The sequence below is a fragment of the Sediminispirochaeta bajacaliforniensis DSM 16054 genome (genome assembly GCF_000378205.1).
Taxonomy (GTDB): domain Bacteria; phylum Spirochaetota; class Spirochaetia; order DSM-16054; family Sediminispirochaetaceae; genus Sediminispirochaeta; species Sediminispirochaeta bajacaliforniensis.
In genome coordinates this window covers 1-57671 of sequence record NZ_KB899421.1, presented here as the reverse complement: position 1 = coordinate 57671, position 57671 = coordinate 1, and the positions used below count along the sequence as shown (strand labels likewise).

Below are 57671 nucleotides of genomic sequence, written 5' to 3'. Positions count from 1 at the left end.
CCCCTTTATATTCGAGCCTGTGGCCCACCACCCTCCCAAATAGGTGTTGGCGGCATATGCAAAGAGAAGAAAGGGGATCATGGAAAGAAAAACCTTCTTAATGGTGGAGAAAACCATTTTTGAATCGAAGCCTCTCAATTTTTTGGCGGCAAAGAATATCAGAATGAGAAATCCAACGGTAAAGGATATGGAATTGGCAACGGCAAGGCCGGTAACGCCGAGAACAGTTTCTTTCAGAATAAGCGAAAGAATGATATCCACCGTGGCGACCACACAGGCTACGATAAATGGAAGACGGTAATTACGGATGGAATAGAAAAAACGCTGAAGGAAATTGAAAGCACCGACGCTAAAAAGTCCCCAACAGTATCCTGTCAAGACCGAAGCTGTCAGAAAGGTATCGTCGGCATAGAATTTTCCGCGTTGCAAGGCCATGCTGATTGTCTCCTTGCCGAAAAAAGAGAGGAACAGGGCCGAGGGAATAAGTAATACAAAAAGAAAGCGGATACCGTATTGAAGGGTATCCCGAAGGCCGGAGAGATCGTTATTACCTGCCTGTCTGCTCATCTTCGGGAACAAGACCGTGGTCACCGATGCAGAGAAGATCCCAAAGGGAAGCTGCCAAAACACCATGGCGTATGAGAGTGCGGAAACGCTTCCAGTCGTTAAGCCAGAGGCAAAAATATAGGCAATCTGCTGGTTGATGGTAAAGATTGATGAGGTGGCAAGTACCGGCAACCAGCGATGCAGAATCTTTACGAAGTCATCGCTTCTAAAGTGAAAAGAGGGTGAAAACCGATATCCCAAGCGCATGGCCTGAGGGATCTGAAAGAGGATTTGCCCCACCCCTCCAGCCAAAACCCCGACGGCCATAGAGAACACCCCCAGGCTCCGATGAAATATCAAAATAGAGCTGATGACCGAGATGGAAAAAAAGATAGGGGTGAATGCCGGAATGAAGAATCGGTCGTGGCTGTTCAAGAGCCCCATTAACACACTGCTTACGCTGATAAGGAGGAGATAAACGATGAAATAGCGAAAAAGGTCGATAGAAAGCGCGATTTGGGCGGGATCTTTGAACTGGGTCACCACGTGACGTACCAATGGCTCGGCAAAAATGATGGCAAGAATGGTAAAGGGGATCAGAATAAGCAACTGAAACGTGATAAGCGTTCGTACAAGAAGCGAGGACCGACTTCTTTTTGCATCTTCGTTGACGATTGTTTCACTCAGGACCGGAATAAAGGCACTGCTGAGGGCCCCCTCGGCCAAAAGCTTCCTCAGGTTATTGGGCACTGCAAAGGTTGCGTTTATGACATCAGCCTTGCCGCCTGCACCGAAAATTGCCGTAATGACGGCAGTACGAACAAAACCGAGAATTCTGGATACAAAAGTGCACAACATGACAATCATTGTAAAGAAGGTGCTATCGCGTCTGCCAGTTGCTGTTTCCGGCTGCTTCATTCGATTTAGTTTCCTTTTTTCAAATATCGGTCGAGAAAGTCCTTCTTGAAAGAGGAAAATCGATCTTCACGAATTGAGTGTCTGATCTCGACCATAAGGTCATAGAGGAACTGGAGGTTGTGTTCGGTCGCCAGCATGGGGCCGAAGAGCTCTCCGGCTTTAAACAGATGGCGCATATAGCCACGCGAGTACCTGGTGCATGCCTGGCAGGTACACCCCTCCTCGATGGGACCTTTATCCAATGCATGCCCGGCTTTTTTCAGGTTTATCATACCGTCTTTCGTAAACACTGTCCCATTTCTTGCCGTACGTGTTGCAAACACACAATCGAAAAGGTCGATACCGTTTTCCACTGCGGCAAAAATGTAGTCGGGGGTTCCGATTCCCATGAGATACCGTGGTTTTTCCGGTGGAAGGAATTGTGAGGTATAGGCAAGGTACTCTTCGAATGTTTCTTTTGGTTCTCCTACTGAAAGACCGCCAATGGCAATACCGGGGAAATCAAGTTCGATAATTTCTTCGCTGCTGATCTTCCGAAGGTCTTTGAAAAAATTACCTTGAATGATGCCGAACAGCTTTCCCTCAAACCCCGCTTCCCGCTCTATATCCCAACGCGCCTTGCTTCGTTTCGCCCAAGCTGTTGTTCGGCGGCATGCTTCAATGGCCTTTTTGTAGCTGATTTCAGGTGGTGTACATTCGTCAAGGCACATCATGATATCGCTACCAAGGGTCCTTTGAAATTCAACCACACTTTCGGGCGTAAGGTGGTGGTAGGATCCGTCTATGTGACTTCGAAAACGAACTCCCTCATCACGTATTTTTCGAAAGGGTGCAAGACTAAAAACCTGAAAACCTCCACTGTCGGTGAGGATATTGTGGGGCCAGGAGGAGAAGGCGTGAAGACCTCCATATGTCTCAAATACCTCCTTCCCTGGTCTGAGATAGAGATGGTAGGTATTTCCGAGGATCAGGCGGTAGCCCATATTGTCGACGGCTGCATGGCTAATCGCTTTTACCGTTCCGTTTGTTCCGACGGGCATAAAGGCAGGAACCTCAATTGTTCCGTGCGGCAAGGCAAGTGTTCCCGTCCGCGCAGCCGTAAGCGTATCGTTATGGTCTATTGTGAGCATGAAAAATACTCCGCTATTTAAGATTTTGCCTTTTTCAGGAGAAAAAGTGAGATACAGAGAAAAAGAAGAGCGCTGGTCCATGCCCCGGTAATCGGTCTGATGATTCCCAACTGGGCAAAAAGTACCAGGACCATTTCGCTAACATAATATAACACGGAAACGATGACGCTGGAAAGCAGGCTCATAAGCAAAATATTTTTTTTGAAATATCCACTTAACGAGATGGAGAGAAGGGTAACAATTAACGGCGTAAGGGAAAACGAAAAACGTTCGTAGTATGCCGTCAACTCCTTGTGATAGCGTTCACTACCGCTCTTACGAAGCCGTTCGATCCATACTTTGGCCTCTTTCCTTTGCAGCTCATTAACCGATCCAATCTGTTTCCGGAAACTCGAGGGAGATTCCGAAAGTTCGGGATTTCGATAGGTGAGAAAAAATTGCTCCGTAACTCTCTTATCAGATAAAACTTCAAAAAGTCTTACCCGATGAAACACCCACAACCCCGATTCATCATACTGAGCCCATTCACTTTCTATTCGCTTCTTGAAGTTACCTTGTGAATCGCGTATGAGTACGCTGACTCCGGTTAGGGACTCATTTTTAGCATTATAGTAATCTATCTTGTAAAGAAATCTTCCCTCACCGGAAAGAATGACGACATTATTGTTATTGCCCACGGACGAACGTCCGGAAAGGCGGTCGGTCAGTATTTGCTTCTGAGCGCTTTTCGGGATAACAAGGTGTTCCTGAAAAAAGTAACTACCAACAGATAAAAGAGCAGACAAGGCGATAATCGGCACCGCAAAGCGGAGGAGTGATATTCCGGATGAAAATAGTGCCAGCAACTCGTTATTCGCCTGATATGATCCGAGGGTGAAGGCGATTGCAAAGAGTATCGAGGGCGGTAGGGCAAGGGTAAGCGCCTTGGGATAATAGAGAAGTGACGTGAAAAGTATCTCAGCAAGCACTGCATCGTTCTGCAGGTAGCGCCAGAGATTTGAGAAGAGTTCCACCAGAACAACAACAAAGGAAAAGAGGATGAGCGAAAGAAGTAACATATGGAAAAATGCCCGTAGAACCATCAGATCAAGCTTTTTCATCGATGGCTCCTTGAAAGGTATATCAACAATCCGATAAAGGCTATGAAGATATTTGGAAACCACATGGCCAGGGCCGCTGATACTTGAAAGCGGACACCGATTGTCTGACCGACAATCAGAAGCATCCAGTAAAAAGCCGCGGCAAATAAGCCCAGCACAAAGCCGACCCATCTTCCACTTCTCTTTGGTAAGAGGCCTGCTGGAAAAGCAAAAAACATAAAGGTAAAACAGCCGAGGGGAATTGCAAGCTTTTTATAGAATTCGATTCTATACAGCTGCAGAGTGCGGTCAAAGCGTTTTATGTTCTGCTCTTCCTTTTTCTTCGCTTCCATCGTCTGAATTTCCCCATACAGAGCAGCCGTACTCATTTCTCTGGGGGTCAGGTTGTTAATGGAATAGGTAAAGGAGGATAGGAGAATATTATATTCCATCGTATCGGCGGTAAAATAGTCGAAATCCCCCTCCCCTTTCTTTGCCGTATGACCCAATACCTCTTCAAGTCTGAGGCTGATAACGCCGTTTTCCTTTTCATCCTGCTCGAGATATGCTCTTTTTGCCGAAAGCATTCTTTCGTTCTGATCTTCGTCATGGTCAAGGATCACAAGATCGGAAATTTCCCTATCTGAGATTGCACCGGTTACCAGAACGGTATCTTTATAGCGCCTGACAGCATAAGGCTCCAATTCCAGGGCCGGATTCGAATAGAGAATATCGCGGTATAGTCTTCCGAACTGGACCGTCCCCCTCGGAAGAAGAACATCATTTGAAAAAAAAGAAATTCCGGATAATATAAGGCCGAGCAACATGACGGGGAAAAAAAGTCTGAGATGGGAAACGCCAAGGGCCCGAAAAGCGGTAATCTCATTATCGGAGGAAAATCGTCCTATAGCCATGACGGTGCCGAGCAGAGCGGAAAAGGGAAAGGTAAAGGCAAGAATGGCAGGAAGCGAATAGAGGATTAAAAGAAAGACTTTCGTTACTCCTACTCTCTTCGATAGAACTTCCTCTGCAAGTAGAAGCAACTGATTCACGAAAAAGATAAAAAAGAAAAAAATGAAGGCAATACAGAAAGAGAAAAAGAACTCTTTCAGTATGTATGCATCGGCAATCCGAAACCGTAAGGATGTATGCCGGAGGATCATATTCCTGTTGAGCCGAAGCCCCCATGCCCACGATCGGACTGTTCCAACTCTTCTATTTGTATGAACTCAGCCTGTACAACGGGAGCAAACACCAGTTGTGCAATCCTCATCCCCGGTTCAACAGAGAAGGATTCATGCCCTAGGTTGATGAGGATGATTTTAATCTCTCCCCGGTAATCGCAATCAATGGTTCCGGGGGTGTTAAGCACCGTCAGTCCGTTACGGGCAGCAAGTCCCGACCGGGGACGCACCTGGGCTTCAAAACCCTCGGGAATCTGAACCCGGACACCGGTGGGAATCATTGCGCGCTCCCCCGGCGGCAGGATTACGGGCTCGGCGATATCGGCATGAAGATCGGCTCCGGAAGCATGGGCCGAAGCATACTGAGGCATCAGCTGTGCATCAAATGTTCCGTGAACAATAATCTTCGTCATTAGACCGAACCGCCTTTCCCTATTATATCGAAATCATTTCGCCTCTTCGGCTTCCAAAGCATCGATGTAGCTGAGATTGAGCCGACCCTGTCGATCGATCTCAATCAACTTCACCGGAATCTTCTGATCAACGGCCAAAACATCGCTTACCGAATTCACCCGTTTTCTGGAGAGCTTCGAGATGTGGCATAAGCCCTCTTTACCGGGAAGAATTTCAACGAAAGCACCAAAATCCATGATACGCTTGACCGTTCCCTCATAGATCTTTCCTACTTCGGGTTCTTCCACAATTGCCTTGATAAATTCTCTGGCCTTCTCGGCTTTTTCTTTTGTTTTTCCGAAGATTGTAACGGTACCGTTATCATCGATATTGACCTCGGAACCGCTCTGTTCGGCAATGGCTTTTATGGTTTTTCCTCCGGGGCCGATAATGGCACCAATCTTGTCGACATCGACCTTCAAGGAAAGAATCTTCGGGGCAAAGTCGGAGACATCACTTACCGGTTCTTTGAGGGTCGCATTCATGATACCGAGGATATGCATTCTGCCCTTTTTGGCCTGCTCGAGAGCACGCTTCATCAGATCACTTGATATTCCGGCAATTTTTATATCCATCTGAAAGGCGGTTATACCGTCTTCGGTTCCGGCAACCTTAAAATCCATGTCACCGAGGTGATCTTCCTCACCAAGGATGTCGGTGAGAACGGCTGCCCGATCCCCTTCACTAACCAAGCCCATGGCAATACCGGCGACAGGCTTTCTTATGGGAACTCCGGCATGAAGCAGGCTCAAGGTTCCGCCGCAAACGGTGGCCATTGAAGAAGAGCCGTTGGATTCGAGGATCTCACTTACCACACGTATGGTATAGGGAAAATCCTTTTTCTGGGGTAAAACGGCTTCAAGGGCTCTGTGGGCCAAATGCCCATGGCCTATCTCCCGTCTACCTGTGGTAAGACGCCCCGTTTCTCCAACCGAAAAGGGTGGGAAGTTGTAATGGAGCATGAAATTTTCGTAGGTCTTATCACCATCGATATTGTCCATCATCTGCTCGTCGTAGACGGTTCCCAGGGTCGTCACCGCAAGAGACTGGGTCTCTCCTCTGGTAAAAAGGGCACTTCCGTGGGCTCTGTCAAGAATCCCCACTTCACAGGTGATGGGGCGAACGGTTTCAAGGTCCCGTCCGTCGGTTCGTACTCCCTTATCGAGAATAGAACTGCGGACCACCTTTGTTTCCATCTCTTCCATCAGGGCATTGAAAAGGCGTTCATTATCTTCATTCAAATCGCCGGCAAAAGCCTCCGCCGTTTCCGTCTTCACGGTCTTAACGGCAGCACCCCGGTTCATCTTGCCCTTTACAAAACAGGCGGCTTCCATCTTGGGATAAGCAAAATCCCACATCTCCTGTCGTCTTTCAAGTTTCTTCTCTTCAACGACCAGAGGAAGTTTCTCTTTGCCGGCCAGAGCCATAAGCTGTTCCTGGGCTTCACAAAGCTTTTTGATGGCCGGTTCGGCAAGTGCGATGGCCGACAGCAGGAGTTCTTCAGGAACCTCTTTTGCACCACCTTCTACCATGGTAATACCATCTTTGGTACCACTTACCACAATTTCCAAGGTACATCGGGATATCTGATCGAAGCTTGGGTTGATGATCAGCTCGTCATCGACATTGGCAATACGTACGGCACCCACGGGGCCGGCAAAGGGAATATCAGATACGCAAACCGCGGCACTCGCGGCGTTCATGGCGACAATATCGGGTGGATTAATCTGATCAGCACTCACCGTTGTCGGGATGATTTGGAGTTCCCGCTTGAAGTCTTTGGAAAAAAGAGGCCTCATAGGGCGATCGATAAGACGACTTACAAGAATTTCTTTATCCTTCGGTCGTCCTTCTCGTTTTAGAAAGCCACCGGGTATCTTCCCGGCGGCATAATATTTCTCATTATATTCTACCTGGAGAGGTACAAAATCAAGACTCTCCATGGGACTACTTCCGCAGCAGACGGTTGCAAGAACCGCACTACCCTCATATTTGGCAAATACGGCACCGTTTGCCTGCTTCGCCATTCGTCCGGTTTCCAGAATCAAATCCCTTCCACCGATAGAAACTGTTACTTGATGTGGCATGTAATAAATCCTTATAACTATTTTCTGAGGTTGAGCTTTTCGATCAGCGCCCTATACCCGTCAAGGTTAACACGCTTAAGGTATTTCAAAAGTTTTCTTCGCTGGCCTACAAGTTTGAGCAGACCTCTCCTGCTCGCGTGGTCTTTTTTATGTGTCTTGAAATGCTCGGTCAAGTCTTCAATCCGAGCGGTAAGAAGGGCCACCTGAACTTCGGTCGAACCACTATTTTTCTCATTTCCGCCAAACTCTTTGATGATCTCCAGCTTCTTTTCCTTGGTCAACATGATTGTACGTCACTCCTCGTTCGTTACGAATTGAATATTGTGGACAGGACCTTTGTAGCAGTTGGGCCTGATCCATCTGACGAACGCTTCATCAATAGAAAGCGTCGTTAAAACGGCTTGCTCACCGTTTTTCGAAATGTACACCTGATAGGACCCTGGTGGCGGCAGGACCTGCTGTACATCCTTTTTGTCTATGGTAATGGCTTTTACTCCCATACGTTGAGGTAGGTCGGCCACGTCGAGAGTGAAAGCTCTTTCTGTCATCATCCGAACGGAGACAAAATCGCCTTCCTGAATTGCCGCTCGGATACGCGTACTGCTTATTGTTCTGTTCCGCCATGCCAAAGGCTGTGGAATCATTACCTCGATGTTACGGGATGTCAGAAAACCCCGAACATCGTACGCACTGGCAGAACCGCCTCTCCCGCAACGAAAATTATCGCCAAGCACAACGGCCTGTACCGGGATACGCTTGATAATCGCAGTAAAGAAATCTTTCCCTGTCAGTTTACTGAAATCATTGGAAAAGTCAATGAGAACGATATTGGTGATTCCCAAGCGCTTAAGCTCCTCTATCTTCTGGAACCTTGTCATAAGATCACCGGGAAAGTGTCCGGAACGCAATATACGGCGCGGATTTTCGGAAAAGGTAAAGATCCATTTCTGAGTATGAGGGAAACGCTCCATGCAAGAAATAAGCAGTTTATGCCCGGCATGGACCCCGTCGAAGACCCCTACACTGATTGTCGACTGCTGCGAAATATGCGGCGGATCTTCTATGAATTCTGCCCAGGAGTAGATACCCATCTTGCTTTCCTATGTTCCAACCACAAAGTCAAAGGCAAACCCCTTTTCGCTACGATTGAGAGAAGCAGCAAGTGCTCCTTCTTCGGAAAAAAGGAGGTAATGCCGATCCAAAGCCCTTTCCGTTTCGGCCGTAAATAGCTTGGAGAGAAAAGTCTGTGGAGGCATAATTCCGTTGGTGATACGCCTGTGCATGGCCCCATCGACACGGGCAACGGCAAAGCGATCCTGCATCTCGGAGAACCATCGATACCCACCTGCAAGATGGCGATCGGGATCAAAGAGTTCCGGGGCGACCGCATCACAAACCGCAAACCGTCCCAGTTGGGTCCTCCGAAGGGAAAGAAGGTAGCCACAAGATCCGGCAGCAAGGGCAATATCTCTGGCAAGGGATCGTATATAGGTTCCTTTTGAGCAGGTTACCCTGATTACGGCTTTCTTCCCATCGAAAGCCATAATTTCAAGATTATGAATTGTCACATGCCGTGGAGTCATCTCCACCGATTCTCCGCGCAGAGCACGTTTATAGGCCCGCTCTCCCTTTACATGAAGTGCCGAAAAAAACGGCGGCTTCTGTAATATATTACCAGTGAAGTCATGAATTACGGAAAAAAGCTTATCCCGACAAGGGAGCGGCTCTTGGCGAATAACGCGCCCTTCGGGGTCGAGAGTGTCGGTTTGACTGCCGAAAAGAATGGTTGCTTCGTAGCTTTTATCTTCCGTCGTGATAAAACCGGCAAGCCGTGTGTAGCTTCCGGCGCATACAACGAGCAGACCAGAGGCAAATTTATCAAGCGTTCCTGTATGACCGACTTTTATTCCTTTTCCGAGTCGTTTTTTTATTGGATACAGTGCTCCGAAAGAGGTAACTCCTTCGGGTTTATCTATAAGAATAAGCCCAGAGGATCTCAACTTAGCGGTCCAACTCCTCAAGCTTCCTGGTCATCTCGACTCCAAGTTCGATCGAATGATCTTCAAAAAAACGGAGTTTTGGGGTATTTTTCGTCTTTATTTGACGGGCTACGCGAGCCTGAATAAAACCGGCAGCGTGATTAAGCGCCTGCACTCCCTCTTCAAGGGAGTGCTCCCCCGCCAGCGATGAGATATATACCTTTGCATAGGCGATATCCTTGGAAACTTCCACCCGTGTTACCGTCATAGTTTCGGTAACACGGGGGTCCTTAATCATCTGCCGAAGGATCATCATTCCAATCTCATTTTGAATGGAAGATTCGACCCTTCTCAGCCGTATGTTTTCAGCCATCGGGTTCCTATAGCTTCTTTGCTATTTCGCGAACTTCGTAAACCTCCAGGGTGTCACCAACCTTGAGATCGTTGAAGTTTTCAACACCGAGACCACATTCGTATCCTGCATCGACTTCTTTTGCATCGTCTTTAAAACGCTTCAACGAACTGATCTTACCTGAGTGAATTTCGATATGCTCACGATAGACCCGAACGAGAGCATTCCGTCTCGCCTTTCCATTGGTGACGTAGCAACCGGCGATAACCCCGATCTTCGGGACCTTGAAGGTATCTCGAACTTCGACGGTACCGATAACCTCCTCCTGAAGGTCGGGTGCCAACATTCCTTCCATTGCCGACCGAATGTCCTCGACCGCGTCGTAAATGACATTATATTTCCTTATATCGACCTTTTCCCGTTCGGCGATCATCTGGGCCTTCGGAGTCGGACGAACGTGGAAGCCAACGATAATTGCATTCGAAGCTGCAGCAAGATTGACGTCGTTCTCGACGATGGCACCTGCTGCTGCATGGATAACGACAAGATGAATCTCCTTCGTAGAGAGTTTTTCCAGTGCCGTCTGCAGGGCCTCTACCGAACCGTGGACATCACCCTTAACGACGACCTTAAGCTCCTGAATGGATCCTTCCTGGATGGAATCGTAGAGGTTGTCGAGGGTGATCTTTTTAACATTCTGAGCCTCACCCTGTTTCTCGAGCTCCTGGCGCTTGGCACCCACCTGACGAGCCTGACGTTCGGTTTCTGTAACCTGAAAGGGACTCCCCGCATCGGGAATTCCGGTAAAACCGAGAATCTCAACCGGAGTCGCCGGTGGTGCCTCGTCGATTTTTTCACCCTTATCATTGAACAGCGCCCGCACCTTTCCCGGATAGACTCCCGCGACAAAGGCGTCACCAACCCGAAGCGTTCCTCGCTGGACAATAACCGTCGAGACGATACCCCGGCCATGGTCAACCTTGGACTCGATGACCTTTCCCTCGGCCCGGCATGTATAATTTGCCTTTAGTTCAAGGAGTTCGGCCTGGAGAAGGACCGTTTCGAGCAGGCTGTCGATTCCCGTCTTTTTCAGGGCGGAAATCTCGCAGAAAAGCGTACTTCCTCCCCAAGCTTCCGGGATAAGATCGTACTCGGAAAGCTGCTGTTTCACCCGATCGATATTTGCATCGGCAAGATCGACCTTGTTGACGGCAACGATGATGGGAACCTTGGCTTCCTTTGCATGGTGGATAGCTTCGATCGTTTGAGGCATTACACCATCGTTTGCAGCAACAACAAGAATAACAATATCGGTAATCTGAGCCCCTCTTGCTCGCATGAGGGTAAAAGCTTCATGACCGGGAGTATCGAGGAAGACAACCTCATGATCCCTGACCTTTACCTTATATGCACCAATATGCTGGGTAATACCGCCGAACTCACCTGCCACCACATTTGTGGAACGTATGGCATCGAGCAGTTTGGTTTTTCCATGATCGACATGTCCCATGACGGTAACAATCGGAGGACGTTCCCGAAGGTCTTCATCATTGTCTTTTTCAGTCTCGATGAGAGTTTCATCGTACAAGCTGACAATCTTAACGTTGCAGCTATATTCGGAAGCGAGAATCTCGGCGGTCTCGGCATCGATCTGTTGATTAATGGTAACCATCATCCCCATTTCCATCAACTTACCGATGAGCTCTGATGCCTTAAGGTTCATCTTACGAGCCAACTCAGATACCGTAATGACCTCCATGATCTCAATTTCTTTCGGTACGGGATTGGCCCGCTTCACCTGCTTTTTCTTTATCTGGAAGGATTTTTCCTGAACATCATCCCTCTTTGATTTCTGATAGGCAGTCTTTTTCTTAGCCTTGTAGAATTTTTTTCCACCCTGCTTTTTTCCTGCACTCAGACTATCGTCCGTAGACTTACCCCCGGCAGGTGCAGATCCGGGTCCTCTTCTTTGTCCACCCTGAGGAGCTGTGCCCGGGCCGCGACGAGGGCCTCGGGGGGGAGGTCCCGATGGACCTCTGCGTGGTCCGCCGGTAGGGGCTCCACCCTGTCGTCTCGGAGCCGGACCTCCGCCGCGCCTCTGCTGGGAGGAATCAGGACCGCTCGGTCTGCGGTCAAACGATCGTCGCTGATCGCTTCCGCCTTCCCGGTTTGAGTTCCTATTTTGGAAACCGCGATTATCCCGATTATCCCTGTTGTTGTCACGATTATCACGATTATTATAAGGGCGACGATCCTGTGAACCATTAGGGCGGGAATTCGTCTGGGGATGAGTGTTTTGCCTCGGTCTTTGGGGCGGCCTATCTTCTGTTCCTGTTCCCCGACCGGAATCCGCTGTCCGAGGTGCCTGAGGGGAACTGACGGCTTGCTTTTCCTGTTCGACCGGTACAGGCTCCTCTTTCTTTGCAACAACCTTCGGCACGGTTTTCTTCGTCTTCTTTTTTACAACGACAACCTTTTTCTTGTCGTTCTTATCCGTGCGATCTTCCTGTGAGAAAGAACCTGCCGACGGTTTTCGATGCTTGATGAGGGTTGCTTTCGGTTTCTGCTTCTTATCTTGTTCTTCAGCCATACAGTTCCTTTACTACTCCCGTTAGAGAGGAATCTTATTCCTCCTCTTCTTCGTCTTCATCATTGTCGTCTTCGACTTCAAAGCTTAAACCTACGCCGCAGTTTGGGCAAGAGGTCATATCTATGGTAATCGGGTGTCCGCATTCGGGACACTCGTATGTTTCCTCGGCGGGGTGTTCATGGCTCTCGGTTTGGGCAACGGCTTCCTCTTCCTGCTCCTCAATGATGTCGACATTTTCGGAAATAATGTTTTGTATTGTTTCGACATCCTGTACCGTAACACCTTCCAGTCTTGAAAGATCCTCTCCCGAAAGCCCGACCAAGGTCTCGATAAGTTCAACGCCGTTTTGCATGAGGATTTCCGAAAGTCGTTCGCTGATACCCGGAAGCTCCGAAATACGGCTGATTTCCTCGACGTTCTCATCATCCTCTTCGACATCGTTAAAGAGCGCATTTAGCTCCTTCTTTGTCTCTGCAGAGAGATCCATCTCTTCAAACTGCTCAATAGTCTTTACATCGATATTCCAGTCGACAAGACGATTTGCAAGACGCACATTTAAGCCCTGCTTTCCGATGGCGAGGGAAAGTTGATTCTCCTCTACCACGGCCAAAGCCTGACGTTTTGCCTCATCAAGGATGACAACGTTTTGGACCTCGGCTGGGCTGAGTGCATTTTTAATGAAGGAGCGAGCATCAATGTCGTATTTCAGGATATCGATCTTTTCACCTTCAAGCTCTCGTACCACGGCCTGGATACGCACGCCTTTCATACCGACACATGCACCGACGGGATCTACATCATCCCTGTTTGAGTAGACAGCAATCTTGGTCCGATATCCCGGCTCACGTACAATTTTAAAAATTTCTACGGTTTTGTCGTAGACCTCCGGAACTTCCAGTTCAAAGATGCGCTTCACAAAATCGGTGTGGGTTCTCGATAGAACGATTTGGAGCCCGGAAGGGGATTTACTTACCTCGTAAATAAGGGCCTTGATACGATCGTTGGGGCGATATACCTCCCGAGGGGATTGATAGCGCCGGGGAAGAATTCCCTCGATTTTACCAAGATCAACAAAGATATTGCCGTTACGTTCACGTTGATAATAACCAATAACCATTTCTCCCTCTTTTTCCTTAAATTCGGAATAGAGGGTATCCTTCTGGATTTCCCGCAAGGTTTGTTTCGCTTTCTGTTTTGCACTCTGGACGGCAACACGATCAAACTCTTTCGGATTTATCTCAATAAGCAGCTCATCACCGATTTCACATTCTTCATTATAGGTCAATGCTTCTTTCAGAGGCATTTCCGTAACCGGATCCTCAACATTTTCGACAATTTCTTTTGCAGCAAAAATCGCTACCTCGTTACCATCCTCACTAAAACGTACAACGGCATTCTCCGTAGTACCAAATTTGCGTTTATAAGCGGCAAGGAGAAAATCCTCAATGGTTTTCCTTACCAGTTCTTCCGATATTCCCCGATCCTGAACCAGGGAGCGGATTGCTTCTGCCAAACCAGCGGCCATCTATTTCTTTGCCTCCTGTATATCCACAAGTTTTGCTTTACGTATCGTGTCGTACAAGTAATCTTCTTTCTTCCCATCGGACATTTCAATGACAACCTTTCGTTCGTCGGATTTCATGATTCGTCCGACAATCCACTCGTTTTCTCCTTCCAAAAGGAGGCGCACAAGCGAACCAACAAATATGCCAAATTCGGCACCACATTTCAGATTCCTTGAAATACCCGGTGATGAGACTTCTACATAGATATCCCTATCATCAAGGAGAATTTCAAGTCGGGGAAGAATGGCTTTATGCACCTTCTCACAGTCCGTCAAACCTATACCGGAGTCTCCACCGCTGATAATGACGGAAACATGATGGCGTGAACCGGTTTTCTTTGCGGCAACTTCCACCGTCTTATAGCCGAGTCCTTCAATAATTGGCTCAAGCTCCCCGGTAAGGGGACCTTGCTGATGTTTTGAAAAGTATTCCACGTTCTTTTTTCCCGCAATAAAAAAGGAGTCGCTTTCGACTCCTTCCAGACCGCATGCTGAAATGTTAGATATAAGATAACAGCACACATGATAATAGTCAATCCACCACTATGGTCGTTGCCGAGATTTTTTCTGCCCCGCTATCTCTGAGAGCCGCGGCACACGCCTGGAGCGTTGCGCCGGTTGTCATAACATCGTCAATGATAAGATAATGGGACTCGGCTGAAAGGTGACTCCTTCGCCGTCTCATAACAATAGCCTTTTGCATATTTCCCTCTCGTTCGGCAGCGGTCATCTGCTTTTGCTGACGATTGCCACGTCTTTTGAGAAGATATGCCACGCTGTAGCCATAGTGATGGGAAAGAATGCGGCAGATTGTTTCCACAGGGTCCCAGCCCCTGCTGCGCTTTCCTGCCGATCTGAAGGGAACAGGAACGAGGGTGATCTGGCTTCCAAATGGTTTTATGACCCGTTGGGCAAAAAAATAGGCAAAGAGCGGCGCGAGATCTCGTCGGTTCTTAAACTTATACCAGCGAAGCAGTTCTTTTGCCTTTCCCCGATAGAGGAAAAGGGGTCTATTGGAACGAAAAGACGGAAGGGAAGGAAAATGTCTTCTGCAGCTCATACAAATAGTTTGCTCCGAGACGAGGGGACTTCCGCAGATGCTACATCCCTGTTCAAGTAATTCCTGTTCCAACTCCTGTAAGCACGTCCGGCAGAGAGGAACGGGAGCCCACCGTTCTCCTCCGTGGTGTGGGAAGATATCGGGGATGTAGGGTCTTCCACACAGAAGACATTGCGACGGAAACAAGAGCTGCAAGGCCTCGATAAGAAGAGGGTCCATATACCCTATATGCAGAAAGTAGAGAAATTACTTCATTCTTCCCGAACCAAGCTCTTCTTTCCATCGATACAAAATATCAAGGGCCTTTTTCGGCGTTAAGCTGTCGAGATCAATACTCATAATCTCACTTTCGATCAATTCGGTTTCATTGAAAAGCAGATCACTTTTTTGCGGTCCCTTTTGAGGGGCCATCCCTTTGGGAATCGGACGATCCCTATGTTCAAGTTCAGCCAAAATCTGTCTGGCTCGGGAAAGAACGGGATCCGGGACACCGGCAAGAGAAGCGACATGGATACCGTAGGAACCGGCAGCACACCCCTCTTCGACCTTCTTTAAAAAGATCACCCGATCTCCCTCTTCCTTGACCATAAGGCGAAGTTTTTGTATCGAATCTTGTTGAAGTTCGCTTAGTTCATGAAAATGGGTTGCGAAAAGGGTTTTTGTCTTTCGTTCAATGAGTGCTTCGGAGACAGCCCATGCAATTGCAAGGCCGTCGGTCGTACTGGTCCCCCGACCGACCTCATCCATGATAACGAGGCTCTTCTCACCCGCGGTCCTGAGTATATAGGCCGTTTCATTCATTTCAACAAGAAAGGTCGACTCTCCTCGTGCAAGATTGTCTGAGGCCCCAACCCTACAGAAAATTCTATCGACGATACCAATATTAGCTTCCATTGCAGGAACGAAGGAACCGCACTGGGCCATCAGAACAATGAGGGCCGTCTGCCTGAGGTAGGTCGATTTACCGGCCATGTTGGGTCCTGTTATCAATGCGAAGCTTTTCTTTGCCCCGATATCGATGGAATTCGGGATGAATTCTCCGGCGTTAAGTCCCGCCTCTACAACGGGATGCCGTCCTTCCCGTATGACGATATCGTTGCCGGTATTAATGTCCGGCCGTACATAACCGTGGATGGTTGCCGCATAGGCAAGGGCCTGAAAAAAATCGATATCGCAGATATACTCGGCAAGGGTGTGAAGCAAGGGAAGACGCCTGGCACAGGACTCTCGAAGAGAAAGGAAAAGTTCTTTTTCCAACTGGATCATTTTTTCCGATGCACTGTTTAGTTCCGTCTCAAGCTCCCCCAGCCGTTCGGTGGTAAAGCGTTCAGCACCTACAAGAGACTGACGTCTAATGAAATGCTCGGGAACGAGTGATAAGTTTCCCTTCGTAACCTCAATAAAATGTCCAATAATCTTATTGTATTTGATTTTTAGGTTGGCGATTCCACTCCTGTTCTTTTCATCTTCGAGGTAGTCTGCCAAAACCTTACGACTATCTCGCTTTAGCAACCTGAGGCGATCAAGTTCCTCACTGTAACCCTCCCGTATCATATTCCCCTCGGTCAATAGTACCGAGGGATCATCGCAGATTGCCCTGCGCAGTTCCTTTGCCAGTTCTCCGGCAGCGGAACGGATCTCCGGGGCTAGCATCCATGAGTCGGGAACCCTCATCTCCCCGAATTCTTGGTCGATTTCGAGGATAACAGTGCTCGTGGAAGCAACTGCAGCAAGGTCTTTGGCATGTGCCTTTCCAAGAGCGATTCTGGCCGAAAGTCGCTCCAGATCAAGGACTCCGGAAAGCTTTTTTCGTAGTGACGAAAGGACCATCTGGTTTCTGTAGAGTTCCTCCACCTTATCCAGTCGGAGCGTAATCGCCTTCATATCCCGAAGAGGATGCAGAAGCCTGCTTCTCAGCGTTCTTGCACCGGGAGCCGTACGTGTTTTGTCCAAAACCTGGAAAAGTGTATACGCACTGGAGGCGTCACGCATATTTGAAACGATTTCCAGATTTCGCTGAGTTGATTCATCAAGACCGACGAAATCACTCTCTTCATAACGCACTATCGAACTTATGTGACGAAGATGGTCATGTGCCGTCTCGGATAAATACCCCAGGAGCGTACCACAGGAGTAAACGGCATGGTCATCAGGAAGGATGCCGAACCCCTTAAGGTTAGTTACACCAAAAAGTCTGCGCAGGCGGGCTTCACTGTCACCAAGGTCATAGGACCAGTCGGGATAACGGTTTATCAGAATCTGCCGCTCTTCCAAAATTCGGGCCGTCTCCGGTTCATCTTCGAGTAGACTTTCCTGAACCAGTAACTCGGACGGCTGTAATCTGGCAAGCTCTTTGCGCAGCTTTTCGAAGCGGTTTTCCTTTCCAAGAAGTGTTACCGCAAACTCACCGGTGGAAAGGTCGATATAAGAAAATGAGAGGGCCCCTTCTATCTGTCCCAGGGAAGCAAGATAGTTGTTCCTTCCCCGATCAAGGAAATCTTCATCGACAACGGTCCCTGGAGTGATGACTTCCACCACTTCCCGCTTCGCGATCCCTTTCCCGCCTTGAGGAAGTGCAATCTGTTCGCAGATGGCGATCTTCCTTCCGGCCCGAAGGAGTCTGGGGATGTAGGTGCCGGCGGCATGGTAGGGGATTCCACACATCGGTAACCCGTTCCGCTTTGTAAGGGTCAGTCCGAGAATGGCCGACACCTCTGCCGCATCCCGTTCAAACATCTCATAGAAATCACCGAGACGAAAAAAGAGAACAGCATCCCGGTGCCTCTCTTTGAGGCTCCGGTATTGCTGCATCATGGGGGTTTCCGAGGCCATGGCTAAAAGGCTTTGCTATCGGGAACCGGCGGTCCTGCGGAGATGGTCCAGAACCTTATTGGTGATATCGACTTCGTAATTGTAATAGAGAATATTAGGATCTTTTTTTCTGAAAACGATGGAATATCCCTCACTTTCCGCTATGTACTGGACCGTCTTGATGATCTCTCTGGAGAAATCCGAACTTGTTAGCAAATTTTCTTTTTTGCTCTGTATCCTATCCGACATGATCTTGTTGTACTCTTGCAGATATTCCTGTTTTTTTCTGATCTGTTCCTCAAGTTTAAGAACGAGGAGATCATCGTTTGCATTCTCAGCTTCAATCTTCTGCTGCTTGAGGGCGTTGATTTCATCCATCCTCTGACGAACCGTTTCTTCCATTTTTTTGGTCAGCTCATCAATCTCCCGCCACTCGGTAGATTCTTTGAAATAGTCGCTGACAATCTTAGTCAGATCGACGACCGCAACCATGGTCAGCTTTTCGGCTACAAGGGCACTGGTCCCTCCCCACAAAGCCATCACCATAAGTGTAATCAGGAAAACCGCTTTCTGCGTTCTGCCTTTTATGTAGTTCATCATTGTATCCTCCTAAAAGAGTCCCGTCGTAAGAGAGAGTACCAGCTTCAGCCCCTTTGTGTCATCATCGGGATCGGAAAAAATAGGTCCTCCATCCCACTGAACATTACCTCCCTCATCAAAACTGAAGGTTTTGACCAGGTAGAGTCCCAAGGGTAAACCGGGAATAATAAGCCTGATACCGCCTCCCATGGAAAACTTGAAATCCTCGATTCCCATTTCGGGAAACATATCGAGATCGTCCCATACACCGGTGGTGCTGAAATAGAGGTCCGACCAAAGTAGTTTTTCGCTTATGGGAATTCTTAGTTCAACCCAGTTATCCCAGAGTGCCTCGTTTCCCTTATCGATATCCCATCCCCTGGCAATGGTCATACCATCGGTATAGAGCAATTGACTATCGGATGCATGCACTCCGCTTGTCCACTCTCCTGTGTCCGAATCGTAGTACCATTGGGGAAGAATAAACGATAAGTTGCTTTGGGCGGCGAGGATGGTACGAAAACTCCACTCCTTTCCCACTGGAATGTCGAAGAGTTGTAAAAACCTCTGAGCTTTTGTCTGTGTCTTAATGTAATGAGTACTTCCGAATAAAAGGCCTCCGGTATACGTGAGGGTTTCGCTCAAGAGGCCTCCCCTGGTTGGACTGTAGATATAGTCACGGGTATCCCAGTTGACGCTGGCCCAGAGTTTATTCGTCAGAAGCCAGGTATGTAGGTTTTCTCTGATGGAGGGATTGTATGGTGTATAGAGATCAGGGTCGTAGTCAACGTAACTGATGGAAGAAGTCAAACCGCTTTGCAGGCCGACCCTTCCATAATCGGTATGAAAGGTGTAGCCCCCGTTGGCTCCCAAACTGATTTTCCATTGGTCATACTTCATCAGATAGGCATCATCGATCGATTTGCCGTCGTCGATGGCATTCTCATACTCTTCGCGGGAGGTGTAGGGATCGGGAGCCGCTTCATCATTATCGTACTGTTCTTCCGTAAACGTGGGCCCTTCGGCATCCTGAAGTACATTGTCGTAGAGGTTATGCGCGAAAGAAAAATTGACACCACCCGAAAAACGTTTGTCAAAAAGCCAGTTATCGCTGAAACCGAAGGTGATACTTTGTTCACTATTTGAAACCTGCGCCCCTATGGAAAGCTCCTGTCCCGCACCTCTGAAATTATGGTCGGTCCACTGGAGAAAACCGACAATGGGATACTCACTCACTCCGCCGGTAAAGGTGATCCCGAACTGAATATCGGTCGTCCTTGCCTCTTCAACCGTAAAGACAAGATCCATCAACCCCTCTGCACTGCCATATGGGGTTTCGGGAGAGACCGCGGAGAACAGACCCGTGTTATACAGGTTCTGCATTGCCTGGAGTACCTTATCCTTGCTGAATACATCACCAGTCTCGAGAGGAATTTCCCGATAGAGAACAAAATCCTTTGTCTTTTCATTGCCCTTGAGAATGACATCTTCAATATGGGCTCGTCCCTTTTCCGTGATGTTGAGAAGAAAATCTATGGTTCCTTCCTGTTCGTTACGATTTTCTTTAGGTACGATGGCATTGAAAATATAGCCGTCATTGAAATAAAGGTCGGAAATCTGGGCAAGATCGGCCTGAAAAAGCGGATAATTGATTACGTCTCCCGGTTCAAGCCTTATATAGGTGCCGAGCTCATCGTCTGAGTACAACTGATTCCCGTTGAACGTGATGCCCCCGAATTTCCACTGTCTTCCCTCATTGATATAAAAGGTCAGGATCATGAGTTGTCTTCCGTTTTCAACGGAGGCAACCTCCTTGCCGATATTTACGACCTTTGCATCGATGTACCCCTGTTCCCGATAGAAACGTTCGATGGCCGAACGATCCTGCTGAAGGGAGGCTTCTTTCAGGATCCCACTGGAAAAGAGAGACCGTTCTTTTGATGTCAGTTTTCCGCGCAGCGTATCACTTGAAACAAATTCATTTCCGGAAAATCTGATCTCCTGAACCCGTACCTGACTTCCCTCGGCAACCGTGAAGGTCACTTTCATGGTGTTCGTCGCTTCATTCAGCTGCGTACTGGAGGATACCGATATTTCGGGATAACCCTTTCCCCGATAAAGCTCCTCTATGGCCTTTTCATCGGCCTTGATCTTTACCGTAGTAACAATATCATCCCGCTTCAATTGCACCGCATCGAGGATCTCACCGGTTCGGACCTTCTTATTTCCCTCGATAATAATCTCATCAACAATGGGCCGTTCTGTAACGGTAAGCACCAAAACAACGCTGTTCTTTCCATTGCGCCCCTCCTCCGCATCTACAGAAAAGCGTTGAAAAAAATTGAGGGCGTAAAGTTTACTCTGCAAATCAATCAGGCGACCTTCGGTTAAAGCCTCTCCCACGTATTGCTGTGTGATACCTTTAAGATCCGAAAGTTTGACATGAGAAAGGCCCTCGAAACGAATATCTTCAATCGGCTTGTTGAGATACCACGATTCGGATGATTGTGCCGCAAGGTTAAGTGTTACGGCAGTAAGAATCAACAGTATTGAGAGAAGGCGCTTAAATCGCATAAAAACTCCTTAGCATAGTCATCATTATCAATACGAAAAGCTCCATGACAAGCCCAGACTGGTATTGTCAAGAGTGTCGATAGGATTCTCGAAATCCGGTTCTATTGCCAATTCCAGAAGAAAAAGAGGCGTTTTCCACTCCAGGCTGATTTCGGAATTGATGTACAAATCGTTTTTATTCACAATTTGATCCGTAACCTGATTTGCCTGAATTTGTAGTGTTCCCTGTATAAACAGATCATTGCCAAAGTACTTTCCCAGAAAGATCGTGGTGTTGTCAAGGTATTGACTTAGATCGCTTCCTTCATAGTCTTCATTTCCCAGGGCGCTGCCTAACCTGTCAATAATTAAATTCTGAATCATTTGGGTCCGAATAGAAAACAGATCAACATTGAGAACATCTTTGACTCTGGATTCAAAGGTCCCGATGATACCCAGCTGGGTTACCAGTGAACCTGTAAGGGCAAGACTGGTTGTGAGGTCTATGGCCTCACTTCCGATCCTGCTCGGCAGCGAAGCTCCGAGAATTGTAATGATTTCAGCATCGCTCATGGCAGGATCAGAGCTGAATTTTGGTTCGAATTTACTCAAAGGCTGATCATCCACCGTTAGATAGATTTTTAAGGGCTTACCATCATCATCGATCTCACGCAAGACAGCCTCTACAGATAGCCTCGGATCAAAACGGTCCGCGTTTTCATTGAACTCAATATCACCCTTTGTAATGAGGAAGTTTCTTTGGAGGTAGGAAATTTCTCCACCTTGAATCCCTATGGAACCCTTTAGTCCGAAAGAACGTTCGGCCGAATCAAATCGGATGATGACCGATTGTTCGGTTTCCGCAAAGCTTCTCAAAATAGGAAAGTTTATCGTCGGCCAAAAGAATTCGACTCGTTTACCGCTTGTAATCTTCAGGTCAAGAGTGAAATCGCGCTTTCTTCGTTGTTTTGTCTCCTGATTGCTCTTTGTTTTTTGGTTCTGCTTATTTTGCAAGGTGATAGAGGCATCATTCAAGACAAGATCACCGGAGAGGTTCAGGGTTGTAGCAGATCCTGAGATTTCGAAGATACCGCGGGTATAGCCGGTTACATCTACGCCACCTCCGGAAATAGCATACTCGGTTTTTACACCATTCTCTCCTTCCGGACGTATGGTGATGCTATAATTTCTGGGAAGCCATCGTTCTATTACCAGGCCGAGGGAAACATCAAGGGTGGCGTTCCCCGATCGAATGGGCTCGGCAATGAGCGATACCTCTTTATCGGTCATACGCACATAGGCATCAAAGAGAGAAAGTTCGTTCGGGAAAAGGGAGCTGGATGCCCTTGCCTCTTGGATGGAGATTGCTCCCGAAAAGGAAGGATCATTGATTGACCCTTCGATATGCAGACTTCCTTCGGCCCTTCCGTCGTGGAGGGCAAAGAAACCGATATCGGCAATACCGTCCAAAAGTGACAGATCGGCGGACTCAAGTGAAATGTCGGCGGAGATTTCTTTTTCAACCAGGTGGCCGTTTACGTTGCCAACTATGGGCAGTGGGTCGGAAAGGCCTAAATAAAAATCTCCTCCCTTACGATAATACCCGTTGATTGCCTCTTGCGGTCCTCCTGTAACGGAGATAGTACCTTCTTCTTTTTTGAGTTCGTAGTGTTGAGAATCCATGGTCCCGTCGGAGGTAAGAATAGGATCCAGAGTTACTCCCATCGAGAGCGGTGATTGAGCGATGTCGGCTAATGCCGAAAGTCGATTGACCGGGGCTGTTTGCCCCTCAAGTAAAAATCCAACCGACTGCAATTTTTTTTGATAATAGGGGCGATATTCACCTGAAAGGGTAATGTGCCCGTCATTGAGCATGAGAAGGCCTGATATTTTCTGAAAAATATGATTTCCAAAGCGTCCCCGTCCGTACTTGAGCTGAAGCTCACTTCCTTTTTTTTCAGCCCGCACCTCAAGTTCCAGGGGTTTGTCGGCCTGTTGCCCCTCTGCCAAGGCAAGATCGACCGAAAAATCCGGATCACGATAGGGGCCCTTTGCAATAAGTTTTCCGGATATTTTCCCTTGTGGTTTCTTTATTGTAAATCTGGAAAGCGGTGCATTTTGTATGTCGAAATTTGCGGAAAAGCCGTTGGGATCCAAAGAAAAAGCCCCGAGGTAGGTTTCTTCATTTTTCGGATCGCTAAGCGATACCCATCCCTGCGCTTTCAGAGGACTATTATCGGGATAAGAAGCACTTATCGATCCCCGAAGCGGTGCTCCTTCCCTTTGATAGGAGATATTGGTAAGAAAAGCGGCGTTGTTTCCTATGCTACCCGATCCTTCGAAGGCAAAAAACGATGTAAAACGAAACGTATCCACTACGAGCCGCCATGAAGACGGGGACCGATAACGACCGTGGAGAGAGAATGAGAGGTCAGCCGCTTCTTTTAGTTTAATCGGCAGGGGAAAGGCATCTGCTTCCGCCGCAAGATAAAGGCCGTCGTCCTTAAATCGGGCAATAAGACGGCTTCCATGATCTCCGGAGAGGACCAAACTTTTGCCGAAGTTGTAATATGCGGTAAATCCATAGGAAATTTGATTGACGGTGATATCGCTTTCCGCAAGAAGGGCCTGATCCCTGATATAGAAGGTACTGCTTCCTCCTGCGACATAATCACCCCAACGGAGATCAAAGTTCCTTATGGTATGTTCATCGAGAGTTCCCGCGCCGCTGAGGCTTAGATAGTGATCGGCAGATCCATCGGTGATCCTCAGACCTACGACCGAATAGCTCAGTCGCTTCTTGTCTGTGGAAAAAAAGCCATCCATATCAAGATAAGGAGGAGGGAGAAAAGAGGGGATCTCAACCCCTCTCCGCTGAAGTTCGGAATAAAAATTTGCAAGTGGCACTGATTGAATGGAAAGAGAGCTTTCAAGGTAAAAGGAATCTTTCCATCTAAATTCTCCTTCTGCAGCGATATGTCCCTGTTTGTCGCTATTTTCATCCGGAACCGTCATGCGTAGAGAAAAATCGCTGCTTCCGGCCGAGTCAAACGAAAGCCATGTCTCGAGCTTAGAAAGCTTGATATCGTTGTATGAAATATGATCCGATGTAAGAACCAATCCATCTCGATTATACGAAAGGCGCCCCTTCCCAGAAATAAGATTTTCGTCAATGGCCAAACGACCGATATCAAAATCCAAATCAAAAACGAGGGGGGAAAACAGCGCCGTACCTGAAAGACGAAAATCCATATCCGAAGATGTAACACGCAAAAGGTCTATTTTCATTCCCTTTTCATCACCAGTTGCCGCAATCTGAACATGATGATTGAGGGGAAATGGCAATTCAACCCCGGAGATATAACGCAACTGCGCGGCCATATCCGTCGAATACGTCAGCCTGGAATGATTCTTATCGTATCGTACCTCCATTTTACCGCTGTAACTATTGCGCAGCCAAGGGTTAATCGAATCATAATCCCCCCGAAGGGATAGAAACGATGATGGGACAAAGGCCTCTGATAGAATTTCAAGCTGTGTGGCAGACTCGGAAAAATCATGACGCAGACTAAGGTCGAGGGGAATACGATCCGCCGCTTTCTCAACAATGAGTGTTTCGCCATCCAGGCTGGCATGAAACCGTACCGTAGGAATCGTCATGAATGGAGACTGGAGATCACGAAGACCGATGGTGACTCCTGCAGTGTCACTACTTTTCCACGTTCCCTCCGCCGTGATCAAAGCCTGAAAGGGGGTGGCAATGGAAGCTTGTTCGGCTCCTTTCAGTGAAAACGTAATCCTGCCTCTGGAAGAAAAATGCGGAGACTGCCCGCCCTGCAATGAAAAAAAGAGGTTTTCTACCGACAATGAGAACCTACTGCTACTATAGTCGATATTGACATTGTTTCCGCGTATGGTTAAATCGGGAACCGACGGAAGCCGAGGCGAAGGTGCCGCCGTGAGTGAGGTTTTGCTTTGTGGTTTATCCGAAGAGAAAATGGAAAGAAGCTTACTATCCTTTTCGGCATCGATATGAAGGGTTGTATTAACAAGAATTATCTTGCTGACGGCACCTTCGATGTCCCCTCGTAGCAGACGAATGATATTGTATTTTACCGAAAGACGCTGAAGACTCAGAAGAGTATCCGAGCCATCACTCATTCGTGCATTGAAAATTTCCAAACGAACCAGGATAGTGGGCCTGATGCGTTCATAATTGATGGTATATCCGAATCGTTTCTCAACCGCGGCTATGGTTTGTCTCTGCCATGACTCCATGAGGGTATCAAGACGCCGCTGAAGAGGGAAAAACAGAGCCGTCGTTGCCGCTACCAAAAAAAGAAAAACGGCAATTGTATGGAGTTTTATTGAGAACGTAATCCCTTTCAGTTTCCTAACCCTGCAAGTACGGGAGATATATCCCTTCTAAAGATATTGCCAATTCTCCCTCTTTTCCATCATACATTATCGACAAGAGATGGGAAAGCGGGTAAGGTTTCGTCATGAAAGAGCAGAAAATTCTTAGCGGATACACGGTATTCGAGGGCCTCGATGGAGCCGGAACCACTACTCAAGCCTTACTCCTTGCCGATCGCTGTAAGCTGAAGGGAAAAGCGGTACAGCTGACCTTTGAACCGACCGCTTCCGAGATCGGCGTAGTCATCAGAAAGGTCCTCGCCGGGCAGCTACCATACCATCCCGAGACTCTTGCCCGACTCTTTGTTGCCGACCGCTATGAACACCTCTTTGGAAAAGGCGGTATTCTCTCATGGCTCGATAAGCATATAGCTGTCATTGGAGATCGTTATCTTTTTTCGAGTTTAGCATATCAATCCCTTGATGTCGATTTCGACATTGTGTATGAGATAAATAGCATTTTCCCCCTTCCCGAACGGCTGATCTATATAGACCTCGCTCCCGAAGAGTGCGAACGCCGCATGTCGGATCGTGATCAGCGTGATATCTTCGAAACTCTTGCTTTACAGGAACGGGTGCGTGAACGCTATGAGCATACCCTTGACCTTTATGCCAAGAGAAGGATGAAGATTCATCGTCTCGACGGAACACTTGCGAAAGAGGTGCTTGCCGAAAAAGTGTGGAGTATTGTGCGCGACGGTCGATAATAAGCATATGAGGGTGCGATGTTGCTTTCTATGCCTAATTCTGATGATCTTTCTTCCCGTTGCGGGATCGGCCTACAAAATAGAATTTGCTGAACAATTCTACCGCCTCTATCACCAAAATCTCTACCGTTATCCCGAAGAGTATCAGGAGAATATCTGGTACCTGGAACGGGCCTTACGCTCTCCCTTTGCAAATCCCCTGAACGCACTGGCCCGTATCGACGACAGAAAGGAGTGGCAGCGCTACCGAACGCTTTTTTATATGCATGTAAACCTGGAGCTGGTGAAACAGTATCGGGGACTTGCATCGAAATACGATAAACGGGAAGCCTATTTTTACAACTATCCCTGGAAATCTGCAAACCTCGACTCCTTGGAGACTGCCGAAAGCTGCTATAAGGCCGCCCTTTCCTATTGGAAAGAGGCGCTAACCTGGTGGGCAAAGCTTCACACCGTCGACTATGTGCACCTTGATGAGGTCGAAGAATGGGAGGATGAAGTCTACCGCATCGATCAGGGAGAGCTGGACTACGGTGAGTTTATCGCTCTGGACCTTGCACGTCTTCAGAAAGTAAGAGACGCCTTTGAAAAGATGGATCAATCCACCTATTGAATATACATTGCATCACCATAGCTGAAAAAACGATATCGCTCTTTCAATGCCTCGGCATAGGCGGCATCTATCAACGCTTTTCCGGCAAAGGCGCTGACCAGCATCAGGAGCGTCGACTTCGGGGTATGAAAATTGGTAAAAAGGCGATCTACCACCTTGAAGGTATAACCGGGGTAGATGAACAGCTGTGTTTCGGCACTTCCTGCCCGTATGCAGCCATTTTCGGTATCCCAGGCAGATTCAAGGGTCCTGACCGATGTGGTTCCCACCGCAACGATCTTTCGCCCGTCGTGCTTCGCTCTATTAATCGTATCGGCTGCATCTTGGGAAATCTCATAACGCTCACGGTGCATTTCGTGATCGGTAATCTCTTCGCTGCGGACAGGGAGAAAGGTCCCGAGGCCCACATGAAGCGTTAGCCGGGCCACGGGGACAGAGCGGTTTTTCAAGGCCGTAAAGGTTTCCTCGGTAAAGTGTAAGCCCGCTGTAGGGGCCGCTACCGATCCTGGATGCTGTGCATAGACGGTTTGGTAGCGCTCCTCATCCAGTTCGGTATCTTCCCTTCTTATATAGGGCGGCAAGGGAATATGGCCGTTGACCTCGAAATATGCATCATCTATGGGGACGGAAAAACGGACCCGACGATACGGCCCTGTGCTGTCCCCGTGCGCGGCCTCGATGATACCTTCTATGCCTTGAGGAAACAGGAAACGCTTGCCGGGACGCTGCTTTTTTGCCTTTGAGACCATTGCAGTCCAAAGACACTGATCCTGGGAATCGGGATGAAGGAGGAGAAATTCAACCGTTCCCCCGGTCTCGGAGCTGCCGAATAAGCGTGCTTTACGAACCTTTGAATCGTTTATAACAAGCAAGACATCATCTTCCACAATCTCCGGAAAATCCGAGGTGTGGAGGTGACGAAAGGTTCCGCTTTTTCGGTCGACGACCAGCATCCTGCTTGCCCCCCTCTTTTTCGACGGGGTTTGTGCTATTAATTCTTCGGGAAGATCAAAAGAGAAATCGCTGGTCTTCAACCTTCTTACTCCTTCCTGTGTTTGGGTCTATACCAAGATGTCGATAAGCAAGAGGAGTCGCCGTTCTTCCCCGGGGAGTACGCTGGAGGAAGCCTCGTTGGATAAGAAATGGCTCGTAAAAGTCTTCAAGGCTTTCCACTGCCTCGCCGACGCTGATGGCCAGGGTTTCAGCACCCACAGGTCCTCCGTCGTACTGTTCGATAATGGTACGTAAGATTTCTCTGTCATGCTTTTCGAGCCCGAAATGGTCGATCTCCAGCCGCCTCAAGCCTTCTGATACGATTCCGGCATCGATAGAACCGTTTCCAAGGATCTGGGCGAAATCACGCATTCTTCGAAGTAATCGATTGGCGACCCTCGGCGTTCCTCGTGAGCATTGTGCGATGGCGGCAACCGCATCTTCGCCGATCGAAACCGACAAAATCGATGCGGAACGGGCGATGATGGCCTTTAAATCCGCCTCGGTATAGAAGTCCATTCTGACCGTGATGCCGAAACGGGAGAAGAGGGGCCCTGTTACCTGTCCCGCTTTCGTAGTGGCTCCGATAAGGGTAAAGGGCGGAAGAGGAATCCGTATGGTCCGGGCCGCGGGGCCCTGCCCCACAATCCAATCAATCTCGAAATCCTCCATGGCAATGTAAAGCATCTCTTCGAGGGCCGGTTTGAGCCTGTGCACCTCATCGATAAAAAAAACATTACCCTCGCCAAGGGTGGTGAGAATACCTGCGAGGTCCTTGGGCTTCTCCAGGGCCGGAGCGCTGGTTACCTTGAATTCGGCTCCCATCTCATTGGCGAGAATTCCGGCAAGGGTCGTTTTACCCAGTCCCGGGGGACCTGAAAGAAAAACATGATCCAGGCTTTCCTGCCGTTCCTTTGCCGCCGATATAAAAACCGAAAGATTTTCTTTAAGGGCCCGTTGCCCCTGAAACTCCTTCAGCCGCTGAGGACGAAGTCGTCCCTCAAGGGCATCCTCTTCGCGATACTCGGCTTCAAGAAAGGAGTCTGGATTATTATCGGACATTAGCTGCTTAGCCTCACAATTGCCGCCCTAAAGAGCTCTCGTTCAAGCTTTTCATGATCATGTTCAAAGCGCTCGGGCTCTAATTCGTTCAAAGCCGCCTTTAAAGCCTTTTCTGCAAGCTTACGATCGAATCCCATACCGTTAAGGGCTTCCACAAGCTCCTTGAAGGGAAGGCTCTCATCTCCTGCTTCCCCCTCTTCTTCCGCAGGCGTAAGCTTACCACGAAGGGCGAGAATAATCTTCCCCGCACTCTTTTTCCCGACTCCGGGGATGGAGGAAAGCAGATCCACATCTTCGTTTTCAAGGGCGGCGATAAAACGGTCGGCTTCCATCCCCGATAAAATCCTTACTGCTTGTTTGGGACCTATCCCCGATACCTTTAAAAGCTCGCGAAAAAGGTTCCGTTCCTTTTTTGATGCAAAAGCAAAGAGCAACATGGCATCTTCACGATGGATAAGGTGAACAGGAATTTGTACGGTTTCCTTTGAGGAGGCAAATTTCATTGCAGCCGATGAGGTGGCTTCAAGGACCCATTCGATTGCCCCGGTGGATAAAAAGAGCACGGTACCCTGCCTTCCCGTTATCGTGCCCGTCAAGCTCTCTATCATATATCCCTCCGCACTCCCCGTAATGACGAAAAACGAAAACTTGCATGAGTTAATGCTGCGGCCAAAGCATCAGCCGCATGATCCGGTTTGGGAATTTCCGTCAATCCAAGCAAGAGCCGAACCATTTCCTGAACCTGCCGTTTCTCCGCCCTGCCGACTCCTGTAATCGTCTGCTTGATAAGCGGCGGAGAATAACTTTCGGTTACAATGGAATGCTGCTCCAGCACAAGCAACAGCACCCCTCTTGCCTGAGCGACAGGAAAGGCGCTGGTAATATTTTTTGCAAAATAGAGTTCTTCGATTCCGCAGCATTCGGGTCGATACTGTTCGACAAGGCTCTTTACGGCATCGTAAATTGCAGACAAACGGAATCCGACTTGCTCTTTCGCTTTTGTTCGGATGGCACCGTGATCGACATGGCGGAAACGGTTACCTTCGGCCTCTACGACTCCCCAGCCGGTCTCGGCAAAACCGGGATCAAGGCCGAGTATCCTGGTCATTCTTCGTCCGGGTCGAAGCCTTCGGGAATATCCAGGTTTGTCGCCACAGACTGAACATCATCGTGGTCATCCAGTCGTTCGATAAGCCTGAGAGCCTTTCTGGTCTTTTCCTCATCAAGGGTGACGGTCGAATCGGGAACCTTATTTACCTCAGCGAGCTCTTCTTCAAAACCTGCAGCCTGGAGGGCCTTCAGAACCGGTTCAAAATCCTCCGGAGCGGTCATGACTTCGATCGAGTCTCCCTCGGTGGAAACATCTTCCGCTCCAGCCTCCAGGGCAACCTCGAAAATTGCCTCTTCGGTGTAGCTCTCCGCAGAGTAATTGATGATACCTTTGCGTTGGAAAAGATAAGAAACACAACCCGATTCCCCGAGGTTCCCACCGCCTTTGGTCAGGATACTTCGCACATCCGCAGCAGTTCGGTTTTTATTATCGGTAAGAGCATCAATGAGAATCGCTACGCCGCCAGGGCCGTATGCCTCATAGGCCAGTTCAACATAATCGACCCCTTCGAGATCTCCTGTTCCCTTCTTAATGGCGCGCTCGACATTGTCCTTCGGCATGTTTGCGCTTTTGGCTTTTAGAACGGCGGTTCTGAGCCGAGGATTTGCTTCGGGGTCGCCTCCGCCCATTCGGGCCGCAACAGTAATCTCCTTGATGATTTTTGTGAAGGCTTTTCCCCGTTTAGCATCGATGGCACCCTTTTTATGCTTGATCGAAGCCCATTTACTATGGCCTGACATATACTCTCTACTCCTTAAAAAATGCTGCTTTAAAATAAAAATCTATCACGCCCGAAAATGCGCTGTCAAGATCGATTCTCGGGCCAGGTGATATCAAGTTCTACAAGGCAATCAAGAAGAAAACGGTCTAAAAGGTCGAGCCCCTGATGTGTAAGTCCCATCCTTCCGTTTTTCATGAACAAAAGTCCGCGCTTCCGGTAATCGGTAATGGTCTTTCTGATGAGTCGAAAAGGATGGTCGGGAATTCCAGTGCCGGAAATCATGCTTTCATCAACACCTGCTACCAGACGAAAGCCTGTCATGAGAGCTTCGGTAAAGCGTTGTCTATGCGAAAGAATTTCTTTCATATAACGCCCCTTTCCGGTACAAAAACGCAGAGCCCTCCCGTCAGCAAGCGGCAGGGTCGATACCGCGCCGCTTCCAAGCCCAAGATAGGGGCGCAGATACCAATAGCGTAGATTATGCTTGCTTTCACAACCCTTGCGTGCAAATGCCGAAACCTCATATCGTTTAAAACCCGTTTTTTCGGCTGTTTCGACGGCGTGCTTAAAGAGACGAAGATAATCTTCATCCTGCGGCGCACGACGAAGCCCCTGGGCTATCTTTCTTGCAAGAGGAGTCCCCTCTTCAATGGTGAGTTGGTAGATAGAAAGGTGATCGGCTCCAGATTCGACCGCTGTTTCGACGATCTCATCGATGCTTTCGCTTTTCTGGCCCGGAATACCCGCAATGATATCAAGGGAAAAGCGTCCCTTCCAGCGGGAGGAAAGCACGCTAAGGGCGTTTAAGGATTGCGCCCTGCTTCCGCTTCTGCCTATGGCCCTAAGGTCCCGGTCATTGAGCGACTGGAGGCCGAGACTGAGACGGTTGATCTTGTAGCTTTCCAAAAGCTCAATGAGATCGTCGGAAATATCTCTTGGATTGGCTTCCATGGTATACTCACCTTCGAAGGCAATCCCCTCTTTTTTTATGAGGTTTGCAATGATACTCAAAAGCCTTTCAAGACGATCCAATCCTATCGATGAGGGTGTGCCTCCGCCGATATAGATGGTTTCTAGGCTCCTGCACTGTAATCGGCGAAGCCATCTGGAGCCCATGGCTTCTATCAGACGGAACTCCCTCTCAAGCAACCGGTTATCAGGCCGACCGTGATGGGGAATACTGAAAAAATCACAATAGTCACACTTATCGAAGCAAAAAGGAACGTGGATATATAAGGAAAGATCGTTAACGGAAAGATTCATTGCTTTAATGAAGGGAGAAGCGCGGCCAATATGAAAACAGCACCTTTGCCTGAATCAGGGGAGCCTTTTGTACCCCCCACAATCTGCTGTCGGAAAAAATCGTTCGATTGTCATTTACAATGAAAAAATCCTCATCACCCAGTGTACGAGCATCCATTTCATTGGAGAACGGTAAGTTCCGATCCCAGCCTTCGGGAAGAAGCTGATGTTGTGTCCGATATTCTTTTCGAATTGCCGTATGTTCTTCAAAAAAATTGCTTTCACCTTTCTTTTTTACCATGATGATACCATGATCAATTTTTACCGTATCGCCAGGCCTGGCAATGATTCGTCCAATGGCAAGTCGGGCATCGACGGGATCTTCCGAGAAAGGCAGTCTGTGACTCTGTTCTCCCGTTATAAAAAACCATAGCTCCGAGATAATATTGATCCACCATGGATTGGTTTCCGAAACAGGTGTCTGATAAAGCACCATTTCACCGTAGTTCGGTAGCCGAAGTTCAGGGAAACGCATTGACGTAAAGGGAATAAAACCACCATATAAAAGGGGCGTGGCAAGTACTCGTTCTCCTTTTTTCAATGAGGGCTCCATGGCCTCTGTCCGTACAACATACGAAGAAAGTAAAAACGACGTGAGGATTATTTTCGCAATAAAAAGGAGAAGAAGAAAACGAATGATACGTCTGATCGCTTTTCGAAGTTTACTTTCCGGACGATAACTTCGGTAATAACGCAAAGCAGCAGAACGTTTACTCATTCCGATCACCGAATGGCTCCGATCCTTCCCAAGGGCCAATACTTGAACATTGCCCGACCCAACACTTTTTTCAACGATACAGGCCCAAAATAGCGGGCATCCCTTGAGTTGTCACGATTATCACCCATGGGGAAAATCCACCCCTTTGGAATATACCATCCGGTTTCCTGCTGCCTCCAGGCTTCTCCATAGCGGGATTCCCCGGGATAAGCCTGGTAGAGAACCCTTAGGCGAGCTTTCATCTGCTGGAACATATCGGTGGTGGTAGCAGGGCCGCCATCCACCCGCTGCGAGAGTGAAGCAGGAGCCGCCAAGCCGATAAGACCGTAGGCTTCCTGCATGGCGGAGGCTTCGATCGCCGGGTAGTCATCGGCTGCAATCATTCTACGGGTGGGATCGTCATAACCGGCAAGCGTGCGAAACTCTTTCTCCGGAAGGTAAGAAGATAAACCTTTCGGTTTTATGTACACCTCTCCGCGGTCAACGGTGATGCGATCCCCCTCGACGCCAACGGCACGTTTGATGAGAAAATGAGGACGAGGTGCACCGCTGGGATCGCTATCGATATCGACAAGAGAAAATGTCAACATATAAATGATACGTTGAAAAACATCGAATACACTACCCTTGGAAAGGTAACTGGGGTTTTCGAAAATAATAACTTCGTTTCGCTTCGGTTTAATAGGACTGGAAAGCTTAGCGGTCCCGGGAACTAATTCCGGTCCATAAATAAGCTTATTGACAAAGATACGATCTTTGATCAACAAGGTATCGATCATTGAACCGGAGGGGATTTGATAGGCCTGAAAAAGATACTGGTTAATCAACAAGACAACCATGGCGGCCCATAAAAAGGCCTCGATCCAGTCGACTATAACATTTTTTTTTGCCTGTTTGGCCTGTCGTGCAAGATGCCTTCGTTTTCTCCAGGTCAAATAACGTTCCGTCGTGCGTTCAACCGAATCGATCCATCGTTCCATAAACAGCAACCTACCACAACAGAGCATCGTTGACAAGCTCACAGTCGACAGATACTCTTGTGCCATGAAAGGTGAAAAAGGGCCGGATGAGAAGCCGGTGGAAGTAAAACTGCCAAAGGTATTCGGGATCCGTCCTGGTGTATATCTTTCGGTGATCTACGCGTTGGTTGTAATCGCACTACTCTTTGTACTGCTCCTCCTTCCCGGTATAAAAAATCCCGGTGAAAAGGTTACCATTGATTCGCTCCCTCCTGGTGCCGCGGTTTTGCTGGATGGCCGTTATATAGGTGCTACTCCCCTTACGGATTTCATCAAGAAAGGATCGCATAGCCTGATCTTGAAAAAGAAGGGATATCAGTTTGACGAACAGGACTTGATAACCGGAGGCCGGCTCTTTGCTTCTCTTTTTGCCCCGAAAAAATCACACTATGAGATACAATATCGCGTAGTTGACAGCGATGAAGTTTTTGCCGATCTTTTCTCCCAGCTTTCAGGCTACGCCCTTATCGACACCTATCGCGAAAATTACCAGGCCCCTCCGCTCATTACCCCTGTTTTTTCCGATATGGTAAAAATCGGTACGTTCTCGACCGAGGACTTGTATGATATGTTATACAAGCTCACACCCAATATTAGCAATGAAACGATACTCCATGATTTTTATTACGCCTTTATCCTTCTGAAAAAACATGATGGAATCGAATTTGCTTCAGAACGTGAAGGCCTTTCTGTCTTAATAAAAGAGGCGGCCGAAGCTACGGGAGTTGATCCTGGACTGCTGGAACTTTCCTTCGGAAAGGCGGAAAAACCTGAGGCCGTGAGGGTGAATTATTCCGACATGAAGCGCGCCGGAGGAACAATCCTTCGTGATGAACCTCGGCCCGAACCTTCAAGCCTGAACCTCGGCGGAATCCGTTTCGCGTCTGTCTCCGGAGGAAGCTTCATGGCAGGTGATCCCTCGATGACCGGTCCCACCCTTCCCTTTGATCGGGCCGCTCGTGATAGCCTTCCCATCAAGGCTTCGGTATCTGGCTTTTACATGGCCGCACGAGAGGTCACCGTTGGAGACTATCGTGCCTTTTTGCGTGAGCATCCCGAATGGACACCGGAGAAGCGTGATAATCTTATGGCCTCAGGAGCGGTGGACGAGGAGTACCTTTCGGACTGGGCTGCGAGAGGAAGATTCTCCGATCTGCCCGATGATACCCCCCTTTCGGGGGTAAGCTGGTTTGCCGCCCAGGCATTTTGTCAATGGCTGGAAGATACACTTCCCGCTTCCATGCGTGATAGCTGGGAGGTTCGACTCCCCAGTGAGACGGAATGGGAACTTGCCGCTTTGCGAAACGGAACCCCGAGGGCCGTATTTGCCGATACGGAAGCGCAGGTTCTACCTGCACGTTTTGAGCGACAGGGGAAATTGGGGATCGCGGATCTTGAAGGCAATCTTTGGGAGTGGACAGCCAACTGGTATCTTCCCCTCGACCGGCTCTACCAGGCGTCGGGAGTAACACTTGATCTTCCGAAGGGCTGGAAGGGGGCCGAGCGTGTTGTGAGAGGCGGTAGCTGGGCCAATCGAAGCGATCTCGTTTCTATATATGAAAAGGCTAGTCAGGAACCGCAATGGTGTACCCCCTTTCTCGGATTTCGTCCGGTCATTGCGGCGAAACCTACGGGGCAGTAACGGAGAAAAAGGAACACATGGACGATAACAGCATAAAGCAGCTGGCAAACAATCGAAAGGCTCGATTTCTCTACACAATCGAGGAGACGCTTGAATGTGGTATAGAGCTTAGAGGAACCGAGGTTAAGTCGCTTCGCACCGGAAAATTCTCCTTTACCGATGCCTACGGAAAGATAGAAAGGGGACAATTTCACCTCTGCGGTCTTCATATTAGCCCCTACGCCTTCGGAAATATCTACAACCATGACCCCGATCGTAACAGGCGTCTACTTGCCCATAAACGAGAAATCGAGAAGCTGCGTCGGAAAGTGGACGAAAAGGGCTTTACCTTGGTGCCTTTACGATTTTATCTGAAACATGGCCGGGTAAAAGTGGAAATGGGCCTGGGGAAGGGTAAAAAGCTACACGACAAACGGGATGCTATAAAGCAGAGAGACCTCCGCCGGGACGCTGATCGGGATATTCGGGACAGATAGCCTTTTGGGCCTGCGCAACGTTCATGTTATTCGGAAAAGTCCGGATGAAACTTCCTATAAAAGGTTCCGGGAACCAGGAAGCGCATCGCTTTTGGACAGACCGTCACCTTGATTGAATAGCCATCTCCTGTCGGATCCGGGCCTGCATTTTTTAGTTCTCCGTCGATGTGGTAGCGGAATGGATAGGAGCCACGAATGAGCACAGATGAAACTTCATAGCGTTCTATTACGGGTTTGCCTTTTTTTATTAATTTCTTGTTGATTTTATCGTGTTCGCCCTTCCAGAGGAGAATGCTGTTTTTTACGATTGAAAGGTGGTCCTGAAAATTAAATAGATAAAGATCGATTTTTCCGTCGTTGCAGACGACGTCGGGACAGACCTTGAAGAGCTTTCCGTAATAGGGCCGGGTCCCCACCTCCAACATGGGAACCGGCGTTTTTCGTTCCAAGTGATCGAACGGAAATTCCGCATTGACCCGGTACCCGCGGAAGGCATATTTTCCATCCGAGAGCATAATGTTCAACGGGCGTTCGTCAAAACCTTCCCCGAAAGTTTGTAAAGCCGCCCTGAAATAGTTCAACAAGCCCGGACGAGGGTGGCCCGCTTGTTTACCGCTTCGCCGAATTTTTTGATTGCGATATTCAAGGACTTTTGCATCGAAGCCTAATCCTACCAATTGCCCATATTCAACATGTTCTTGTCCGGATTCAAAGCTGGTCACCGATAAAAGGTCCACCGGTTCGACATAATCATTTGCCACACTCTCGGCGTAGGTCATGAGCTGGTGTTTGAGTCGGAAGGGCACCTCATAGGAGTCCTGTATACCGTTACCGCTGCCTCCCCGTAAAAAACCGAAGGCCTGGGCATCGTTGCGAGGCGCATTATCGCTGCACAGTTGTTCACTCCGGTCGACGAGGGTATTTATGGTGTCGTGTGCGGTACCGTCGCCTCCCCAAACCAGGAGATAGCGTCTGTCTCCCTGCCTGAATTCCCGGATGCAGCGTATGAAATGGTCCCGACTTTCGCTTTCTATGATTCGTGCAAAATTCGAATGCCGCAAAATTTTCCGTAAAAGCTTTGCATATTGCGGATAACGACTTGGATTGATGACAAGCTCACACTCCGCAAAGTTACCGTCTTTGATAGCGTTCATACCAGTTATAACGTATGCAAAAGTCTAAGGAAGGGCAATTCTTTTTTCCCGCCACTTGATTTTCCCGGTAAAGCGGTGTATTTTCAAACAGGTTATAGGGGGGTGTTCCGGTTTCGACTGTCGGATGTACACTCACCGGTTGCAAGCGGAGGTGCCCTTCTCCTCCTTAATCCAGGGCAAACTGTATAACTGCCAACGACGCAGATTACGCATTAGCCGCGTAAGTCGGCTACGGGCCCGTATCACGATGTCCTTAGGGATACGGTAGCTTGTAAGAAAGTGGGACTTACCCTTTTTGTTCGGCTGCGGCCTAAAGGGGACATTTTAGCAGTCTCAGGTCGGCTGTGGTTTGTTTTGTCACCGTATGTCTGCCGAAAGTTAAGACAAAACTAAGCTTGTAGATACTTGTGGGTTGCCCGGTAGGACGCGGGTTCGATTCCCGCCACCTCCATGGCTAAATGTTGATATATTAAGTATTTAGATCTATGATACATCCAGTGTAAGCAGAATAGGCTCAATATCTGCCCTGCTCTATGGAGGATGGTCAAGCCTTTATCGGTCGACAAAAATAGATACGGAGCCTTGAGTATAGATGAAGTGGAAAAACTTCTCGAAGACTCGGGAATATCAAGCGACAAAGATCGAATCTACTATACAGCGATGAAAGTAGCTTTTATGGCGGGCTTGCGAATCGGCGAAGTATGTGGACTTTTCGCCGATGATGTTATTGACTCTGAGATTGTCCGGGGAGATAAAACAGTTATGCTCTCTTATCTCCAAATCTCAAAGCAGTACCATAGCAAGCTTAAAAAGCGAATGCCGGTGGAAGATAAAGGTGTGAGGGAAATCCCAAATATGCCAGAGCTGAGAGAGTGGATGTACAAGAGAATGGACGAGATGGGGATAGAGCGAGACGAAAGGAATATAACTTTTCATTCAGCTCGGCGATTTCTCAATACCCTGCTACGTCATAACGGAGTATCTGACGATGTGATACGGAAATTCACCGGACACGACTCGCAGGAGATGACCGATTATTTTTGCCGGAGCATTTACGGCAAATTGCGGAAGCTCAGAAAAATTTTTTGACAAGCAAAGTCGGGGCATAGAGCCTCGGCAAAGTAACTTAGGAGATAGGCCTCTCCCATGGGACGGGTGAAAAACGGATCATATGGAACGGCTTTCTTCAGAATTGTAATAACGAAAAGTTATTGCGTGTTCTCCTTGGCTAAAAGCAGCAATCGCCAAGCGACTGTTGGTATACCTCTCTCCCCCTACCCACTTTCTAATTGTGCGGGGGTTAACACCTGCAATTTTAGCCGCCTGCGAACCTGTTAAGGCTTTTTCCTTGAGTAGTGCCCTAAGCTTATTGGGTGACGGTGCTGTATTTTCGACAATTGACTATTCCGAGTTGTCAGGATAATTATATGAGAGTTCACCCGTCTTTTTTTATTGCCCTATGATAATCCCGAAGGTATGGATTGCCCAATTTTAATAGAAGCGGATTACATATCAAATGTTCAGGAAGATCAGTGTAAAAGTTTTGTTTTTCTCTGTAACTGCAGTATATTATAGCTGGAATATATGTTTGATGAACAAATAACTTTAATTACTAAAGAGATCTCAAAAAGACAGCGATTTGATGCTTGGTATGAAGCCGTTAACCTGTCCCATATGGGTTGGAACCTCAATGAGGGCAATGATGAGATCGATGCTGATCTCCGCATGCGAGGTCTCGGACGTTTTATGTTGAGCAGCTGCCGCTGTTACTCTCCCTGCAGCGGCAGCCGGTCGTCATCTCAGGCAATAAAAGGAAATTCCGCTTATTATGGTATCCTTACAGTACAGAAGGGTAAGGAGATCATCACCCGGCGGGGGATACATCAAAGGGTTTCTGATAGTGATATCTATCTCTGGGATACTAGCGAAGCCCTCTCTTTCCATTCATTTACTGAAATTGCGAAAAACACTTTATTCGTAGAGAAAGTATTTTTGGAAGAGCTTTTTCCCCAGGTAACCCAAATGGTGGGGAAGGTATTCAACGGGAGGGAAGGACTTGGACCGTTTATTCATTCAAATCTGATGACTTTAAGCAGCCGTATGGATGTCCTCGATCGAAACACGGCTTCGGTAATTACTGATACTACTCTGGAACTCCTGACAACCTGGCTTCTCCGCCTAAATCCGATGCCCCCTCAGGCTTATAGATCGGAACTGTTTAATCAGATAGCCTCCTATATCGAAAAAAATCTGGATGATCCTGATTTAAATCCCGGAAAAATCGCAGAGACCTTCGGGCTCAGCCTTCGTTCTCTTCACCAGCTCTTTTCTTCTACCGAGACTTCCGTTTCACGGATGATTCGTCAGCAGCGCCTGGAGCGCTGCCGACAGGAAATCATCAAAAGCCGGAACACAAACCGGACAATAACCGATATAGCCCTGCGGTGGGGCTTCAATGATCCTGCACATTTTTCCCGGTGCTTTAAAGAGCTATTTAACGTCAGCCCCAGCCGTTATCTATCCTCCCTTCGAATAGAGAACGGCTGAAGCCTAAGAGATCATCAGTTTGCTGTTCTTGCAAAACGGAAGCCCATCTCATTATTCTCGTAGTATAGGGCGGTTTCCGACAAATCGCCGATTTACAAGCTTCTACTTGGGAAATTCCAGCTGCCGCCCCGAGGTATTCGATAGCTATATTTCTTTTGCCTCGTTCAAAGCAATACTCCCACACATTACCGCTCATATCATAATATCATAAAGCCCCAGGGCATTGGGCATTTCCACTCCGGACCTCCCCGCCCTTGTTTCCTGCCGTTGCCACTGCGTGAGAACTATACTTGTTGTTAATAACTCAATTACGAGAATACCAGGCATAATTGCCAAAGACCTCAGAGAGTTCCTGTCCTCCAAGAATATCTCCATCATCATAACAGGCACCGGAATCATCACCGCTCGCATGGTCTCCGTAAGTCCAGCGTGTACCGTCCCGATAGCGTGCCGCGCACTCATATGCATCGGAAGTCAGAAGCCTGAAACCGTTGGCTGTGGAGCTTGCTGCAACTCCATCGCAGGCTGCGGCGTTGCTGTCTCTGGAATCACGGATAATCGTATTTGAATAGGTGTACACACAGTCATAGTCTGTTCCAGCGTTAGCATTATACCATTCGGTAAGAGCATTACACCAAACGATACTGTCCCGCCAGTTTATCATGGTTACCGGATGCTTTTTTGTATCTTCAGGGCTGCCGTCCCCCTGAGTCCCGACGTTGGCAAAAAAGTACTGTCCGTCTCCTGGGGCCCCTCCGCTTCCGCTTGTCGCCCACTGGTACACCTTTTCCCACAATTCATAGCTTGTCTCAGTATCTGCGATTTGGAAGGTGTGAGAAACGGTGGCTCTGCCATCGTCATTAACGCCGATGGGAAAGGTCAGGCCCCGCCAGGCACATGAAGTAAACGACACACCTTCGGCTTTATAATTCGTCGAATTTACGACAGACTCGTCTCCGGTATCCGGCTTATCATTAACTGGATTAAGGGCATGCGTCATTACCAAGGCAAGCATTATAATCCCTAAATAGACTACTATCCTTTACATTTCTTACTCCTTGATTTCTTTTATCGCCGAACCCGGGTTTACCAATCATTGCATATTACTTATATCGATAGATGGAAGCTGACCCTTTGTAGTTCTCTGCACCCCATGCTCCAATGATCAGAGCTGTGTTATCCAGTGCGGCTTTGTAGTAATAATCCTTTTCCGATCCGTTGCTGTCTGCGAGTTTTTTGGCAAAATCCCAAGTGTTGCTTCCGGTTCTACTGTACCTATAGACAGCTCCCTGAGAACTATTGCCACCGATGACTGCGTTTTCAGCTCCCACCAGAATGGTGTCGCCGCTGATGGCCACAGTTCCGAAATTATCACCGGGCGCACCGTCCGGGGCGGTCAGCTTAGCAGGTTTTTCCCAGATGTTACCGCCGCTGGACCGTTCGTATACGAATGCCGCTCCCTGGCCCTGGTCGCCAAAGGCGGTGTCCCCAACGATCAGATACCCATCGTCCACAGCAACACTTATACCGAAATCACGATTATTGCTTTTCTCGGGGACAGCTATAACATATATATTTCCCCAGGCATTGTCCCCATACCTTTCATATACATACGCTCCTACGAGATCGTTCTCATAAGCACCTATAGCAAGAGTATCTCCATCAAGAGAAATTGAGTAACCAAATTTCTCAGCTCTCGATTTGGTTGATTTCAGGATTGTTTCACTGGGATTGCTCCATCCATTGCTCCCTTTCTTATACACATAGACGGATTCACCAGTGTATGTGCCAATGGCGGCATAGTCTCCGTCCAGAGAGACAGAAAGCCCAAAGTTGATTTTTGACGTAGCATCACTTGGATTAAGAACCTGTCTGTTGCCCCAGCTGTTTGTACCAGTCCTTTGATATATATAGGCCTCGCCTATATTGTGATTGCCATATCGGCAACCCACCAAGACATAATCACCGCTGATGGAGACCGACCAGCCGAAGCCATTGTCAAACCCCGTAAACTCCAGCTGGGTTCCATTGTCCCAGCTGTTTGGACCGGTTTTATGGAATACATAGGCCGTTCCGGCGTAATGGTCATATCCCCTAGCCCCTACTACCGCATAGTCTCCCTCGATATCCACGGAGAATCCAAACATATCTTCGGTGCTTCCGTTGGCTGCACTTACTTTATACCATAATGACTCGGCTGTGTCCGTATCATTTCCAGTGGGATTCTTGCATCCTATAATAACAAGCAGTGGAATTATTAAAAAAAACAGATAATTTTTACGAACCAATTTATGATCCTCCTTAAAATTATAGATAGCTCATTATAGGATTTTCAAAATTGGACTGTCTTGCCAATCCGTGCATGATTCCTTGTCCGTCAGTGCATTAAAAGGTCAATTGGTTGGATATATGACTGATGTGGATTCACAGCTGGCAAAGATAATTTTAAAAGGGGGTTTATATAAGCCGAAATTCGTAGCGCTCCAGCGCAACTATAACGTGAAAACAGGATTTAAAATGTCATACAAGCCTCTTTCAAAACATAATAGCATTCATTCCACTGAATATTACTCCTTCATAAGAAACTCCTTATGGTCCACCACCGGGACCACCCTCCAGGACGACCGGTCAGGATCGTTCGGTATGCGAACAACTTACTATCAGAACGATAAGTGTAAAAAACATCAAACCTGTCTCAAGTGACAACTTTACCAGCCTTTTTTTCTTAATTGGAATTGACATAGGCATTTCTCCTTGTTGAAATCAATTAAGAAAAGGTTAATTGTGAAAGATGAAGGAAATATGAAGCGCTTTGTAATATATGTAAAAGTTTTATAGTGTTCAGAATCCTGGTGATACAGATGTCATGTTGCAGGCAAAATACTTGCTTTTTTGCCTGCATGTCATTTTTTTCATGACATACCTTTCAAATAGTACTTTTAGATTTTGCTAAAATCATCTCTCCTAAAATACGTGTGACTCGTGCGTCGATCGGAGGAGACATTTCATTTCCGATTCGTGCAATCGCCAGATTTAGGAACTCTATTTCTGTCTCCCGCCCATTGTTAATATCCTGAAGTGTTGAAATGAGTTGTCCATCGGAACGCTGGCTGATGAGCAGTAATTGATCGAACAATTCTCTTTCCTTAAATCGAATTCCGATTTTTGCAGCAACCGAGCTCGCTTCGTCGATGATTGCTTCGGCAATCATTGCGACGTGCTCATCTCGGTGGAAAATACCGTTATCAACATTAATTAGTGGGCAGATCGAATTAAAAGCCGCATTTATAATTGCCTTTTTCCAAGCCTCTCTGTCAATGCTTTCGACGTAGCGAAAGCGAAAAGTCGGTGTTGAGATTTGATCGATAATAGCCTGTGCTTCCCCAGTATCCCCCTTTACGATACCTATCGGAGACTCTGAAACTTCGCGAAATCGGTAATGATATTTTTGAATGGTTTGGCCAGTTGCATATAGTACACAACGATAAATTTTCGGAAAACCTGCATCGATATATGCTTGTTCTACGCCAATTCCGTTTTGCATCACGACTATTGGGAGCTTTGAAAATTTTGTTTTCAATGAATCAGCGATACTGCTATTTGCTGTGGCCTTCGCAGTGAGGAGAAGAAATCCTTCATCAACGCTTTCGATCTCAGATAATGAAACCATTTTGACGTTCGCCTGAAGGGATTTTCCGGCCGATAATTCGACTGTGACACTCTCGTTAGTCGGCGGGATCCCCTCTACACTCGTGCGGACTGCAGTCACCTGTATGTTATTTGCGGATAAAAACGCCGCAAGAGGCATTCCCATGGAACCGGATCCTATAACGTAAATTCGTGATATAGCAGCCAAATCGTTACTCCTTATTGCGATCCATTGCTTACTAAGGCGACAAACAGCAAACAACAAGCAAATACCTTATCAAAATAGTATCATATTTTTTGAAGAAAAACAAAACAAAAAGGGCATAATAGGGGCCCAGCTATAGCCGTTTCAGGAAAACCACGTTTAACCTGCCACTATCGAGCTCGAGATCTGCATCCTCTTCCATAATCGCGGTAATTGTATTTGCTATAAAAACCATTCCCAAAGACCATGACTCCTTATTATACGAGCATGAAAACTTGGGTAAAACGAGAGGTGCTATTCTAAGATTGTGATCAAAAAATGTATCAATACTGCTATTATTTATATCGACCCCGATTGATAACGACAGATTAATCAACCACTTTTTTCTCACAACCCAGTTATAGGCATAGCCGGCATTCACGCCACACTGGAAGCCTTGTACGGAATGGAGGATATCATCATGAATTTCATCTGTATTTACTGAATAATAATAGAAGCTGGAGCCTAATAGAAACGTTCCGGCAGATTTTAACTGCTTTTCGGTCAATGCATATGCTGCACGACTCGAAAAGTATTTGGAATTAAAAACATACTGTCCCGTTACCCCCGTTAAAAATAGGGAAAGGCCTGGATAGGTGAAGAGAGTTGTTCCATCGTCCCGATAAAAACCTTTGTACTGCTGAAAGAGAATATCAAAAATAAAATGATCGGTATATTTATGAACTTGCAAGTCAAAAATTTGGGTCTTTGGATATTCTTTGTCCGCTGTAACGCCAATATCATGGCAAAACTCCAAACTGAGACGATAATCCCTGCAAGAAATTCCAACGCCTAAGCCAGCTGGATTGTTGGCATTGTAAGAAAGATCATCATTTCCCTCGATTGATAGTTCGAGTAGATTCTGATACATCTTTCCATATAAGGTCACTCGCTGTTCATAATCCCCAATATAAGAAGGATCCCTCGCCTCACTAAATCCATAAAGAGATACAAAAACAAGGAAAAACATTGCTATGAGATAATATTTCTTTCGGTGTAGCAAACTATGCCTCTGTTCCTTTCCTTTTTAGCAGGCACAAGAGCGTCATCAAAAAAACTGTATTCTTTTCTCTGCTGTATCGGATGACGCGGCAGATGAAATCTGAGGTACAGAAACAGAGCCTCTTTCCGGCGATACTTTCCCCATAGACATTAATAGTATGTTCGAATCATCATCTTCTTCCTTGAAGACACTACAGGAAAAAGATGTAGTTATAACAAATACAAGTAAAATGAAAAGTACTATCTTCATGACAAAAGCCTCTTTCTCAATAGCTTACACGCTATCCTCTCTTCGGCTTTATAGCAATAGTATCCCATTGCTTTTTGTATAGTGTATTTACGACGATCGCTGGGTCCTGGACCTTTATATAGTTGAGAACCACTCCATACACAGTAGAGATACTGCCAGCGATAATACTGATCTTACCAACTGGTTTTCTCAACTTCTCCGAAACATAAACACTTGCGATATCCTCGTCACCGGTTGAGCCTCTATTCATGAACGCTAATGATTTACCAATGCCTGCAAGAATGGCACCAAACAAAACAAGGAGAAGCCGTTCGTTTTCCGGTTCCGGCGATGCGACTTGCATATCGGGCATACAGAGAAGAAGGAGGACAATGCGAAATTTGATGGCAACGGCATAAATCGAACCTGTCAAAATTGCCAAAGATCCTGCCTTTATGTAATCCACAATGATTTTTCTTTGGATAGACAAGGCATCCTCCGTACCGATGTTTCTGATATCTCCCTTTAGAGAATTTCCTCCTCTTTGTCAAGTTCGCTTATCAACGACTTATCTGCGATATCCTAATGCGAACCAGCGTCCCCTTACCCACCCCACTTTCCAGTTCGACAAACCCGTCGTGTGCAATAACGATTTTTCTGACAAGATAAAGGCCTAAGCCAAAGCCGCCTGTCCGCTTATCCCTGGATGAATCGACACGATAAAAGGGTTCAAAAACCCGATCTATATCGTTCTCGGGTATACCGGGGCCATGGTCGAGGAATTCAATGATGATTTCTTCTCGCCTTTTTCGGCATGAAACTTCAACGGGAGAAGAAGCGGAGGACGAGTAGCGAAGTGCATTTTCCAGAATATTTGTACAGGCTGTTTGAAAAAGATCGGGATCGATTGCCGCGAAGAGCGGCGGCTGATCACCTGGACGGAATAGAATACCCGGGCTCTCTTTTGGAAATCCCGCGACTATGGTTTCTAAAAAATTAACAATATCGACTCGCTTTTTTTGAGGTGTTCCATAAGGGGTATCCAATCGTGCCGTGTTGAGTAGTTCTTTAACCTTAATATCCAACTCATCGAGGTCGTCACGAAAGCTGTTACGAAGTTCTTCGTCTTTTAGAAATTCGAGCCCGACTTTCATACGTGCGATAGGCGTTTTCAACTCATGGCTGACATCCAACAACAGCTGTTCTTTATCGGAAAGCATCTTCTGAATTTGGTCGGCCATGTGATTAAATGCTGCGGACAATTCACCAATTTCATCTTCTCCAATGACTCTGATTCTATACGAAAGGTCACCGCTCTTAAGAGCGCCAACTCCTTGTTCAAGTTCCTTAAGCGGAAAAAGAAATATTCTAAGAAGCAGAAAAACGATTAGGTAGGAAAAAAGCCCTACTATGAGTAAGATTCCGAGAAAGATGCGAAGTCTCTCCAGATTAAACAAAAGATTGCCATAAAAGAAAAAGTATCCACGGGTGTCCTTCAACCCCACATACAGTTTTCCCTTGAAAAGGCCTCTATTATCCCCTTTCCTATTGTGCATGGTTATTTCCGCAAAGCGAATCACTTCTTGATCAGCAGTGCTCTCCCATTGATAGCCATCATCAGCAAAAAAAATGATATCGATACCCAAACGCTTAGAAAGAGCCATTCCCATTTCTTTATTGGGTCGCGCACCCATATCGGCAATATTGCGGCGATAAAAGGAAACAAGCGCCGAAGCGTTATCGGCTTTTGCCTGAAAACGATATTGAACCCCAAAAAAGAGGAGAATGGAAAACATCATCAAAAGAGCGGAAAACAGAATCGTCAGATAGAGTTTGCCGCGAAATGAGTGAATCAGATTCATGAACCATTTTCCATGAAAAGATAACCGGCCCCACGGATGGTCTTGATAAAACGAGGATCGGCAGGATCATCGTCAAGCCTTGCACGCAGGCGACTGACTAGAATGTCGATGGAACGATCGAAGGGGCCCGGCTCTCCTCCTTTCATCCTGTCCATAAGGATATCGCGGGAGAATATCTGACCGGGAGCCGACAGAAAGATATCGAGAAGACGAAACTCGGCCCCGGTAAGCCTCAAAGGACGTCCTGAAAGGCTAGCACTATAGGTATCACGATTCAGGGTAACAGACCCTACCCGTAGAATTACCGATGATCCCCTGCCGTTTGCGGCAAAACGCTTTCGACGTAAAATGGCACGCATGCGGGCAACCAGTTCACGAGGCTCAAAGGGCTTGGCCATATAATCATCACTTCCGAGTTCCAGACCAAGAACCTTATCGGAAAGTTCCCCTCGTGCCGTCAGCATAACAACCGGGAGGTCCCACTCTTTCCTGATTCTCTTGCAAACAGCAAAGCCGTCCATATCAGGAAGCATAACGTCAAGAATTGCGATATCGAAATGCTGACTTTTAAGGGCCATCAACGCTTCTTTTGGATGGGTAAACGCAGTTACCCGAAAACCAAACTGTTCAAGATAGCGAATGAGCAGCGAATTCATTTTCTGGTCGTCGTCGAGAAGGAGAACTCGCTCTTCCACTATGGCCCCCACGCAAGTTTTATCTATGCATCCTCATTGTATATCATTTCATTCGTTCGACAAGCATATCCGCAAGTTTGTCTCTCTGCCCCTGGCTAAGAGCCGCATGAAAGCGTTTTATTTCTCCGAAAATTTCTTCGTGCAGACGGGCAATGTCGGCCTCATGAATCTTTCGTATCTGCAGAAGGCTATCAATCTCCAGTTCTTCGGAAGCTATAGCGTCCCTCAGATATTCCTTCTCTTCCGGACTCAGAATCGTTGTAGTCTGAACCAGCTGTTCGATATTACTACGTACCTCTTCCAAAAGTTCTTCTTGCGAAGCAGTTAAATCAAGCTCGGTCGAAATCTTGGAAACAATGCGATCATCCCTCTTGGTCTGGAAGCGTTCGATTCTGGATGTTCTCACTCCCGCACAGCCGCTAAGGGTAGCCAACAAGCATAAAGTAGCCAACAGGAATACGATCCCATGAGATTTTTTTTGTGCCATATAAACCTCCATCAATTTCCTTATATGTGGTAGATGGTTATATGGTAGTGCCGTACCGTTTCCAGAATATTTCGGCAAGGTAACAAAGTGTAACAATTAGCTACTGTCCGGAATCGGAGACCGCAAGGATGGTATCGACCCTATCCTAACATAAGTCAAACAAAAATCGTAAAGGAAAAGGCTGTTACCCTACCGTCAAGACTTCGCAACCGCTTCGGGTCACGAGAACGGTATGCTCCCACTGAGCAGCAGGAAGGCCTGTGGAGGTGAGCTTGCTCCAGCCGTCTCCCGCTTCTACCAAACCAGAGGCGGCAAGAGTGACCACTGGTTCAATCGTAAATACCATCCCTTCTTCAAGACGGAAGCCCTTTCCTTTATAGCTGCAAAAGGGGATAACGGGAGGTTCGTGAAGGCTACGGCCGATACCATGGCCCAGACAGTCGGCAATGACGGACATGCCCATTGCATCGACATAGCGTTCCACGGCCCTTCCAATCTCAAGACTATCTAGCCCGGGACGTGTCGCGGTTATTCCAGCGATAGTTGCCTTTTTTGCAACCCGCAAAAGACGCCCGACCTCAGGAGATACCTTTCCAATGCCGAAGGTGACGGCCCCATCACCAAACCAGCCGCCGATTTCAAGAGAAAGGTCGACTGTCACGATATCCCCCCCCTGTAAAATTCGATCACCAGGAATGCCGTGTACGGCGACTGCATTTACCGACGTACAGACCGTTCCTGGAAAACCAAGCAGGGAAGAAGCCGATTGAGCGTTTAGGCGTCTCAAATGCTTCTCACAGAAGAGCGAAATCTTTCCCGTACTTATGCCCGGGACCATAATGGGCTCCAAAGCGCTGAGAATCTCTCCCACGATTCTCGAAGCAAGGCGCAATCGTGCAATTTCCGAGGGATTTCGAACAGCCACCCCTTTCATACTCAAATTCCGCCAAACCAGGCCAGGAGATAGCTTTCGCCAACATAGACAAGCAGAACGATAAGCAACCCGAATAGAGAGCGAATCCGTGAAAGAAATCGGCAGGGTCTCACAAAAAAGAGCATACCCTGATAGATCAGGGTAAAGACGATATAAAAATAGGCGGCAATGCGAATACACTCGAGTAAAAGAAAGAGATTGTCGTCGGAAAGCTCCTGAATCGAACCAGCCACGAAAAAGAAAAGAAATATAAGTATCAAATGGAAAAGCCATATCCTGAAGGAGTCGATTAACCTTATCAGTGACTGAGAGAGGCCTAAAGGTTTCTTTCCGGAGATGCTCTTCATAGGCTAATAGTAGCACAATTGCAGTTGCGAATGAAACAAGTTCCATCGTACAATGTGCTTGTGTTTCGTGATGTACTGATTTCCATTATACGAGAACAACTTTCTCCTCTCGAGCCAATATCAACGGATCTTCGGCCGATGTTAACACAAATGACCGGGATCAGGGCTTGCCTCTTTGATATCTACGGTACCCTTTTTATTAGTGCCAGTGGAGATATCTCTCAGGCATCAGATACCGACGGCGATAAGGCCCGGCGGGCCATGGCTGCGGCAGAGGCACTGATCAATAGCGGTTTTCTGCTCTCCGGTGACAAAACTCCGGAAAGAGTCTTCGAAGTGTATCTCGAAGAAATTTTACGCGAACACAACACGCGGAGGTTGGCCGGGATCGATGTCCCAGAAGTAGATATCCGCCGTATATGGGAACGTGTAATCGACAGGCTCAAGGAGGAAGGCAGACTCAAAGGGGCTGCCGACGAGGCATCATTTTCTATTGTGGCCCTCCGTTATGAACTTTCGACAAACAAGATATGGCCGATGCCCGGAGCACTGGATCTCTTTGATACTCTCACACGCCGTCCTATGCCGATGGGGATTGTCTCTAATGCGCAATTTTATACCCCGCTCTCTTTCAAGGCGCTCTTCGGCGGTGACGAAACCGATCTCGGATTCGCCTCTGAACTTCTTTTCTACTCATACGAACATCATGTTGCAAAGCCATCGGCGAATATGTTTCGTCCGGTCTTGGAAAAGCTTGAAGATGTGTACCATATTCGTCCCGAAGAGGTAGTGTATGTCGGTAACGATATAAGAAATGATATCCTTGCCGCATCGCAGTGCGGCTGCAAAACGATATTGTTTGCCGGAGATAAGCGAAGTCTCAGGTTACGACGAGAAGTCCCGGAATGCCGTACGATTCGGCCCGATGCGGTCGTCACCCAGCTTATGCAAATACCCTTGATGTTTGACGAAGGAGCTTTCACATGAAAAAAATCCTTGTTGTTTTTATTCTCCTGCTTATACTCGGCGGAGTTGTGTTCTATTTCGGTTGGATCCAAAATCTGATTCCCGAAAACCACTATGCCGTTCTCTTTACCAAGACCAGCGGCTATGCCCCTAACGTATATAAACCGGGGGTTTTCTACTGGGAAGCGGAACGACTCATACCCGGAAACATGAAGCTTCACCTCTTCGATCTTACGCCTCGAAATAGGAGTATCGAATCATCGGGAACGCTTCCTTCCGGAAAACTCTATGCGGGGATTCTTCCCGACGAGGTCTCCTTCGACTATACCATTAAACTCTCTCTTTCCTATCGGATACGGCCTGAAGAGCTTCCTCATCTTGTCAAAGACGAGGGGCTGACACAGGAAACCCTAAATGATTGGTATACAGCGAGAGAGGCCAAAGTGCTCGATGCGGCATCTGCTTATCTTGCACAGCACCCCGATCGGATAGGCATTGACGAAGATCTTTCCTCATCCTTCCCCGAACTTGAATTCTCCAATATATCCATCCTTTCATGGCACTTCCCCGACAAGGAACTCTATGAAATGGCAAAGAAGCTCTATTTCGACCGGCTATCCACCACCGAGGCGGCGGAACGAGAGGCCCTTTCAAAAGAACGCCTATGGAGTGTATCGCGTAAGGAGCGTCTCGCTGTTCTCGAGGAGTATGGCAGGCTCTTGAGCACCTATCCAGGCTTGCTCAAGCTGGTACTCAGCCGGGCGGAAGATCCAAATCTTATCTCGATTGAAGACCTTCTCTCGGAAACTCCGGACGAGTGAATAAAAAACATGGAATACTTTTTTAATTTTGAAAAAATGAAATACGTTAAAGGAGAAAAATATCCAGGCTGCATCCTCTGCTCAATCGTCGAAAAACGTGACGACGTTGTCAATCTTTGCATCTGGGAAGATGAAGATTTCCTGGTTAGTGTAAATCTTTATCCATACAATCCCGGCCACCTTTTTATCTTTCCCCGAAGACATCTTACCGACATCAGGGAACTTACAGGTGAGCAGGAAGCAAAACTGGATAGGATTACAAGAAGCTGCCTAAACCTTCTGGATGCAGTTTACGCCCCATCCGGTTATAATATCGGCTATAACATGGGGCTTACGGCCGGAGCATCCATCGACCACATCCATCGTCACATCATTCCCCGTTATCCAAGAGAAACGGGAATTGCCGATTTACTGGCAGGAAAGAGGGTTCTTGTGGAAAGCCCAGAGGTAAGTTGTGAACGGCTAAAAAAAGCACTTTCCGGGCTTACGACTCCATTCGCTTGATCTGCTGCATAACAAAGGAGAAACGCCGCAGGGTGGCAATATTGCGATCGACAATCGATCGTAAGGCTACCGGAGTTCCCTTGACAAAATAGTGCTGATTAAGGGCCTGTGTTCCCGATTCATTTCTGATCTTCAGCGTGTCCTCGAATATCCGCTTCAAACCATCCACGGCCTCACATCCCCTACGAACAATGGAGGCCGCTTCGCTATCCTTCTGCTGGACCAGGGACCGAAACATCCGGGACTGACCCTGATCCCCTCCCATGGAAAACCGAAGGCGCTGGAAGAGTTTCCCATCACTTTCCTCGCTGGAAAGGGAATGATCAAGCTTGCGTATTTCCTCTTCGACATCCTCGATTGCACTTGCATGCATCAATAAACGATCACGTTCAACACGATTGAGAGCATAGAGCCCCCTGTCAAGGATCTGAACCGTTTCCTGGATATCATTGCGATAGTTCTTTGTGCAAAAGGCATATAAAAGAGCGAGAGATCGCTGAAACAAAAACATGGGCAGGGCCAATTCATCGTAGGCAATTGATTGATAGGTACGATAATTCTTCAAGCGTTCTACGTCGCCTTCTGCAAAAATTTCCCGAATATTGCGATCCGTTGCTTCATCACGAACTCCGGGGAGCTCTTCCTCAATATATTCCCGCATGATGATTTTCCGTGTCGTACGAAAAAAGGCCTTGAGGTCCATTTTTTCCTGAACGATACGTATCTTGTAGTAGGGATCACGTCGAAAAAAGCGGATCAGCTCGGGGAGAGAAGAGGCATCCAGAAAGCTTTCTGTGGTTTCCACCAGATGCTTGAAATGTGAAAGAAAGGCCTCGCTCTCTTCTTCCCGTGCACTACGCTTTCTACAAACAGACAGAACGATATCGGCAACATTAAGCGTCAGGGGATCGCTTTCCACCGTAATCGACAAGAGGTAGAGACCATGAAAAAGTTGTTCAAGCTGGTCAAGCATGGTAACGGCGGTAGCATTACGGAAGGTGGGAATATTGCCGGTCGCCTGATACATATCCATAGGATCTACGCCGACAACCCCGAAGGCCCCGAACATACGCTTAAAGGGAAATCTTACAAGCCTGTCGGCGGCGAGGATGGGAGCAACGGCTGATTCCAGCCTCTTGAGCAGCTGTTTATCTATTACCTGCTCAAGTTCTTCATCGAGAAGCTCGGCCCCTTTTCGTCTGACAGCCTCATCGCTTCCTTCCCGGCGAAACACCTCAATCATCTCTTCTCTGGAATATACCTGCTCAGGAGATTTGATCGACTCTTTTAATTCATTCTGAAAAAGCGAAATCATAACATCACGGAACAGACCACTTTTACCGAACAGCTTATCGAAACAGGAATAGAGCAGTAAAGAATCTTCGTAAAGGGGCCAAAGCTCCTGGGCGAAGCCCGGCTTGAGGTCCCTGGTTTCAAAACCCGTAAGGCTTTGATTATTCTTTCGAATGGTGCGCTTTAGTCGATCAAGCTTCATCTCCAGCATAAGGGCCTCGTACCCCTTCCCTGTCAGATGCTTTTTCAGCCAAAGCATGAAGCGTTCCCAAAGCGAGATCCGCTTGAACTCCTGCATCAAGCGAAGATTCAGCTCATCAGTATCCGACGAAGAGGGAGGCTCACTGCCCCTTGGAGTGTTCATCTTCAAGCTTTTATTGATCGAATTGAGAAGCTCATCTCTTTCGGTCGAAGAAAGCGATCTGCTTAACTCAAAAAAGACAGAACGCCGATCTCCATCTTTCCCCACTTGACCTGCCAAGCTTTTCTCCCTTCATCATTATTCATCAACAGGAATAATGAAAATCATTCTACCGCTGTGGACCCCTATTTGGAAACAGGATTCTTTGACCTCGTTACTTATACCGAAACTGCCCCTCTGCCAAAATAAGGTATCAAGTTCCCATTTGAGCCCACGGCTCCAGGGGGAACACGCCTGCTCTCCGACAGGAAAACAACTGACCGTGGTCCCCACAGGCAAAGAGAAAGAGTTCTCTTTCTCTATCAAAAAGACCGATCCAAAAGAGGCATACCATCTTTTAGGAGTCCAATCTCGATCGAAAAGGGCAAAAAGGGCGAGAAGATGATCGACACGCCCACCGCCTCCGCCGATTACGATCAATTCATCACAGCCAAGATTCCGGGCATGGGAGACGGCAATTTCCGTGTCGGTCAGATCCTTATCTCGATCGTAGATGATAACATGTCCATCTTCAAGCGTATTAAGCAGAGATTTATTCTTTATAGAATCAAAATCACCAACGGCATAATCCACACTAACATCGTAAGCGACGGCCAAGTCAATTCCCGAGTCGGCGGCAATCACCATATCCGAAGAAGTGGGGAATTCGGGAAGAGTATCACCGATCGGTCCCTCGCCGCCAATAAATAAAAAAGCTCGTTTCATACATCCAAATTCCTTACTCTGGCATAATCAACAGTTTTATGCTTGTTTTTTTTCCTTTTCGTAGATAATATGCCAGTAAATTGATGAAGGAGTAAGCCATGGCTTTCAAAGACAAACTTGCCGCAGTGGGGGTCGCCGCCCCTGCCATTGTTATGCCGAATTCGGACATCGACATGTCCAAATGGGCCGTCGTTGCCTGCGACCAATACACGTCCGAGCCGGAATATTGGGAAGAGGTTGCCCATATAACCGACGCTGTACCGTCGACCTTTAAGCTGATTTTTCCTGAATGCTACCTGGAAGACAACGATGCGCAGGAGCGAATCAAAAATATTCAGAACGCTATGAAAGCCTACCTTGCGGACGGCGTGCTTACCGAACATGAACCCTCCTTTTTTCTAGTCAAACGGGAAACAGGAACCAGCCCCCGCCGCTGGGGACTCATGGTGGCTCTCGATCTTGAAGCGTATGACTATTCCAAAGATTCCACAACCCTGATACGTGCGACGGAAGGAACGATCATAGAACGAATCCCCCCCAGAAAGAAAATCCGAATAGGTGCACCTCTCGAGTTGCCGCATATCATGGTTCTCATCGACGACCCCGATAAAACCGTTATCGAACCGCTTACTACCCAACTTGATCGCCTCCAGAAAATCTACGACTTCGATCTCATGAAAGATGGCGGTCATCTTACAGGATATAAAATCGATCAAAGTCGTATGGAATCCATCGCAGCTGCACTAACAAAGCTTGCCGATCCAAAGATCTTCGAAAAGCGCTACGGAAGCAAAGATGTTCTCCTCTTTGCTATGGGAGACGGCAACCACAGTTTAGCAACGGCAAAGGCTGTCTGGGAAGAGATAAAAGCAAACAAGGCTTCTGATTCCGATATTATGAATCATCCGGCCCGCTGGGCTTTGGTTGAAGTGGAAAACATCTATGATGAAGGCCTCATCTTCGAACCGATTCATCGGGTCCTCTTTGCTATAGATACGAAAGAGTTTCTTGAGGCCTTCTCGAGCGTGGGGACGGTCAATTTCAAGGAACTTGACTCTGTCGATGCTATCATGGAAAGCATTAAGACCAAGGATGAAATTCAGCGAATTGGCTATGTCGATGAAGAGCAAATCGGCGTCATTGAGGTAAAGGATTCGAATTCGACCATTGCTGCGGGTACGGTACAAGCCGTTATGGATTCCTACCTTTTCGCACACAAGGGAACCTCGGTTGATTACATACACGGTGAAGATGTAACGATCAAACTGGGAAGGAAACCTGGTAACTGCGGTATCCTTCTTCCCGCCCTGGATAAGGGAGACTTCTTTAAAACCGTTATTCTCGACGGTGCACTTCCCAGAAAAACCTTTTCAATGGGAGAGGCCCATGAGAAGCGTTTTTACGTGGAAGCAAGAAAAATCACCAGATAAGCAAAAGCAGAAAAAAAGAAAACCAGACAACAATTATTAGGTTGTCTGGTTTTTTATACCATCTACACGCACCGCCCCCTGTCTTAGAAGAACATAGGGCTTACTTCGTGCATTAATGATCGTAGAGGCCTGTCCCTGCCCCATGATTCCCGCATCAACAATCAACTCCACCCGACTCCCAAATAATGCCACAATCTCTTCAATAGCATTAATATTAGGTTGTCCACTTTTGTTTACACTTGTTGAGTATAATGGCATGCCAACCCTTTCGATGCAATGTTGAAGAAGCTCGTCATCTGGTATTCGCACCCCTACCGTACCGCCCCCAACGGCATCGAGGATAAGGGTCAGGGCTCCCGGCCAATATCGCATTAATCGCTCGGGAACATCCCCTCGAACCACACGGGGAAGCAGAGAAAAGTTTATTAGCTGCAAAAATGGATTTGTCTCCGACCGGTCCTTTAAAGCTCTGATTTTTTTTTCACTTGCGGGCACTATTCCGACAATACCATATATAGTATCGCAGGGCATGATGACCGGTTCACCCCGAAGCAGGACTTCGGTCAGGACGTCTAAAAGATTGGGATCATTCCTCGATATCCGCCGCGTCATCTTTTTTTCCCTTCCGAAGTAAAAAAATTCCAAGTCAACAATGTAACAACAGCCCCCATAAAAATAGCAACAAGCTTAAGAACAAAAACAGGGGATTGTTCACTCTCGTAGGGCTTGATAAAGGCTCCTACCGCAAAGCTACCAGAGGAGGTCGGTTTATATCCATTTTCAAGAACAATCCGTCCTTCATCATCCTGATAATATCCCAACTCTCTGGCTGCAAGCATTACCGCCTTTCTATCAGATGCAAGTGATTTTGCATGTAGAGCCAAATCACTATGATAATCCTCAAGCTGGTTCACATTTGCTTCCAACTTAACCTTATATGCAAGCAAATGCTGATACTGTAGATACCCCTTTGGCCCCCAAATAAGAGTCAAGCCACCATAGGCCATCCCAGCCACATACACGCCAAGTAAAAACGACCATACACGCTTCATATACACATTAACGGCAGGTAGAGTTATGCTTATGAGGTCATTTTCACATTGTTATTTTCTTTTTGATCTGTTAATCTTCAAAATAGGTTTATGTAAGCGCAGCTTTCTTCCGATAGAGGAAATAGTGTGGAATAGGAATCAGGAGCGAGCAATGGCAAGCGATCAAAAAAACAATTTTGATAACATCGACGACGAACTCGAACTTGAGCAGTACGGTGTTTGGGTAAAGACAGCCCCGGAAGAAATTCCTCTGGAAGAATCGGAAGACGAAAACTTCGAGCTCGAAGACCTCGACATCCCTCAGGAAACTTCTCTATCAAATATCTCGGACGAAGAAGAAGCCCTTTTAGGCGATCTTGATAAGGAACGAGATGAGAGGGAACGGGGGACAAGCGACAACATATCATCCGATGAAGAGGTCTTCGACCTCGATCTCGACTTCGATGAGACGCTTGATGCCGATGAAGAAATTTTCACCAATGAAATAGATGATTTAAATGACGATACCTTTACAATTGATTCAGCATCATCTTCAAACAAGGCAATTGATAGCGATATTGAAGATATTGATCTCGATCAGCTTGATATGGAAGCCGAAGCAATTCTTTCGGACTCAGAAGAGACAATGCCCCAGCAATCGGATGAAGCAGACCTCAAACTCATCGATGAGGATTTCGAGACCGAAATCGAAGAATTGAACATCGGCGAATTGGATCAGAAAGATTACGGAGAAGAACTTCCCGAACTTGAGGAGATAGAAATACCCACCTCCGATACAAAAGAAGATGATGAAAGTATCGATGATCTCACCGAATTCGATGATATAAGCGCCTTTGAAGATGATTTCGGGATAGACATAAAAGGGGAAAAAGAGACACCTCTCGCGGAAGGCGCAGTTCTTTCCAAAATAGAACAAGAACTACTCAGTATCAAAGATGAACTTACAAGTCTCCGAAAAGAACTTTCGGTTCTTCGCAAAAAAGAACACGAAGAGGTTGGACCGCCCTCTCCTTCTGAAATGCAAGATGAAGAGACTCCGGCAAAGGCAGAAAAGGATGAGGTCGCTGGGTTCTTTGAGGATGATGAAGATGAAACCATAGCCCTCACCGGTGATGAACTGGATAATATCCTCAACACCGCCGATGTAACCGAAGAAATGGGCCCCTTCGAAGCTCTTGAAGAAGAAGCCGCTGATCTTCCCGTCTCCGCCGATTCCAGCGAATCTCCAGAGGAACTGCCTGTCGAAGAGCTGCCCGAAGAGATAAGCCTGGAAGAGGTTGAGACTGAGGCTGAGCCGGAAACCTCAGAAGCCGAGATCGAACTTCCGGAAGCAGAACCCGAATCCGAATCCGCCGACGAGAGCGAGACTGAACTCGATCAGTTCGACGATCTTCCCGAGATCGAAGAGCTCGACCTCAGCGACTTTGAAACCTCCGAAGAGGAGCTTGACCTCGGTGACCTGGAGAGCGATATCGACGGCTTGACCGACTTCGACCTTCCGGAACACGAAGAACCGATTGAACACGAAAAGCCGGTCGAACCCGAAGTTGAGCTTGAGCCGGAGATCGAACTGGAATCTCTTGAACCCGAAGCCGCACCGGAAGATTTTCTCGACGAGATAGAAGAGCCGTTCGAAGATGTAGAGGTCCCCGCAGAGGCAGAGGC

The 57671-nt window shown here is 47.6% G+C and carries 52 protein-coding genes, 1 other RNA gene and 1 pseudogene (1 of these 54 running past the window's edge); 12 read left to right on the top strand and 42 right to left on the bottom strand.

The features are described from left to right. The 19 genes and pseudogenes from murJ to F459_RS0115345 form a co-directional block, all read right to left on the bottom strand. Positions 1 to 1464, bottom strand: partial view of a murein biosynthesis integral membrane protein MurJ gene (murJ, locus tag F459_RS0115430; RefSeq protein WP_020613620.1) — the 5' portion only. Its footprint begins 123 nt before the window's first position; only the first 1464 of its 1587 coding nucleotides appear in the window; it begins with the start codon at positions 1462 to 1464; the stop codon falls past the left edge of the window. 5 nt (positions 1465 to 1469) lie between these two features. Continuing rightward, on the bottom strand, positions 1470 to 2594 hold the full coding sequence (gene tgt, locus F459_RS0115425; RefSeq protein ID WP_020613619.1) for a tRNA guanosine(34) transglycosylase Tgt: 1125 nt from the start codon (positions 2592 to 2594) through the stop codon (positions 1470 to 1472). A gap of 17 nt (positions 2595 to 2611) precedes the next feature. Continuing rightward, complete coding sequence (locus F459_RS0115420; RefSeq protein ID WP_020613618.1) at positions 2612 to 3694, bottom strand: LptF/LptG family permease; 1083 nt, start codon at positions 3692 to 3694, stop codon at positions 2612 to 2614. After that, positions 3691 to 4836 (bottom strand): LptF/LptG family permease, encoded by a 1146-nt coding sequence (locus F459_RS0115415; RefSeq protein ID WP_020613617.1) that lies wholly within the window; start codon positions 4834 to 4836, stop codon positions 3691 to 3693. Before F459_RS0115415 ends, F459_RS0115420 begins: the two co-directional genes overlap by 4 nt. Next, the gene (gene dut / locus F459_RS0115410; protein WP_020613616.1) at positions 4833 to 5270 is read right to left on the bottom strand and encodes a dUTP diphosphatase; all 438 of its coding nucleotides are present in this window, start codon (positions 5268 to 5270) and stop codon (positions 4833 to 4835) included. Before dut ends, F459_RS0115415 begins: the two co-directional genes overlap by 4 nt. 33 nt (positions 5271 to 5303) lie before the next feature. Beyond that, on the bottom strand, positions 5304 to 7397 hold the full coding sequence (gene pnp / locus F459_RS0115405; RefSeq protein ID WP_020613615.1) for a polyribonucleotide nucleotidyltransferase: 2094 nt from the start codon (positions 7395 to 7397) through the stop codon (positions 5304 to 5306). A gap of 17 nt (positions 7398 to 7414) precedes the next feature. Then, positions 7415 to 7681: a 30S ribosomal protein S15 gene (rpsO, locus tag F459_RS0115400; RefSeq protein WP_013254618.1), complete on the bottom strand. Its 267-nt coding sequence runs from the start codon at positions 7679 to 7681 to the stop codon at positions 7415 to 7417. A 9-nt stretch (positions 7682 to 7690) separates the two neighbouring features. Next, positions 7691 to 8488 (bottom strand): FAD synthetase family protein, encoded by a 798-nt coding sequence (locus F459_RS0115395; RefSeq protein WP_020613614.1) that lies wholly within the window; start codon positions 8486 to 8488, stop codon positions 7691 to 7693. Positions 8489 to 8497: 9 nt separating this feature from the next. After that, positions 8498 to 9397 carry a tRNA pseudouridine(55) synthase TruB gene (gene truB, locus F459_RS0115390; RefSeq protein ID WP_020613613.1) on the bottom strand — a complete coding sequence of 300 codons (900 nt, stop codon included), beginning with the start codon at positions 9395 to 9397 and terminating at the stop codon, positions 8498 to 8500. 1 nt (position 9398) lies between these two features. Beyond that, positions 9399 to 9749, bottom strand: coding sequence for a 30S ribosome-binding factor RbfA (rbfA, locus tag F459_RS0115385; RefSeq protein ID WP_013254615.1), 351 nt, complete (start codon positions 9747 to 9749; stop codon positions 9399 to 9401). A 7-nt stretch (positions 9750 to 9756) separates the two neighbouring features. After that, complete coding sequence (gene infB / locus F459_RS0115380) at positions 9757 to 12318, bottom strand: translation initiation factor IF-2 (protein ID WP_020613612.1); 2562 nt, start codon at positions 12316 to 12318, stop codon at positions 9757 to 9759. A 34-nt stretch (positions 12319 to 12352) separates the two neighbouring features. After that, positions 12353 to 13843, bottom strand: coding sequence for a transcription termination factor NusA (nusA, locus tag F459_RS0115375; RefSeq protein ID WP_020613611.1), 1491 nt, complete (start codon positions 13841 to 13843; stop codon positions 12353 to 12355). Beyond that, a complete protein-coding gene (gene rimP, locus F459_RS0115370; protein WP_169517957.1) occupies positions 13844 to 14317 on the bottom strand; it encodes a ribosome maturation factor RimP in 474 nt (157 codons plus the stop codon). It abuts the gene before it with no gap. A 97-nt stretch (positions 14318 to 14414) separates the two neighbouring features. Beyond that, positions 14415 to 14942, bottom strand: coding sequence for a ComF family protein (locus F459_RS0115365; protein ID WP_245540197.1), 528 nt, complete (start codon positions 14940 to 14942; stop codon positions 14415 to 14417). Then, positions 14943 to 15161, bottom strand: a pseudogene (locus F459_RS24465) (double zinc ribbon domain-containing protein); the annotation flags it as partial. It abuts the gene before it with no gap. Positions 15162 to 15188: 27 nt separating this feature from the next. Beyond that, positions 15189 to 17756, bottom strand: a complete 2568-nt coding sequence (gene mutS / locus F459_RS0115360; RefSeq protein WP_154651705.1) for a DNA mismatch repair protein MutS — start codon at positions 17754 to 17756, stop codon at positions 15189 to 15191. Between the two features lie 33 nt (positions 17757 to 17789). Beyond that, the gene (locus F459_RS0115355; RefSeq protein ID WP_245540194.1) at positions 17790 to 18350 is read right to left on the bottom strand and encodes an OmpH family outer membrane protein; all 561 of its coding nucleotides are present in this window, start codon (positions 18348 to 18350) and stop codon (positions 17790 to 17792) included. 12 nt (positions 18351 to 18362) lie between these two features. Next, positions 18363 to 20906: an outer membrane protein assembly factor BamA gene (bamA, locus tag F459_RS0115350; RefSeq protein WP_020613606.1), complete on the bottom strand. Its 2544-nt coding sequence runs from the start codon at positions 20904 to 20906 to the stop codon at positions 18363 to 18365. A 27-nt stretch (positions 20907 to 20933) separates the two neighbouring features. Further along, positions 20934 to 25220, bottom strand: coding sequence for a translocation/assembly module TamB domain-containing protein (locus tag F459_RS0115345; RefSeq protein ID WP_033301874.1), 4287 nt, complete (start codon positions 25218 to 25220; stop codon positions 20934 to 20936). A gap of 167 nt (positions 25221 to 25387) precedes the next feature. Between F459_RS0115345 and tmk the strand changes: the two genes are divergently transcribed. Further along, positions 25388 to 26008 (top strand): dTMP kinase, encoded by a 621-nt coding sequence (gene tmk / locus F459_RS0115340; protein WP_020613604.1) that lies wholly within the window; start codon positions 25388 to 25390, stop codon positions 26006 to 26008. A 43-nt stretch (positions 26009 to 26051) separates the two neighbouring features. Next, positions 26052 to 26621 (top strand): hypothetical protein, encoded by a 570-nt coding sequence (locus tag F459_RS0115335; RefSeq protein ID WP_020613603.1) that lies wholly within the window; start codon positions 26052 to 26054, stop codon positions 26619 to 26621. Here F459_RS0115335 and queA read toward each other — a convergent pair. The 8 genes from queA to lepB (F459_RS0115295) all read right to left on the bottom strand — a co-directional run bounded on the left by queA (position 26615) and on the right by lepB (F459_RS0115295) (position 33508). Then, positions 26615 to 27655 carry a tRNA preQ1(34) S-adenosylmethionine ribosyltransferase-isomerase QueA gene (queA, locus tag F459_RS0115330; RefSeq protein ID WP_020613602.1) on the bottom strand — a complete coding sequence of 347 codons (1041 nt, stop codon included), beginning with the start codon at positions 27653 to 27655 and terminating at the stop codon, positions 26615 to 26617. The genes F459_RS0115335 and queA overlap by 7 nt on opposite strands. Then, the gene (gene ruvB / locus F459_RS0115325; RefSeq protein WP_020613601.1) at positions 27630 to 28676 is read right to left on the bottom strand and encodes a Holliday junction branch migration DNA helicase RuvB; all 1047 of its coding nucleotides are present in this window, start codon (positions 28674 to 28676) and stop codon (positions 27630 to 27632) included. The genes queA and ruvB overlap by 26 nt, the downstream gene beginning before the upstream one ends. Further along, positions 28676 to 29284 carry a Holliday junction branch migration protein RuvA gene (gene ruvA / locus F459_RS0115320; RefSeq protein WP_020613600.1) on the bottom strand — a complete coding sequence of 203 codons (609 nt, stop codon included), beginning with the start codon at positions 29282 to 29284 and terminating at the stop codon, positions 28676 to 28678. The genes ruvB and ruvA overlap by 1 nt, the downstream gene beginning before the upstream one ends. Then, positions 29281 to 29784: a crossover junction endodeoxyribonuclease RuvC gene (ruvC, locus tag F459_RS0115315; protein ID WP_020613599.1), complete on the bottom strand. Its 504-nt coding sequence runs from the start codon at positions 29782 to 29784 to the stop codon at positions 29281 to 29283. Before ruvC ends, ruvA begins: the two co-directional genes overlap by 4 nt. Next, positions 29781 to 30527, bottom strand: coding sequence for a YebC/PmpR family DNA-binding transcriptional regulator (locus tag F459_RS0115310; RefSeq protein ID WP_020613598.1), 747 nt, complete (start codon positions 30525 to 30527; stop codon positions 29781 to 29783). The genes ruvC and F459_RS0115310 overlap by 4 nt, the downstream gene beginning before the upstream one ends. Before the next feature lie 65 nt (positions 30528 to 30592). Next, positions 30593 to 31771, bottom strand: a complete 1179-nt coding sequence (hemW, locus tag F459_RS0115305; RefSeq protein ID WP_020613597.1) for a radical SAM family heme chaperone HemW — start codon at positions 31769 to 31771, stop codon at positions 30593 to 30595. A 4-nt stretch (positions 31772 to 31775) separates the two neighbouring features. Further along, complete coding sequence (gene lepB, locus F459_RS0115300) at positions 31776 to 32528, bottom strand: signal peptidase I (protein ID WP_245540193.1); 753 nt, start codon at positions 32526 to 32528, stop codon at positions 31776 to 31778. 5 nt (positions 32529 to 32533) lie between these two features. Then, positions 32534 to 33508: a signal peptidase I gene (gene lepB, locus F459_RS0115295; protein WP_020613595.1), complete on the bottom strand. Its 975-nt coding sequence runs from the start codon at positions 33506 to 33508 to the stop codon at positions 32534 to 32536. Positions 33509 to 33572: 64 nt separating this feature from the next. On the opposite strand from lepB (F459_RS0115295), the gene F459_RS0115290 reads away from it, so the two are divergent. Both F459_RS0115290 and smpB read left to right on the top strand, forming a co-directional pair. Further along, complete coding sequence (locus F459_RS0115290) at positions 33573 to 35189, top strand: SUMF1/EgtB/PvdO family nonheme iron enzyme (RefSeq protein ID WP_020613594.1); 1617 nt, start codon at positions 33573 to 33575, stop codon at positions 35187 to 35189. 17 nt (positions 35190 to 35206) lie between these two features. Continuing rightward, positions 35207 to 35665 carry an SsrA-binding protein SmpB gene (gene smpB, locus F459_RS0115285; protein WP_020613593.1) on the top strand — a complete coding sequence of 153 codons (459 nt, stop codon included), beginning with the start codon at positions 35207 to 35209 and terminating at the stop codon, positions 35663 to 35665. A 26-nt stretch (positions 35666 to 35691) separates the two neighbouring features. Here the strand turns inward: smpB and F459_RS0115280 are convergent, their stop codons facing one another. Then, entirely contained in the window at positions 35692 to 36819 is a 1128-nt protein-coding gene (locus F459_RS0115280; protein WP_020613592.1) for a diacylglycerol/lipid kinase family protein, read from the bottom strand. Positions 36820 to 36917: 98 nt separating this feature from the next. Between F459_RS0115280 and ssrA the strand changes: the two genes are divergently transcribed. The 3 genes from ssrA (at position 36918) to F459_RS23280 (ending at position 39366) form a co-directional block, all read left to right on the top strand. Beyond that, positions 36918 to 37273: a transfer-messenger RNA gene (gene ssrA / locus F459_RS23475) on the top strand. Positions 37274 to 37359: 86 nt separating this feature from the next. Continuing rightward, on the top strand, positions 37360 to 37908 hold the full coding sequence (locus F459_RS0115275; protein WP_020613591.1) for a tyrosine-type recombinase/integrase: 549 nt from the start codon (positions 37360 to 37362) through the stop codon (positions 37906 to 37908). 495 nt (positions 37909 to 38403) lie between these two features. Then, positions 38404 to 39366, top strand: a complete 963-nt coding sequence (locus F459_RS23280) for a helix-turn-helix domain-containing protein (RefSeq protein WP_020613590.1) — start codon at positions 38404 to 38406, stop codon at positions 39364 to 39366. A 304-nt stretch (positions 39367 to 39670) separates the two neighbouring features. Here F459_RS23280 and F459_RS23275 read toward each other — a convergent pair whose 3' ends face one another. The 10 genes from F459_RS23275 to F459_RS0115220 form a co-directional block, all read right to left on the bottom strand. Continuing rightward, on the bottom strand, positions 39671 to 40366 hold the full coding sequence (locus tag F459_RS23275) for an SUMF1/EgtB/PvdO family nonheme iron enzyme (RefSeq protein WP_169517956.1): 696 nt from the start codon (positions 40364 to 40366) through the stop codon (positions 39671 to 39673). A 103-nt stretch (positions 40367 to 40469) separates the two neighbouring features. Beyond that, the gene (locus F459_RS0115260; RefSeq protein ID WP_020613588.1) at positions 40470 to 41654 is read right to left on the bottom strand and encodes a hypothetical protein; all 1185 of its coding nucleotides are present in this window, start codon (positions 41652 to 41654) and stop codon (positions 40470 to 40472) included. A 638-nt stretch (positions 41655 to 42292) separates the two neighbouring features. Next, positions 42293 to 43222, bottom strand: coding sequence for a ketopantoate reductase family protein (locus tag F459_RS0115255; RefSeq protein ID WP_020613587.1), 930 nt, complete (start codon positions 43220 to 43222; stop codon positions 42293 to 42295). 130 nt (positions 43223 to 43352) lie between these two features. Then, positions 43353 to 44228: a DUF4421 family protein gene (locus F459_RS23270; protein ID WP_020613586.1), complete on the bottom strand. Its 876-nt coding sequence runs from the start codon at positions 44226 to 44228 to the stop codon at positions 43353 to 43355. Between the two features lie 313 nt (positions 44229 to 44541). Next, entirely contained in the window at positions 44542 to 44979 is a 438-nt protein-coding gene (locus F459_RS22435) for a YitT family protein (protein WP_020613585.1), read from the bottom strand. A gap of 70 nt (positions 44980 to 45049) precedes the next feature. Then, a complete protein-coding gene (locus F459_RS0115240; protein ID WP_020613584.1) occupies positions 45050 to 46351 on the bottom strand; it encodes a sensor histidine kinase in 1302 nt (433 codons plus the stop codon). Next, positions 46348 to 47046, bottom strand: coding sequence for a response regulator transcription factor (locus tag F459_RS0115235; protein WP_020613583.1), 699 nt, complete (start codon positions 47044 to 47046; stop codon positions 46348 to 46350). Before F459_RS0115235 ends, F459_RS0115240 begins: the two co-directional genes overlap by 4 nt. 43 nt (positions 47047 to 47089) lie before the next feature. Continuing rightward, a complete protein-coding gene (locus tag F459_RS0115230; protein ID WP_154651704.1) occupies positions 47090 to 47533 on the bottom strand; it encodes a hypothetical protein in 444 nt (147 codons plus the stop codon). A gap of 184 nt (positions 47534 to 47717) precedes the next feature. Continuing rightward, the gene (gene map / locus F459_RS0115225) at positions 47718 to 48467 is read right to left on the bottom strand and encodes a type I methionyl aminopeptidase (protein ID WP_020613581.1); all 750 of its coding nucleotides are present in this window, start codon (positions 48465 to 48467) and stop codon (positions 47718 to 47720) included. A 2-nt stretch (positions 48468 to 48469) separates the two neighbouring features. Then, entirely contained in the window at positions 48470 to 48700 is a 231-nt protein-coding gene (locus tag F459_RS0115220; RefSeq protein ID WP_245540192.1) for a hypothetical protein, read from the bottom strand. Positions 48701 to 48844: 144 nt separating this feature from the next. On the opposite strand from F459_RS0115220, the gene F459_RS0115215 reads away from it, so the two are divergent. From F459_RS0115215 to F459_RS0115205, 3 genes are read left to right on the top strand one after another with little or no spacing between them, the layout of a single operon-like run. After that, positions 48845 to 49801, top strand: a complete 957-nt coding sequence (locus F459_RS0115215) for an HAD family hydrolase (RefSeq protein WP_020613579.1) — start codon at positions 48845 to 48847, stop codon at positions 49799 to 49801. Continuing rightward, positions 49798 to 50601, top strand: a complete 804-nt coding sequence (locus F459_RS0115210; RefSeq protein WP_020613578.1) for an SPFH domain-containing protein — start codon at positions 49798 to 49800, stop codon at positions 50599 to 50601. The genes F459_RS0115215 and F459_RS0115210 overlap by 4 nt, the downstream gene beginning before the upstream one ends. A 36-nt stretch (positions 50602 to 50637) precedes the next feature. Next, positions 50638 to 51105 carry an HIT family protein gene (locus F459_RS0115205; RefSeq protein WP_245540191.1) on the top strand — a complete coding sequence of 156 codons (468 nt, stop codon included), beginning with the start codon at positions 50638 to 50640 and terminating at the stop codon, positions 51103 to 51105. Here F459_RS0115205 and F459_RS0115200 read toward each other — a convergent pair. After that, positions 51086 to 52879 carry a DUF5312 family protein gene (locus F459_RS0115200; protein ID WP_020613576.1) on the bottom strand — a complete coding sequence of 598 codons (1794 nt, stop codon included), beginning with the start codon at positions 52877 to 52879 and terminating at the stop codon, positions 51086 to 51088. The two genes, F459_RS0115205 and F459_RS0115200, sit on opposite strands and share 20 nt — an antisense overlap. A gap of 18 nt (positions 52880 to 52897) precedes the next feature. Continuing rightward, complete coding sequence (locus F459_RS0115195) at positions 52898 to 53524, bottom strand: thiamine diphosphokinase (RefSeq protein ID WP_020613575.1); 627 nt, start codon at positions 53522 to 53524, stop codon at positions 52898 to 52900. A gap of 98 nt (positions 53525 to 53622) precedes the next feature. On the opposite strand from F459_RS0115195, the gene F459_RS0115190 reads away from it, so the two are divergent. Then, on the top strand, positions 53623 to 54954 hold the full coding sequence (locus F459_RS0115190; RefSeq protein ID WP_020613574.1) for a DUF1015 domain-containing protein: 1332 nt from the start codon (positions 53623 to 53625) through the stop codon (positions 54952 to 54954). Between the two features lie 36 nt (positions 54955 to 54990). Here the strand turns inward: F459_RS0115190 and F459_RS0115185 are convergent, their stop codons facing one another. After that, on the bottom strand, positions 54991 to 55566 hold the full coding sequence (locus F459_RS0115185) for an L-threonylcarbamoyladenylate synthase (RefSeq protein ID WP_020613573.1): 576 nt from the start codon (positions 55564 to 55566) through the stop codon (positions 54991 to 54993). Next, positions 55563 to 56006 carry a septum formation initiator family protein gene (locus tag F459_RS0115180; protein WP_070415630.1) on the bottom strand — a complete coding sequence of 148 codons (444 nt, stop codon included), beginning with the start codon at positions 56004 to 56006 and terminating at the stop codon, positions 55563 to 55565. Before F459_RS0115180 ends, F459_RS0115185 begins: the two co-directional genes overlap by 4 nt. A gap of 151 nt (positions 56007 to 56157) precedes the next feature. Between F459_RS0115180 and F459_RS0115175 the strand changes: the two genes are divergently transcribed. Further along, on the top strand, positions 56158 to 57671 hold a 1514-nt coding region (locus tag F459_RS0115175), incomplete at its 3' end, for a hypothetical protein (RefSeq protein WP_020613571.1).

Excerpts from the sequence above, each read along its gene's own strand:
- tgt (WP_020613619.1), bottom strand. The coding sequence starts at position 2,594 with ATGCTCACAATAGACCATAACGATACGCTTACGGCTGCGCGGACGGGA.
- F459_RS0115420 (WP_020613618.1), bottom strand. The coding sequence starts at position 3,694 with ATGAAAAAGCTTGATCTGATGGTTCTACGGGCATTTTTCCATATGTTA.
- F459_RS0115415 (WP_020613617.1), bottom strand. The coding sequence starts at position 4,836 with ATGATCCTCCGGCATACATCCTTACGGTTTCGGATTGCCGATGCATAC.
- dut (WP_020613616.1), bottom strand. The coding sequence starts at position 5,270 with ATGACGAAGATTATTGTTCACGGAACATTTGATGCACAGCTGATGCCT.
- pnp (WP_020613615.1), bottom strand. The coding sequence starts at position 7,397 with ATGCCACATCAAGTAACAGTTTCTATCGGTGGAAGGGATTTGATTCTG.
- rpsO (WP_013254618.1), bottom strand. The coding sequence starts at position 7,681 with ATGTTGACCAAGGAAAAGAAGCTGGAGATCATCAAAGAGTTTGGCGGA.
- F459_RS0115395 (WP_020613614.1), bottom strand. The coding sequence starts at position 8,488 with ATGGGTATCTACTCCTGGGCAGAATTCATAGAAGATCCGCCGCATATT.
- rbfA (WP_013254615.1), bottom strand. The coding sequence starts at position 9,749 with ATGGCTGAAAACATACGGCTGAGAAGGGTCGAATCTTCCATTCAAAAT.
- infB (WP_020613612.1), bottom strand. The coding sequence starts at position 12,318 with ATGGCTGAAGAACAAGATAAGAAGCAGAAACCGAAAGCAACCCTCATC.
- nusA (WP_020613611.1), bottom strand. The coding sequence starts at position 13,843 with ATGGCCGCTGGTTTGGCAGAAGCAATCCGCTCCCTGGTTCAGGATCGG.
- F459_RS0115365 (WP_245540197.1), bottom strand. The coding sequence starts at position 14,942 with ATGAGCTGCAGAAGACATTTTCCTTCCCTTCCGTCTTTTCGTTCCAAT.
- mutS (WP_154651705.1), bottom strand. The coding sequence starts at position 17,756 with ATGATGCAGCAATACCGGAGCCTCAAAGAGAGGCACCGGGATGCTGTT.
- F459_RS0115355 (WP_245540194.1), bottom strand. The coding sequence starts at position 18,350 with ATGAACTACATAAAAGGCAGAACGCAGAAAGCGGTTTTCCTGATTACA.
- bamA (WP_020613606.1), bottom strand. The coding sequence starts at position 20,906 with ATGCGATTTAAGCGCCTTCTCTCAATACTGTTGATTCTTACTGCCGTA.
- tmk (WP_020613604.1), top strand. The coding sequence starts at position 25,388 with ATGAAAGAGCAGAAAATTCTTAGCGGATACACGGTATTCGAGGGCCTC.
- F459_RS0115335 (WP_020613603.1), top strand. The coding sequence starts at position 26,052 with ATGATCTTTCTTCCCGTTGCGGGATCGGCCTACAAAATAGAATTTGCT.
- ruvB (WP_020613601.1), bottom strand. The coding sequence starts at position 28,676 with ATGTCCGATAATAATCCAGACTCCTTTCTTGAAGCCGAGTATCGCGAA.
- ruvA (WP_020613600.1), bottom strand. The coding sequence starts at position 29,284 with ATGATAGAGAGCTTGACGGGCACGATAACGGGAAGGCAGGGTACCGTG.
- ruvC (WP_020613599.1), bottom strand. The coding sequence starts at position 29,784 with ATGACCAGGATACTCGGCCTTGATCCCGGTTTTGCCGAGACCGGCTGG.
- F459_RS0115310 (WP_020613598.1), bottom strand. The coding sequence starts at position 30,527 with ATGTCAGGCCATAGTAAATGGGCTTCGATCAAGCATAAAAAGGGTGCC.
- hemW (WP_020613597.1), bottom strand. The coding sequence starts at position 31,771 with ATGAATCTTTCCGTTAACGATCTTTCCTTATATATCCACGTTCCTTTT.
- lepB (WP_245540193.1), bottom strand. The coding sequence starts at position 32,528 with ATGAGTAAACGTTCTGCTGCTTTGCGTTATTACCGAAGTTATCGTCCG.
- lepB (WP_020613595.1), bottom strand. The coding sequence starts at position 33,508 with ATGGAACGATGGATCGATTCGGTTGAACGCACGACGGAACGTTATTTG.
- F459_RS0115290 (WP_020613594.1), top strand. The coding sequence starts at position 33,573 with ATGAAAGGTGAAAAAGGGCCGGATGAGAAGCCGGTGGAAGTAAAACTG.
- smpB (WP_020613593.1), top strand. The coding sequence starts at position 35,207 with ATGGACGATAACAGCATAAAGCAGCTGGCAAACAATCGAAAGGCTCGA.
- F459_RS0115280 (WP_020613592.1), bottom strand. The coding sequence starts at position 36,819 with ATGAACGCTATCAAAGACGGTAACTTTGCGGAGTGTGAGCTTGTCATC.
- F459_RS0115275 (WP_020613591.1), top strand. The coding sequence starts at position 37,360 with ATGGTCAAGCCTTTATCGGTCGACAAAAATAGATACGGAGCCTTGAGT.
- F459_RS23280 (WP_020613590.1), top strand. The coding sequence starts at position 38,404 with ATGTTTGATGAACAAATAACTTTAATTACTAAAGAGATCTCAAAAAGA.
- F459_RS23275 (WP_169517956.1), bottom strand. The coding sequence starts at position 40,366 with ATGACGCATGCCCTTAATCCAGTTAATGATAAGCCGGATACCGGAGAC.
- F459_RS23270 (WP_020613586.1), bottom strand. The coding sequence starts at position 44,228 with ATGTTTTTCCTTGTTTTTGTATCTCTTTATGGATTTAGTGAGGCGAGG.
- F459_RS0115240 (WP_020613584.1), bottom strand. The coding sequence starts at position 46,351 with ATGAATCTGATTCACTCATTTCGCGGCAAACTCTATCTGACGATTCTG.
- F459_RS0115230 (WP_154651704.1), bottom strand. The coding sequence starts at position 47,533 with ATGGCACAAAAAAAATCTCATGGGATCGTATTCCTGTTGGCTACTTTA.
- map (WP_020613581.1), bottom strand. The coding sequence starts at position 48,467 with ATGAAAGGGGTGGCTGTTCGAAATCCCTCGGAAATTGCACGATTGCGC.
- F459_RS0115215 (WP_020613579.1), top strand. The coding sequence starts at position 48,845 with ATGAAACAAGTTCCATCGTACAATGTGCTTGTGTTTCGTGATGTACTG.
- F459_RS0115210 (WP_020613578.1), top strand. The coding sequence starts at position 49,798 with ATGAAAAAAATCCTTGTTGTTTTTATTCTCCTGCTTATACTCGGCGGA.
- F459_RS0115205 (WP_245540191.1), top strand. The coding sequence starts at position 50,638 with ATGAAATACGTTAAAGGAGAAAAATATCCAGGCTGCATCCTCTGCTCA.
- F459_RS0115195 (WP_020613575.1), bottom strand. The coding sequence starts at position 53,524 with ATGAAACGAGCTTTTTTATTTATTGGCGGCGAGGGACCGATCGGTGAT.
- F459_RS0115190 (WP_020613574.1), top strand. The coding sequence starts at position 53,623 with ATGGCTTTCAAAGACAAACTTGCCGCAGTGGGGGTCGCCGCCCCTGCC.
- F459_RS0115185 (WP_020613573.1), bottom strand. The coding sequence starts at position 55,566 with ATGACGCGGCGGATATCGAGGAATGATCCCAATCTTTTAGACGTCCTG.
- F459_RS0115180 (WP_070415630.1), bottom strand. The coding sequence starts at position 56,006 with ATGAAGCGTGTATGGTCGTTTTTACTTGGCGTGTATGTGGCTGGGATG.